Here is a 57671-nt window from a genome sequence, read left to right as displayed (position 1 = left end):
TCGCAGCGGGTCCTGGTCCGCGGCGGCACGGTGACCGGTGCCAACCGCAACACCGCCAAGGACCACGGCGCACTGATGGTCTACTCCGGCAACACCGGCCCCCAGACCAGCGACATCACCCTGCAGGACCTGGCGGTGCGGAACACCCGCAGCAGCGCGACCTGGAACATCGGCGTCCTCGCCAACCCGGGCGCGGGCCTCAGCCGGGTGAGCCTGACCCGGGTCTCCCTCGCGGGCGGGCCGGCGATGCCGATCTACACGAGCACGCCCTCGGCCGTCCGGGTCACCGGGCTGGTGGACGACGGCGCGCCGTCCGCCTTCCGCAGCGGCTGGTGACGGCTCAGCCGGCGGGCTGCGCGGCCGGACGGCGTCCGAACGCGTAGGCCCGGGCGGTCCAGGCCGACAGCACGGTGACGGCGTCGTCGCCGGGCAGGCCCTCGGGCCGGTGGGCCAGCGGAACCGGCGGGCCCCAGCGCGTGTAGCGCTCCGCGAGGCCGGCGGGCACCAGCAGCAGGTTGGTGTCCGCCGCCCGGCGCAGCTCGGCGGCCCAGCGGGCGGGGCGGGTCAGCACGGCGCGGGTGTCGGCGGCGTCGAGCACGACAACGGTGGGCCGCCGCCCGGCCACGACGTCCCGGCCGGCCGCGGCCGCGGCGCCCCAGAGCACGACGGCGTCGACGTCGTCCAGGGCGAGCCCGGGCAGGTCGGCCACCTCGTGCGCGGTGCTGGACCAGCCCGCGGCGGTCTGCACGGCCGCGGCCGCGCGGGCGGTGGCCAGCTCGGCGCCGGTGGCCACGTGCCGCACCGTCAGCACCTCGCCGTGGACCGGGGTGGACAGGATGCCGCTCAGGTCAGCGCTGGGCACGCCGCACCGCCTCCAGGGTCTCCTCGACGACGTCGTCCCAGCCACGCCGGGCAGGCCGACCGGCGACGTCCGGGCGTGGACGGCGCAGGTGCTCGGTGATCGCGGCCGCCCACACCTCGGGACGGCGGCCGGGCAGCCGCTGCGCGCCGACCGGGGACGCCTCGGCCAGCGCGGGGTCCTCGGAGGTGATCAGCGGGGCGCCGAAGGTGAGCGCCTCGGCGGCGGGCAGCCCGAACCCCTCGGCCAGGCTCGGGCAGAGCACCACCCGGGCGTGCTCGTAGAGCCAGCGCAGCTGGGCGTCGGGCACGTGCCCCATCGGCGCGACGGCGCCCTCGGCGGCCAGCGCGGCGAAGGCCTGGCCGCGGTCGGTGGGGCCCCAGCTGTCCGGCCCGACGACGACCAGCACGGCGTCGGGCACCTCGGCGCGCACGGCGGCCCAGGCGTCGACGACCAGCCCGACGTTCTTGCGCGGCGAGGGGTCACCGACGACCAGGGCGAACGGCCGCCCGGTCAGCTCGGGCACCGGGTCGGCGTCCACGGCGGTGAGCGAGGAGCCGTCGGGGTGGTGCACCACGGACGTGCGGCCGGCGACCGAGGGCAGGTAGGCGGCGACCCGGTCGCGGGTGGCGGCGCTGACGCAGACCAGCGCATCGGCCGCCCGCATGGATGCCAGGTAGGGGCCGCGCACCAGCAGCCGCTTGGCCAGGCCGAAGTCGTAGGGCCGGTCGAGGGCGAGCATGTCGTGCACGGTGAGCACGCCGACGCCGGGCACGCCCCGCGGGAGCAGGTGCTTGGTGCCGTGCACGACGTCCATCCGGCCGCCCACCCGGGCACCGGCGAGCCGCTCGACGGCGGAGACCAGCGGGCCGCGACCGGGCAGCGTGTGCACCCGGTCGGGCTCGGCCACGCCGGTGAAGGCCGCCTCGGCGCCGGCGCCGGCGAGGACGTGCAGCTCGACGTCGTCGCGGGCGGCGAGGCCGCGGGCCATCTCCATGACGTAGCGGACCATCCCGCCACCGCCCCCGCTGGGCGGCACGTGGGTGGCCACCAGCAGGTAGCGCAACGGGGCGGGCATCAGAGGACGGCTCCGGTTCGTCGTCGGCGGGCTCGGTTGACCAGCAGGGCGATGGCCAGGAGGGAGACCAGGCCCGGCGCGGCCCGCCCCTGGCCGATGTAGAAGTAGCGGGGCAGCTCCAGCAGCGTCAGCACGAACACCGGGTAGAGCAGCAGGCCCCAGATGCGGCCCTCGCGCAGCGAGCGGTACAGGGTGCCGCAGAGCAGGCCGGCGAGCACGTAGAACACCAGCCCGCCGGCGATGCCCAGGTCGACGAACGGGCTGGCGACCCCGCCGTAGTTGTTGAACTCGGGGTTGCCGAACCGCTCGAGCGCCAGGGTGTACGCCGGGTCGGCGTCGACGCCGGTGAGCGTGCGGTACAGGTTCGCGCTGCCCACCCCGGGTGCGGTCCAGAACGCCGACCACAGGTCGTAGGGCAGTCCCGCGCCGTCCTGGTGGACCAGCCGGATCGCGCCGTTGTTGTAGGCGGTGACGTAGTAGCCGGCGAAGCGCTCGACCACGAAGACCGGGAACGACTGGCCGCCCTGCGCGGCGTAGAACACCCAGCTGCGGGAGTACTCGAAGGCGGCGAAGACCAGGACGACGACGGGCAGCAGGACCGCGGGCAGCAGCGCCGCCCGCCGCGCGCCCCGGGTGCGGCGGGACATGCCGGCCACGACCAGCACCAGCATCGGCACGAGCAGCTCGAGCAGGGCCAGCCGCTCGGTGACGAAGAAGGCGCGCACCAGCGCCAGGAGCACCACGATGACGAGCCGGCGGGTGTACCGGGCCCGCCGGCCGTTCGCGATCACCAGCACCCCGGTGACGACGACGAAGCCCAGCCCGAACTGGGTCATCGTGGTCAGCCCGGGGACGGTGCCCAGCCGGTCGCGGATGCCCAGCCCGTAGAGCTCCTGGTTGAGCAGCGAGGTCAGCAGCAGGCTGGGGCTCAGCCCGACCCGGACGGCCTGGGCCGCGTAGGCGATGTAGCCGACCATGGTGAGCCAGAACAGCACCGTGGCCGAGCGCTCGAGGATGCGCAGGTCACCGGTGGAGAGCCCGGGCCAGTTCGCGACCCGGCGCACGCCGCGGGTGCCCGGCAGCATCGCCGCGCCGAGGAACAGCAGCAGGCCGAGGGTGAACCACAGCGTCCAGTGCAGGTCGATCCACTTCGGGGTGCCCCACAGCGCGCGGTACCGCTCGTCGGCGATGGCCAGCGCCAGCCAGGTGGTCGGCAGGACGACCAGGCCGACCAGGGCCAGCGGGGAGAGCCACCAGACACCCGGGGCCCCACCGAGCTCGACGCCCCGCGGCCGGACGTGGCGGGGCCGGACGGCGGTCAGCAGGCTCATCGCGTCGTCCCCGGCCCGTCGACGACGCCCGGGCCGGCACCGCTGCCGGTGACCGCCCCGTTGTCGGTGGCTGCGGTGACCGCGGCGTCGGGGGCGTCGTCCTCGTCGGGTCCGCGGCCGGCCAGCAGGAGCAGGCTGCTGCGCAGGTGCAGGCCGGGCAGCGGCGCCGTCCCGAAGGCACGGCGGCAGGCGAAGGCGTAGGAGCCGAACAGCAGCGCGGTGGCCGACGCGCTGGCGATGGAGAGTGCCAGCGGGCCGCCGAGCACGGCGGCGAGCACGGCCCCGGGGACGGCGATGAGCATGGCCACGCCGACCGCGCCGGCGGCGGTGCGGCCGTTGCCGGTGACGACGAGCAGCACCGCGCAGGCGCCGAAGACGGCCATGCCCAGGCCGCCGGTGGCGAGCACGGAGAGGTAGGGGGCGGCGTCGTCCAGTCCGTCGCCGTAGACGGCCAGCACCTGGGGGGCGAGCAGCCAGACGCCGGCGACGAGCACGACGGTGACGGCGGTGGAGAGCGTGGCGCTGGCGCGGAGCAGCGCGAACACCCGGTCGCGGCGGCCCTCGGCCCACATCCGGGCAGCGACCGGGGTGATGGCGATGTTGGCCAGGCCCTCGAGCACGGTGACCTGCATGGCCAGCACGCTGGCGGTCGAGTACAGCAGCACCTCGTCGGCGGGGAAGACCGCGCCGGCCAGCCACACGTCGGCGCGGCCGACGAGGAAGGCACCGAGCTCGACGGTGAACAGCCACGCCCCGGCGGCCATCGCCACCAGCATCGGCCGCCACCAGCGGGTGCCGGTGCTGCCCGCCCGCAGCGGCAGCCGGACGAGGACGACGAGCAGCAGCACCAGCGAGGTGCCGGCGTAGGCGGTGAGCAGGGTGGGCAGGGTGGTCTCCCCGCCCTGCACGAGGACGACGACCAGCATGACCAGCAGCGCGAGGATCGACCGGCTGTGGTGGGTGGCCGCGACCGACCAGGGGATCCGGCCGAGCGCGGCGTAGACGTCGCTGATGGTCAGCCGCAGGGTCTCCAGCACGATCAGCCCGGCGACCAGGGCGACCACCAGGCCGCGGTCGTCCCGGACGACGACGGTGGCGACCCAGGCGACCAGCGGCGCGGTGACCACGCTGAGCAGGGCGACGGCACGCAGGTGGGCGACCACCTGCACGGCCACCTCGGCGGGTGACCCGGCGCCGGCGATGGCCCGGATCGCGCTCTGCCCCAGTCCCAGCCGGCCGACCATCGGGCCGAGCATCAGCGCACCGAGGATCGCCAGGAACCCGGCGGCGGCCCGGGCGTCCAGGGTCCGGACGGCGACCACCGAGGTGAGGAAGGTGGCCACCAGACCCAGGACGGCGACCACCATGCGCAGCCCGAAGCTCCGGCGGACCTCCTGGGTCTGCTCCGCCGCGACCGCCAAGGTCAGACCTCGCTGGGGATGGTCTCCTGCCGAGGCGACGTGGTCTCCTCCGCAGGGTGGCTGGCGGGGGCGTCGACCTGGGCGCGGCCGAGGTGGCCGCTGGTCGTGGTGACGACGACGCCGAGCAGCGGGGCGGTGGAGCCGCTGACGTCCCGGACCGCGGCGAGCGCGCCCTCCAGGGAGGAGACGCCCTCCCCCACGACCACGACGGCCCGGTCGACGTGGCGGGCGAGGTCGTGGGCGCGGACGCCGGTGGTGAGCGCCGGGGCGTGCAGCAGCACCTGCCGGCCGGCGGCGCGCTGCTGCGCCACGGCGGCGGCGAGCACGTCGTCGTCGGGCTGGGCGGGGAGCTCGACCACGCTGAGCGCGGAGGTGACGACCCGCTCGGTGCCGTCGGCGCGCCGCTGACCGTCGGGGCGCTCGGCGTGGGCGGCCGAGGCGGTGGTGAGCAGGGCGACCGGCGCGCCGCTGGAGGCGATGGCCCAGGCCAGCTCCCAGACGACCTCGCTGGCCCCGGCGCGCTCGTCGGCACCGAAGACGGCGAGGCTGCCGGCGCCGCGGCCGACCTCGGTCACCTGGGGCACCAGGAGCCGGGCGGCGGAGAGCGCGCGGGCGTTGGGCGCCCGGGTGGGCACCTGGCGGCCCCGGCCACGGACCCGCCCGGCGGGCAGCCGCGGCAGCAGCACGGTGACCCCGGCGGCGACGAGCAGGCGGGCGTCGAACATCCGGCTGGTGGTCGCCCGCCAGACGGCGCCGGCGGCGAGCAGCAGGACGGCGCCGAGCACGGCGCCGACGAGGCCGGAGAGCAGCCACGAGGGTGCGCCGGCGGGCTCGTCGGCGGTGGTGCCGCGCAGCACCGGGACGATGCCGGGGACGCGGGTGGCGGCGGCCTGCAGCTCGCTCTGCTGGGAGAGCAGGCGCTGGACCTCCTGGCCGACCGGGGTGCCGGCCTCGTCGGTGCCGCCGAGCACGGCGAGCGCGTCGAGTCGCTGCTGGACCGCGGCCAGGGCGGCGGTGACCGATGCGCCCGCCGCCTCCTGGCGCGCGGTGACGTAGGCGTCGAGCAGCCCACTGACGGCGGCGGTGGCCTGGTCGGCGGTGGGTGCGGTGGCGCTGATCCGCAGCACGTCGGCGGAGCCGACCTGGCTGACGGTCAGGGATGCCTCGTCGTCCTCCCGTGCCTCGCGCAGGGACTCCAGCGCCTGCAGCTGGCCCTCGACGAAGGTGTCGGTGTCGACGTTCGTGGTGGACGTCGCGAGTGGGCTGTTCAGTGCCCGCGCGTCGGTGACCACCTCGAACGTCGCGGACGCGGTGGCCTCCTCGTCGCCGGCGGCGCCGACGAGCGCGCCGATCAGGCCGCCGAGCACGGCCCCGACGAGGGCGAGGGTGGCCAGCCAGACCAGTGGCGCGGCGGGGCCGGGCCAGGTGTCCGCCCGGGACACCTCCTGGGCGCCGTCGGGCTGGTGACCCTGCGTCACCGACCGTGTGCTGGTCGCCCCTGTGGTGCTGCTGGTCATCTACTGGCGTCCTCTCGTCTGACTGGCGGAGTCCGCCCGCTGACAGCGTTCGAATGATAGGGCGAGCCCGGTTGGCAGCAGAGGGCGAGAACACGTTCGGGTGACCGTCGTGACCCAGCTGTGCCCCTCGGACGTGACACATCTCCCGTCTGCGGCGACGCGCCGATCGATCTAGGTTGGGGCGCGTGACCGAGACTCCCGTGCGCCCTCAGCGGGTTCACGCGATCGACGTCGCGAGGGCTGTCGCCATCGTCGGCGTCGCCGCGAACCACTCCATCGACGGCATGCTGAACGCCGGCCTCATCCCGGCGGATCATCCTCTGGAGACGGTCAACTCCGCGCTGTACCTCTTCCGCATGCCGGCACTGGCGTTCCTCCTGGGGCTCTTCGTGCCGCGCGCCGTCACGAAGCGTGGCGGTCCGGGCTACGTGCGCGAGCGCGCCTCGCTGATGCTCTACCTCTACCTCCTCTGGTACGCGCTGCAGAGCGCGGCCGAGGCGGCCACCAACGGACTGAAGAACACGCCCCGTGACGCCGGCTCGATCTGGTCGGTGTGGATCACCTTCGCGCACCTGTGGTTCCTGCCGTTCCTCATCGTCACCTCCGTGGTGCTCGCCGTTTCCCGGCCGTGGGCGAGCCGTTCACGGGGCCTGGTGGTCGGTGTCGTACTTCTCGGCGTGAGCCTGGTCACCTGGGGCTGGAACCTGGACGTCTTCGGCCTCACCGGGCTGTCGCTGCTCGTCTTCGCCGCGGCCGGCTCGATGGTGGGGCTGCCGCGGCTGGGCGCACTGATGCAGCGCTCGGTGTGGGGGTGGACGGCGGTCGGCCTGCTCGGCCTGGCCGCCCTGCTGCTGATCGACCAGCTGGACGTCGTCCCGGGCACCCTGCCCGCCTCCGCCGACCTGGCGCAGAGTGCGCTGAGCCTGTGCGCGGCCGTGGCCGGCACGCTCGCGCTGCTGGCGGTCTCGGTGCTGCTCTCCCACGTGACACCGCTGCGCGGCCTGCTGGCCGCGATCGGCCGGCGGACGCTGCCGATCTACCTGGCCCACGTGATCGTGGTGGCCGGCGTGCGGGTCGTGCTGCTCGCCCTCGGCGTCGACGAGCCCTACGTGATCGTGGCGATCGCGGTACCGCTGGGCGTGGCCGTGCCGTTCCTGGCGGCGGTGTTCGCCGAGCCCCGCCCCTGGGCGAACTGGGTCTTCGACCTCCCCCGCCCGTGGAAGACCTGGTCGCAGGGCGGCACCCGGACTGGTACATCCCCGGCGCTCGACGACACCACGCCGACATCGCCCGACCGGGCGCACCCCAGGCACGCCTCAGCGCCGAGCACCCGCTTCCCCTGACGAGAAGAACGAACCGGCACACAGGGCAGCTTCCTGCCGGTGAGTTCCGCCGCTCCCAGAGCGATGACTCAGCCGGCGCGGCGGCCCAGCGCGCGGTACGTCCAGCCGGCGTTCGTCCAGCTGTCCCGGTCCAGCGCGTTGCGGCCGTCGAGCACGCGCTTCTGCTTGACGATCTTCCCGAACGCCACCGGGTCGAGCTCGCGGTACTGCTTCCACTCGGTGAGCAGCAGCACGGCGTCAGCGCCCTTGGCGGCCTCTTCCGGGGTGTCGACCACATCGAGCTGGGGCCAGCTGCGCTTGATGTTCTCCCCCGCCGCCGGGTCCGTGACGTGCACCGACGCACCCTGCAACTGCAGCTGAGCGGCGACGTTCAGCGCCGGGGAGTCGCGAATGTCGTCGCTGTCGGGCTTGAAGGCCGCCCCCAGCACCGCGACCCGCTTGCCGAGCAGTGAGCCGTCGCAGACCTCGCGGGCCAGCTCGACCATCCGGATCCGACGGCGCATGTTGATGTTGTCGACCTCGCGCAGGAAGGTCAGCGCCTGGTCGGCACCCAGCTCGCCGGCCCGGGCCATGAACGCGCGGATGTCCTTGGGCAGGCAGCCACCGCCGAAGCCGAGGCCGGCGTTGAGGAACTTGCGGCCGATCCGGTCGTCGTGACCGATCGCGTCGGCCAGCTGCTTCACGTCCGCCCCGGTGGCCTCGCACAGCTCGGCCATCGCGTTGATGAAGGAGATCTTGGTGGCGAGGAAGGAGTTCGCCGCCGTCTTCACCATCTCCGCGGTGGCGTAGTCGGTGACCACCTGAGGCGTGCCGGAGGCCACGATCGAGGCGTAGACCTCGTCCAGCATCGCGCGCGCCCGGTCCGCGTTCTCGTCCGCCGGCAGGCCGTAGACGAGGCGGTCGGGGTTCAGCGTGTCCTGCACGGCGAAGCCCTCGCGGAGGAACTCCGGGTTCCAGGCGAGCATCGCACCGGGCACCTTGCCCTCGACCAGCCCGGCCAGTCGCGCGGCGGTGCCGACCGGGACGGTGGACTTGCCGGCGACGAGGTCGCCGGGCTTCAAGACCTCGAGCAGCGACTCGACCGCAGACTCCACGTAGCGCATGTCCGCGCCGTACTCGCCCCGCTTCTGCGGGGTGCCCACGCAGACGAAGTGCAGGACGGCGTCGCGCGCGTCGGCCATGTCGGCGCTGAACCGCAGCCGCCCGGAGGCCAGGGAACGGCCGAGCAGCTCTTCGAAGCCGGGCTCATAGAAGGGCGCCTTGGCGTTCTGCAGCGCCTCGATCTTCGGCTGGTCGACGTCGATGCCGATCACGTCGTGGCCGAGCTCTGCCATGGAGGCGGCGTGCACCGCCCCCAGGTAGCCGCAGCCGATGACCGAGATCTTCATGAACGTCCCTTCCCCGTGCGCACGTGGGCGGACGCCCCGTGCAACGGAACCGTAGAAGACCGGTGCGGCCAAGCGCCAGCGCGGCACCCCGAGCCGTGGCCGGCGGCCCGGAGAGCGACCGAGGTCACCTCGTCAGAGACGTTCCGGCCTGCACCCTCCGCCCCTGACGGGTGAGGGCGGCCGCGGTGAGCAGCTCCGCCCAAGCCCGCCCAGCTACTGTCCGGCAGTCGAACACGCAGATCACGGGGGCAGACCGATGAGCGAGCGACAGCCCGACGGCGGCGCTCCGTCAGAGCGCAACCCGTCGCCGGACGACGACCGGAGGTTGCCGCCGGCCGGTGAGCCGGCACAGGACGGCGACGACCTGCCCCAGGCCGACGACGCGCCGAACCGCCGGCACTGGCTGCGCCGGACGCTGATCTCTCTCGGCGTTCTGGGCCTGGTGCTGGCGGTCGTGATCGGCGCCGGCGCCTGGTTCTTCACCAACCGGTACGGCGGCAACATCGACCGGGTCGGCGACGTCTTCCAGGCCCTCGACGAGGAGACCCGCCCGGCGGCCCCCTCCCCCACGGGCGAGGCGGCCCAGGCCACCGAGGACCCGATCACCTTCCTGCTCGTCGGCTCCGACACCCGCGCGGAGGTCGCCCCGGGCGAACTGCCCGACGCCCGGTCCGACGCGATCATGCTCGCCCGGTTCTCCGGCGATCGGGAGCACGCCCAGGTCGTCTCCATCCCGCGCGACTCGTGGGTGGACATCCCCGGCCACGGCAAGAACAAGATCAATGCGGCGTACGCGCTCGGCGGGCCGACCCTGCTCATCCAGACGATCGAGCAGCTGACCGGCGTCCGGATCGACCACTACGCGGCGATCGACTTCGACGGGCTGATCCAGGTGACCGACGACCTGGGCGGGGTCGACGTCGTGGTCTCCGAGACCACCAGCAACGGGCCGTACACGTTCACCGCCGGCCTCAACCACCTGGACGGCGACCAGGCCCGCTGGTACGTCGGCCAGCGCTACGACCTGCCCGGCGGCGACTTCGACCGGGTCAAGCGCCAGCAGAACTACTTGCGGGCGATGTTCGGCAAGCTCTTCAGCCAAGAGGTCTTCACCTCCCCCGGCAAGCTGGACTCCACCCTGCTGGCGGTCACCAGCGCGGTCGCGGTGGACGACGAGCTGGGCAACGGCGACCTGCTGTCGATGGCCTACTCACTGCGCGGGCTCACGCCGTCCGACGTCGAGTTCTTCACCGCCCCGGTGCTGGGCACCGGCATGGAGGGGCCGGCGAGCGTCGTCTACCTGGACCCGACGACGGGCGCGCGCATGTGGGGCTACCTGCAGACCGACTCCCTGGGCCAGAACGCCGACGAGTTCGCTGACGAGGCACTGCCCGAGGTGCCTCGCTGACCTGCACCATCGCAGTTCGGCGCACGATGCGTAGGGGTTCGCTCACCAACTGCCACGCCCGTCGGAGTCGTTGATCATTCAACACACACGGGCGTTTCCTGTGTGGTTCTCTGTGGCTGCCATGACGGGGAATGGTCGGGACGGCGCGCTCACCAGCGCCTTCTCTCCATCTCCCGCGCCGTCAGCCATCGGGGGATGTGCATGAGCTCGACCGACGTGGTCGTGGAGTCACCACGGTCCGGCCGCACCTCAGCCGCCCAAGGCTGGGCGCGCTTCGCCCCGGCGATCCGCGGCGAGGGGACGACGGCACGACGGGCGTGGCAGTCCCGCTACGTGGCACGCACCGTCGCCTTCGACGCGCTGTGCGCCGTGACCGCCGCGCTGATGGCCCACGGCCTCTGGTTCGGCTGGACCGGCAGCCCGCCCTTCTGGGAAGTGGTCCTGCTGCCGCTGATCTGGTTGCCCGCCATGCTGGTCTCGCGCACCTACGAGAAGCGCTTCCTGTGGGTCGGCGTCGAGGAGTACCGCCGGGTGTTCGACGCCGCGGTCGCCCTCCTGGCCGCCGTCGGGTTCGTCTCCTGGGCACTCGACATGCGTGTTGCCCGGGGCTTCGTCGTGCTCGCGCTGCCCGTCGCCACCGCGCTCACCCTGCTGGCGCGCCTGGCCCACCGGCACTGGCTGCACCGTCAGCGCCGGGGCGGCCGCTACCAGCAGACGACGCTGCTCGTAGGCCACAGCCGGGCGGTGGCCGACCTCGACGAGCAGCTGCAGCGGGCCACCGACCGCGGCTACCGGGTCATCGGCTGCTGCCTGCCCTCCGATCAGCACTCCACGGCGGTCGACGCGTTCCACGGCCTGCCGGTGCTGGGCGGGGTCGACGAGGTCGCCGAGGTGGTGACCCGCTTCGAGGTCGACACCGTCGCCGTGCTGCCCAGCCAGGAGCTCGACGGCCGCACGCTGCGCAACCTCGGCTGGCAGCTGGAGGACACTGACGCGGAGATGCTGGTGGCGCCGGCCATCACCGACGTCGTCGGGCCGCGTGTCCACATCCGCCCGGTGGCCGGGCTCCCGCTGCTACACATGGAGCGGCCCGAGCTGACCGGTCTCCGCCGTTTCACCAAGGCGACCTTCGACCGCACGTCCGCATTCCTCGGCCTGGCCTTCCTCTGCCCGGTCCTACTGGGCATTGCCATCGCCGTGCGCGCCAGCAGCGCCGGGCCGGTGTTCTTCCGGCAGGAGCGCATCGGCCACCACGGTGAGCCGTTCATGATGCTGAAGTTCCGCAGCATGGTGCCGGGCGCCCACGCGATGGTGGCCGACCTGACCGCGGACAGTGACGGCAACGGCGTGCTGTTCAAGAAGCGCGACGACCCCCGGGTCACCCGGGTGGGCAAGGTGCTCCGCCGCTACTCGCTCGACGAGCTGCCGCAGCTGATCAACGTGCTGCGCGGTGAGATGTCCCTGGTCGGCCCGCGTCCGCCACTGGCCACCGAGGTCGCCGCCTACGGGCTGGACATGCGCCGGCGTTTTCTGGTCAAGCCGGGCCTGACGGGCCTGTGGCAGGTCAGCGGCCGGTCGGACCTGTCCTGGGACGACTCGGTGCGCATCGACGTGCGCTATGTGGAGAACTGGTCGCTGGCCTTCGACTTCATGATCCTGGCCAAGACGGCCCGCGCCGTGCTGCGCGGCTCGGGCGCCTACTGACCGGTCAGCGCACCAGCGACAATGACGACGGCCCATCGACGTCGTCCGCCGGCTGCAGCGACACCAGTCTGCTCAGCAGCGGCAGCAGCGCCTGGACGATCTCCTCACCGATCTGCTGATGGACCTCGAGCGGCCGGCCGATCGGGTCGCCGATGTCGTCGCCGGCGTCTGTCGAGCGCTGTGAACGAGCCTCGGCCATCGCCCTGACCAGGGAGCGGCACCGCTCGGCAAGCGTCGTCCCGGGCAGCTCCCGGTCGCCGGACACGAGCCGCACCAGCTCGCCGGCCTCGCGGATGGTGAATGTGCGGGACAGTGCCCGGGGCGCACCTGCCAGAACGGTCCGGCGGTGCGCCCGGGTGAGGGTCAGCGTGAGGTCGGCGTCGATGGCCATGTCCTCGACCATCTGGCGGGCGGCGAAGCCAGCCGGCTCGCCACCGAAGCCGGCCAGCACCAGCGCACTGTCGGGATGGACCCCGGAGCCGACGACGGCCTGGGTGCCGGCGCTGCGCACCTGGATGGCTGCGGCCTGTTCACCCAGCGCCTCGTCGAGATAGGCCCGGGTGACGCGTTCGGCCAGCGGCGAGCGACAGATGTTCCCGGTGCACACGAAGAGCACCGAGAACGTCGCGTCGGGAGACCAGTGGCGGGCCATCCCGCCAGTCTCCCCGATCAGGGTCAGCGAACCGGCAGGCCCAGGTCAGTAGGCGCCGGCGCCGCGGAACACGGCGCCGAGCGTCTTCCAGAGGATCATGAAGTCGAAGGCGAGTGACCAGTTCTCCACGTACCGCACGTCGATGCGCACCGAGTCGTCCCAGGAGAGGTCGGAACGGCCGCTGACCTGCCACAGGCCCGTGATCCCGGGCTTGACCAGGAACCGGCGGTGCATGTCGAACCCGTACCGCTCGACCTCGGCGGGCAGCGGCGGCCGGGGCCCCACCAGGGACATGTCGCCGCGGACCACGTTGATCAGCTGAGGCAGCTCGTCGAAGGAGTACCGACGGAGCACCTTGCCGACCCGGGTGACGCGCGGGTCGCTGCGCATCTTGAACAGGACGCCGTTGCCGTCGCTCTGCGCGTCCAGTTGCTGCACCATCCGATCGGCGCCGGACACCATGCTGCGGAACTTCAGCATCCCGAAGGTCTGACCGTCGCGGCCGACCCGTTCCTGGCGGTAGAAGACGCCGCCCCGGCTGGTGAGCCCGACGGCCAGTGCAAGCGTGATGAGCAGCGGCGCCAGGACCAGCAGCCCCGCGGCGGCCGCGGTGCGATCGAAGGTCTCCTTGGTGATGCGCCGGACGCCGCGCAGCTCCGGCCGCTCGACGTGCAGCAGCGGCAGCCCGCACACCGGGCGGATGCGCACCCGCGGGCCGGCGATCTCGGTGACCGCCGGAGCGAGCAGCAGCTCGGCTTGGGTCTGCTCGAGATCCCAACCGAGCCGGCGGAGCGCTGGCCCTTCGAGTTCGGGGGACGGCAGGACGGCGACCGTGTCGACCTCATACCTGCGGACCACATCGACGACCTCATCGAGAGTGCCGAGCACCGGCAGCCCGTCGAACGCCACGGGCTGGGCACCGGCGATGGCAGGCGGCAGGCAGCAACCGATGACCCGATACCCGTGATACGCCTCGCGGTCGATCTGCTGGTGCAGCGCCACCACGCCATTTCGGTGCCCGACGATGATCGCGGTCTGGAGGAACTTGCCCTCGGCTCGGCGACGGTGCAGCCAGGACCGCTGCCCGTAGCGCTGCAGCAAGGTGAGCCCGGTGGCCAGCGGCAGGGCCACCACCACGAAGCCACGGGCCACCTGCAACTGGAACGCCCAGGAGACGGCCCCGACCGCCGCCAGCATGGCAACGGCGGCCGAGAGCACCCGGCGGAACTCCTCGGCGCCGATCCAGAGGAACCGCTCCTCGTAGGAGCGGGCAACGAGCATCCCGGCCACCCACAGCACGGGCAGCAGCGGCACGATCCAGAGGGAGGGGTGGTCGGCGGCGAGGGGCCCAGTCTCAGCACCAAAGCGGGCGAGGTACCCGACACCCGAGGCAACGAGGGCGGCCAGCACGTCGCCCAGCGCGATGCGACGAACGTAGTCGGACTGCCAGGCGCGGCGCGCCTCGGTCCCCTCGCCCCGAAGCCGCGATGCGTTGGAACGACGCCACACCGGCACCGCGCCGGCGAGACGGACTTGTCCCTCGCGCTCCTCTAGCAAGCTCACCCGCGCACCCCCGTGCGACCCGGTCGCAGACAGCGTGAAACCCGCGACGGTTGGAGTTAGTGGATTCCGGGACAGCCTTGTCTTCCGGCGCACTGAAGGTAGCGAAAGGGCAGTTCAGGCGGCAGAGCGGTCACGTCATCAGTCGAACACGAAGCGTCAATCAAGACCTGAGTCTAACTCCGCGCGACTGAGCCAGCATAGGGAGTAGCGACAGGCGCAGTCGTCACAAGGGGAAGCAGCTGAGACTACGAAGTGGTCTTGGTCACGCAACTAAGCGCAAGTCACAGATTGCGCGCTTCACCGCTGCGATCAGCGTCATATCCGTAGTCGTAGCCGTACCCATATGCCGAGGTGACTTCCGCTTTGGGTGGCACGATATTGAGGACCACGCCCAACGTCCGGGCACCGACCCGGTCGAGAGTCGCGCGGGCCTGTTGGAGCTGCTCGTTACGAGTACTCCCGTAGCGGACGGAAAGCACGACCCCATCGACCAGCACTGCGAGACCGCTCGCGTCGGCGACCGGCAACAACGGTGGCGCATCGATGAGCACGAAGTCGTTCTTGCCACGCAGCTCATCGAGGACTCTCAACATGTGAGTCGAGGCCAGCAGCTCGCTCGGGTTGGGCGGCGTGGGCCCGGCCGCGATGACCTTGAGATTCCCGTCTCCGTGGGGCTGCAGCACGTCCTCGACCTCGGCGGTCTCGGCCAGGACGTTGGTCAGTCCAGAACCGCCGACCATCCCGAGGTATCGGGTCACTCTCGGTCGGCGAAGATCGCCTTCCACGAGAGTCACTGATCGCCCGGCCTCCGCCAGGGCCAGCGCCAGGTTCACAGCGACCGTGGTCTTCCCCTCCGACGGCACAGCGCTGGAGATCATGATGACCTTCGGCGGCTCATCGACGTTGAGGAACTGCAGGTTCGTTCGCAACTGGCGGTAAGCCTCTGCGGTGCGCGACTGGCTCTTCCTGTCGATGACGTGCTGCGTCAGCAGAGCATCATCGCGCAGCACGACTCCGATCACCGGCGCGCCGGCGAGGTCTGCTGCTCGCTCAGGGTCTCGCACCGAACGGTCAGCAGCTGAACGCCCGATGACTGCGGCCACACCCGCCAACAGGCCCACGACCAGGCCGAGCGCGACGTTTCGGACGGGCTTCGGAGAGCTGGGCACCGTCGGGGCATCCGGGGAGTCCGTGACTCGAACACTGACCGGTGAGGAGCCCCCTTCGTCGGGAGTCTCAAGCTCTGTGACGAAGTCGGCGAACTCATCGCCCAGGACGGCAGCGATTCGCTGGGCCCGCTCAGGCGACTCGTTGACCACGTCGACGTCGATCAGCACCGTGTTGGTGACGGCAGTGGCGGACACCTCGTCTGCCAGCGCCTCCGGGCTGATGTCCAGGCCGAGCCGGTCAACCACCCGGGAAGCGAGTTCTTCGCCAGTCAGGAGCAGCGCGTAAGAGTCCACTCGCTGCTGCGTGAACTGACTCCCCTGGAACGCCTCGGCCGTCGACCTGGGGTCGGCGGCCGAGACGAACAACTGCGTGCGCGACGTGTACTTCGGGGTGCTCAGCAGGGACGCCGACAAGCCCAGCAGTCCACCCACCAGCATCAGGGCGACGACGAGAAGCCAACCCCGCCGGAGGGCCGCCAGTGCTTCGCGCAGATCCACGAGTCCCCCATCAATCACCGCACCCACCCGGCCGGGGAGCTGCAGCCGGGACCTTAGGTCACAGCAGCTCAAGCTGCCCAGCTTCATCACTCCACCGAGCGTGGGCGGCGCATCAGCAGGTTTCCGACAGTGCACTGAAACGCGTATCAACATCCAGGCAGCCGACCGCTTGCGCAGGGATTCAGCAGGAGGACAGACCGTTGTGTCATCTGCCACAGGCAGACGCAGCAGTGGATGGCCCTGCTACACATGCTCGGGCGTCAGACCGCGGCACTCAGGCCGTGGGATGAAGCATGCGAGACAGGCAAGCGATGCCGCTGGGGCACCTGAGTGCGAGCACAGACGGGATGACAGATGACGGAGCCACCACGTCGACGCTTGCGCATCGCAGTGATGATGCACACGTTGCGGCCGTCCGGGGCCGAGCTCGCCATGTTGCGGCTCCTGCCCGGTCTGGCTGAGCACGACATTACCGTCATCGCCGGGGAAGGCGGGCCCCTGGAAGCCAGGCTACGGGAACTGCCGGTTCGACTCGTCCGAGTCGCGCTTCCTGCTCAGCTGCGCGGCCTCGGGCGCCAGACGGGATGGCGCGCCATCCCGGCAGCGGCCGTCGCTTCCGTTGGGTACACCTCTCGACTCATCGGGGTTCTCCGTCAGGGGGACTTCGATCTGATCCATGCCAATTCCACGAAGGCCGCCGTCTTCGGCACATTGCCGGGTCTCACCACCAGAACACCCGTCATCTGGCACCTCCGAGATCAATTGACTCGCGAGTACATGGGCCGCTCCGCAGGCCTCATCCGCATCCTGGCCGGATGCTTCGCTGCCGGAGTGCTGGCCAACTCAGCCTCGACGCTCAGCACCCTGCCCCGATCCCGAGGACCTCGCGTCGTTGCTGCGAGCCCACTGGGCCCCGAGGTGGACTTCGATTTCGCGCCTCAGTCACCCGAACCGCTCGTCCTCGTCATGATCGGTCGCATCTCCCCTTGGAAGGGCCAAGACGTCTTCATCTCTGCCCTGGCCGCCTTGCCGGAAGACGCCTGGAAGACCGCTTACATCATCGGGTCGCCACTCTTCGGAGAAGATGACTACCTCGCCTCGCTGACACGCCTGATCGCCGACCTCGGCCTCGCCGACAAGGTCGTGCTCGTCGGCCAGGTCGACGACACGACTCCATGGCTGCACAGAGCGCACCTGATGGTGCACGCCTCGGTTCTCCCCGAACCCTTCGGCCAGGTGATCGTGGAGGCCATGGCGGCCGGGACGCCTGTCATCGCCACCAATGCGGGGGGCCCTGCCGAGATCATCACTGCCGGAGTCGATGGCCTCTTGGTCGAACCGGGAAACGTCAATGCACTGACAACTGCGATATCTCAGTTACACGGCTCCCCCGATGACCGTGAGAGCATGATCAGGGCTGCCAGAGAGACGGCCGCACAATATCGACTGGCCGCGATTGCACCGCGAGTTCTGGATACCTATGCCGTAACGGCGCGTTCACGCGAAGGCCAACGGCCACTGTGAGCGCCCAGCGGGCTGAGCACCCGCCCGGAGGAGTGGGCTCCCGCCAGCAGGGCCGATTTCGCGGCCATCCCCTGACCCGCGGCCTCGCCCGCCTGGCGAGCTTCGCGATGGTCCCGACACTGTCGCTGCTGGCGCCGCTTGCGGTACTGCCCACGGTCGCCACCCAGTACGGCCCGAACGGCTGGCAGGCACTGGCCATCGCCAGCTCGGTCGGAGCAGTTGCCTCCGTGGTCGTCGGCCTCGATTGGCCGGTCGTCGGACCGCACATGGTGGCCATCTCCGCCAGGGAACAGCGGCCGGACGTCTTTCGTCTCAGCGTGCGCACACGCGTCGTGGCCTACCTGATGACAGCTCCGCTCGCTGTCCTCGTCGCTACCCTCATCGCCGGGGAACAGGGCTGGGTCGTCGCTCTGGTGGCCCTCAGCACGACGGCCAACGGGTTCACCGCGAGCTGGATGTGCGCCGGGATCGGACGGCCCAGCCTCCTCATCCGCAACGAGGCGCTTCCCCGGATCGTGTTCAACCTCGCGACCATCCCGATCATGCTGGCGGGCGCACCCCTCGTGGCGTACGGAATTGCCATGGTCGCCAACACTGTTCTCAGCGTCGCGCTGAATCATGCCAGCTTCTCGGGTCGGCGAGCGGTACGCAGTGGCAACGACGGCCGCCGCGCTTCCGGCGAGCTCTTGACGCAGTTCCGGAGCCACAGCACCGGACTGCCGTCCCGACTCTTGAGCACGTCCTATCTGTACGGGTCGACGGCTCTCGTGAGCACTTTGCACCCCACCGCAGCAACGTCCTTCGCGGCCATCGATCGGCTGCAGAAATCCGGTGTCAACGCACTACAGCTGCTCCCTGCCACCGGGGCGAGCTATGTGTCGCAGGCGGGTTCCTCTCACGCCTCACTGATCGGCCGCGTCATCAACGTCAGACGGTGGGCGCTGGCGCTGGCGCTGCTCACGACTGGTGCCTCAGGTTGGCTGCTCCCGCCACTCGTCCACATCGTGTATGCGGGCCAGGTTTCCCTTCAGCCCACAGTGCAGTGGGCCGTCGCAGTGGGGTTGGGATTCGCATGCTTGGAGCGATGCACAGGACAGCTGTGCCTCGTACCGCTGGGCCGGCAGGCCGCCCTCTACCGAGCGACTGCCGCCGCAGCAGCCCTGGGCTTGACGGCACTCGTAGTCCTGCCCGTGTTCATGGGTCTGCTCGGGGCCGTGCTGGCCTTTGCGGCGGCCGAGGGCCTGCTTGCGGCGATCCAGGCAGCCGTTCTCCACAGTTCCATCAAGCAATCCCGTGCCGGGCGTGCGGTCGCAACGGGCGGGGCTGCTTCCGCCGACCTCACCGAGGCATCTCACTCATCAAGGGACGGATCATGAACATGCCGACCAGCCCCACGGTCATCCACGTTCTCCCACACCTGCGACGAGTCGGAAATGGGATCGTCAACGTGACCGTCGACCTGGCCCTTGCGCAGAGCAAGGAGGGGATGACGGTCCATGTCGTCGCTCCGGCAGGTGAGCTCGGCAACGCCCTTCGCGACGGCGGCGTCACAACACACGATCTACCGGCACCTGGCCGTGGGGTCGGCCGGACGATGAAGATCATCGGCGCCCTGCGAGGCATCCTCTCCACTGTCGATGCGGACATCGTGCACGCACATACGACCACCCTGACGTTGTTGACCCGTGCCGCATTGTCGATCAGCCGATCACCCCGGCCGCCCCTGGTTGCCACAGCGCACAACCAGTTCGACGCACGAACGCGCCTCCTGCGCACGGCCTCAGCCGTCATCGCCGTCAGTGAGTCGAACGGCGAGACGCTCCGACGGTGGTTCGGTTCGCGACGGGTCACTGTGATCCGCAACGGGATCTCCCCGACGACATCGGCGTCGACTGTCGAGCTCCGGCGGCCAGCGGTTCTGTTCGTCGGAGGTCTCAACGACCGCAAAGGAGTCGCCGACCTCCTGGACGCGTGGAGCTCCGTGATCCGGTCCATCGGGCCTACGGCCACGCTCTACATCGTGGGCGATGGGCCGGACCGACAGAAGTACGAGCACCTGGCCGATGCACTCGACCTGGGACAGACAGTTCGATTCGTCGGCTTCTCCCCGAGTCCTCAGTCATACATGCGATCTGCAGACCTCTTCGTTCTACCGAGCCATCGCGAGCCGTTCGGGCTGGTGCTGGCCGAGGCTCGGATCGCGGGCCTTCCGATCATCTCCACGAATGTGGACGGGATCCCCGAGGTGCTCGAACACGGGAGGGCCGGGATCATGCTCCCGGTAGCTGACGTGCCCGCACTGACGCAGGCGCTGCACTGGTTGATCACGGACCCGGAGTCGCGTGCCCGCTTGGCGCATTCCGCCGCTGACAACACTGGCTGGCTTGGCGTTGAGCGGATGACGTCCGAGACTCATGAGCTGTACGAACGACTGCTCGTTCGCAAGTGACTCATGGGGTCGAGGCCCTCACTGCACTGCATTCACGCTCACGAAAGAGGAACGAGTCTTGTCTCCACGCGTCCAGGTAGCGCACGACTATGCAAATCAGGCCGGTGGCGCAGAGCGCGTGGCGGCCTCTATGGCGAGGCACTACGGCCACCGACTCTGGGTCTCCGTCTACGAGCCGACGCGCACGTCCGACCTGTTCGATGGGCTGCGCGTGGACACATCGTGGGTCAACCGGTTCCGCCCGCTGCGACACAGCCGGGCGCTTCTCTCCCCTTTCCTCCCACTGGTCGTCTCCCTCAGTCGCATCTCGGGGACAGGCGTGCTGGTGGCCTCGAGCTCTGGGTGGGCTCACGGGCTGCGCTGGCCGGGCATCAAGATCGTTTATTGCCACAACCCTGGGCGCTGGCTCTACCAGATCGACGACTACTTCAGCAGCTGGCCGCGCTCTGCACGAACAGCACTGCACACCTTGATGTCACCACTCCGCCGCCTGGACCGACGATGGGCACGGACAGCCGATCACTACGTGGCGAACTCGACATCCGTGGCTCAGCGGATCCGCGACGCGTACGGCATCGAAGCGACAGTCATCCATCCACCCGTTCTGGTCGCGAAGGCAGCACCTGCGACAGAGAGGGTGGATGGCATGTTCCTCACCGTGGCACGCAGTCGCGGCTATAAGGGCACGGGCACCATCGTCGAGGCGTTCGCCGGTGCTCCTGATCTGAGCTTGGTGATCGTCGGCAGCTACGACGGCGACACCCCGGCCAACGTGAAGAAGGCGGGCCGTGTGTCGGACGAGAGACTGAGCGAGCTGTACAGGTCTGCTTCCGGACTGATAGCGATCGGCCGCGAGGACTTCGGGCTCACACCCATCGAGGCCCACGCCCACGGGTGTCCCGTCTTGGCCCTGAGAGCTGGGGGCTATTTGGACACCGTCATCGATGGGGTCAACGGGCAGCTGATCGGCGAGGCCACACCAGAGCTCCTGGTGGCCGCCATACGTGGATGGCAGACGACGAGGTGGGACCAGGACGAGATCGAGCAGACTGCGGAGCGGTTCTCTGAAGAGACCTTCCTACGGAAGATGGACGACTTGATCGAGTCAGTGGCCGCCGATCACCGCCGGTGAGCACCCATCGCAGTCGGCTGCTCGTTGGTTGATGTGTCAACGTCAGACTGTTGCGCGGAGCGACCGATGAGCAGGTGCGCTCCGAGCAGGACGAGCGCGCTGGTGGTCAGCCAGATCGGCGCCAACGACCCCAGCGGACCCCGGATCATCCCGAGTTGAGCGAGCGCGAGGTACGGCACCAGCTGCAGGAAGCGTCCACCGCGCTGGGTCATCCAGCGGCTGTCCGCCCGCGCCCACAGGACTCCGATCACGGCCATGACCAGAAGGAGCCCGATGATCGAGTACTCGACGTACAACTCCGCATGTAACGGCAACGACAAGTTCACGAAGCTGTAGTTCCTGTTCGATGCGACGTCGATCGACGCGGGCGTCGCCTTACCTGCCCAGAGTGATCGCGGCACGAAATACAACAGCGCTGACAGTGTGTAGCGGCCCGCCGAGTGCCCCTGATCATCCACGTATATCAACGAGTTGACCACCTGTTGGAACCCATCGAAGTCGTTGCCGGCGAACACCCCGGCGTTCCAAGCCGTGAAGGAGCCTGGCTCCCCCGAGCGAAAAGCCTCAGCCAGCGGGTAGACGAGTAGGGTGGCAGACAGGACGAGAAGCGCGAACACACGTCCCGCTCTCGGGGTCACCGGCCGAACTGCCGCGAGAAGTACGCCACCGAGTGCAGCTGCCGACACGAATCTGGAGTTGCTGAACGGATTCGCAAAGACGACCAGCGCGGCGATCGAGAAGAGCAGCGCGCACCCGTCACTGAGCCGGATGTCTCCCCACCCTCGCCGCTCGCCCTTGGTCGTCCGTAGACGTAATAGGATCGTGTGCGCTGCGGCAACGGCCAAGGCGGTGGGCAGGATGGAAGCCAGGGCGACAGACAGTCCGCCGCTCTCCACCACCGACACCCCAGCCGCGGCGAGTGACTCAGCACGGTCGCTCCGAGAGGAGAACAGCGCGGCCAGACCGCCGCTCTTCACGACTGCATAGGGCGTCAGAGTCGCGAGCACGGCCAAGTACACCCACGTGACGTTCCACCGATGCTGGCCTACGTGGCGTGTGATGCCCGGGTCGACACTCTTGGTACCAGCAACGGGCAACCCTCCGCTCTTACGGCGCCCGGCTGCCGACTGCGCCGCGTAAGCCAGAGAAAAGGCTGCCGTCGATGCGAGCGTGAGCAGGGCGGCATCCTGCACCAGTTGTCGTTGCTGCAGGAGAGACGCATCACTCCAGGCCAATGCGTCATGCGACACCTGGTAGATGGGCGCCACCCCTAGCCACGCGAAGTGGAAGCAGAAGAAGACAAGAGCCATCGGGCGGAGGCGCCCACTACAAGCGAAGCCGACCCCAGCTGCCGTCAGAAGAGCATGCCCCATGAGGACGACGGCCGTGAGTGGATCATCAACCTGGAGCACCCAGGGCAGTAGAGCGACGCAAGCTACGCCGGGGAAGAGCAGTATCGGGAAGAGCCCGCCCGTTCCTCGACTGGCCCCGACCACGACACGTGGGTGGTGGAGGGAGTCGCCGCGCCGAGCGCTGGTCACGCGACCGTCCGATTGAGCCCCACGCCCACGATGACCGCCTCTCAATTCTCGTCCCGCGGCGGGATCCTGTCCGCCGGAAGACTAGCCGCGACAGTGTTCGGGGATCCGCCATGGGACCGCACATCCGGTCACCCAGGGCCGAGCCGCTCGGGTCGACGCACTAGAGCCGGCGCGCAGTTGCACTGAGCTTTCGCCAACCACTGGGGGCCTCCACGATCGATGTGGGGCCTGGGACGAGGAGCCGTCGGCGTGTCAGCGGTGACACGCCGTGGCGGTATGGGCGCGGCGTGCCATGCGAATTACCTTGCTGTAAGTCGATCGGGTGGTCGGCTGTGCGAGGGGGACGCAGTGCAGGACGCAGGATCGGGCCCGGAGACCACGGGCCGCCACCGCCGGGTCGAGATGCCGCTCACCGACACCGGGCGGCACCGGGCCGTCAGCGCCCAGTCCGCGGCCGAGCAGGACGAGGCCCCCCGCCGGCGGCACGCCGCCGACGTCGCCCCGAAGGCACACCCGGACGCCGTGCGGCGGTCTCGCCGCCGGGCCCCGCAGCGGGTCCTGGCCGGCGCGGCCCTGGTCGCCGTGGCGCTGGCGCCGGTGCTGGCCCGATCCAACAGCGCCCTGGGCCTGCACGACGCCATCGCCGCCGAGGTGGCCGCTCACCCCGACCATGCCGGCGACACCCTCGAGGCGATCAGCCGCGCCGGCCTGATCGGCACCGCGACCTCCGCGCCCGCCCGGGAGCGGAGCTCGGCCACCACCGCCCCCGCAGGCACGGACGCGCCCGCAGTCGGCACACCGTCCGACCGCGGCACCGCAGCCGCCACCGCAGCGGGCAGCGCCGACCCGGCGTCGTCCAGCAGTGCCGACCCGGCGCCGTCCAGCAGTGTCGGTGAGCCGGGCGCCAGCGCGGCGACGTCCGACGTCACCGGGTCCGGGCCCGCACCCGCCCCTGCCGATCCCACCACCGGGACGACGACACCTACCACGGCGGAGCGGACCGAGCAGGAGCAGACGGCGACAGTTCCATCACCTGACGGAACATCCGACGTCCCGGTGCTGTCCCAGGATGTCGCTCCCCTGCCGGCACCCACCGATGCGGCGCCGATCGAGACCAGTACGCCGTCCGCGCCCGAGCCGACGCCGTCCGAGCCTCAGGTGACCGAGACCCCCACCCCGACGCCCACCGAGGCGCCGGCGGAGACCTCCGGTGCCATCGACGAGATCATCGACCTGGTCGGCGACCTCATCGGCGGCTGACCACGACGGGCCCGAGGCTGGGCGCGTCGAGCAGCCCAGCCCCGGGGGTCAGTGCCGGCTCAGCGAGCCGGAGTGGAGACGGCCAGCGCCATCGCCGGCCCGGCCGGAGCCACCGAGGCGACCGGAGCAGCCGGTGCCGACGTCCGTGCCGACCACGAGGCCCAGGCCCGGCCGGGCACCTCGAGCAGGTGGTAGCTCGCCCACGCCACGATCAGCGTCCCGATGATCATCAGCACCGAGGTGACCGGGAACGCCCACGGCGAGGAGTCCGCCGGCAGCAGCCCGGCCCAGTCCAGCATCCGCAGCACCGGCTCCTGCCAGATGTAGACGCCGTAGCTCAGCAGCGCGATGCCGCCGGCCCACGTCGCCGGCACCCGGCCGGTGGCGGGCACCACGGCACCCGAGGCCTGCCGCCGGTCGGTGACCGAGGGCAGCAGGTACAGGAACGCCGCCAGGCCCATGGTGCCGTGCGGCCACCAGTCCGGGGTGTTCTCCGGGAACGTCAGGCCGGTGCCCACCAGCAGCACGCCGGCGCCCACGAACGACGCCACCACGCCCCAGCGCGGGATCGCCGGCCGCACCACGGCCAGCACCGCGAGCACCAGGCCCAGGGCCATCAGGTCCAGCCGCGACAGCGGGCCGAACCAGGTCGACCAGCTGTCCACCGGCCGCTCCAGCCCGAAGTGCATGACCAGCTTGTAGGCCCAGCTGATGGCCCCGAGCACCGCGGCGACACCGAGCAGCACCCGCACCCGGGCGGTACGAGACGTCAGCCGCAGGCAGTACCGCTGCAGCGGGCCGCTGATCACCGCGAGCAGCAGGTAGAAGTGGATCGAGACCGCGATGAACCAGGCCGGCCCCAGCGTCCAGAAGATGTACTGGTCGCTGTAGACCTGGGTGAACGTCAGATGCAGCACCAGGTCGGCCCAGTGACCGGGCAGCCGCGGGTTCGTCACCGCCCACACGATCGCCACGGCGACCAGGTAGACCGGCAGCAGCGAGGCCGCCCGCTTGCGCAGCAGCGTCCGGCCGTCGGCGATCGGACCGTCACCGAGAGCGCCGCGCACCACGGCGCGGGCCGACAGGAACATCGTGACGACGAAGAACGCGTCCACCCCGCCGGCGGCCATCAGCACCAGCGCCCGGTGCCAGAAGTCCCCGCCCATCCAGTCGGTCATCCCGCTGTACGCGGAGTGCTGGTAGGCGTGGAAGACGATGACGGCGAAGGCCGCCACCACGCGCATGTAGGTGATCGGGGCCAGCATCGCCGAGCCGCGTCGGCTGCTGGTGTCCTGCTGGGGCGCGCTCATGCCGCCACCTCCGTGGTGATCGAACCGGCCGGGACGACGGTGCCGGCGGTGCGCGGCGTGGTCACCCAGCGCCGCTCCCCCACCGACTCCTTGAGCTGCGCCACCCGCGCCACGATGTTCTTCAGCTCCGCGTACCAGAGCACCGACATCAGCGCGTAGACCGCGTACCGGCGGGCGGGGGCCCGCAGGTGCGCCGGCGTCGTCCGGTAGGACACCCAGGTCTGGAACGGGCCGGCCAGCGAGGTGAAGGCCAGCGCCAGCAGCAGCGACGGCACGTTCAGCGGGATGCCCGGCGTGCCGTCGAACCAGGTCGACCACACCAGCAGCGGCAGGACGGCGAGGCTCAGCCACGGCGCGACCTCGCGCCAGCCCAGCAGCACCGAGGCGCCCAGCCGCTGGCGGGTGTCGGTGTGCGGGGAGCGCAGCACGGCCCCCAGCCGCCGCAGCGACACCTGAAACCAGCCCTGCGCCCAGCGCGCCCGCTGCCGCCACCACCGGGCCACGGTCACCGGGGCCAGCTCGGTGGAGATCATGTCGGGGTCGTAGACCAGCTCGGCGCCGGCGGTCAGCGCACGCACCGAGACGTCGATGTCCTCGGTCAGCATGTCCGGGCGCAGCCGCAGCTCGCGCAGCAGGTCGGCGCGGAACCAGCCGTTGGACCCGCCGAAGACGGCGAAGCCGTGCAGCCGGGCGCGGCCGAGGTGGCTCACGCCGTAGATCGCGTCGAACTCGCGGGCGACCAGCGCGCTGACCGGGGACTCCGGCCCGTTGCGCACCACGCACCGGCCCTGGACGACGTCGGCGCCCCCGCTGAGCCAGGCGGCCGCGCGGGTGAAGGCGTCCGGCTCCGGGTGGTGGTCGGCGTCGAACACCCCGATCGCGTCACCGGTGGCCACGTGCAGCGCGGCGTTCACGTTCTGCGCCTTGGAGGTGCTGAACGGCACGTGCAGCACGGTCAGCTGGTCGTGCTCGGCAGCCAGCGCGTGCAGCTGCGCCTCGACCGGCAGCGGCCCGGGGGTGTTGTAGGCGAGCACGATCTCGGTGCGCGCGTAGTCGACCCGCAGGAAGGCCTGCAGGGTCTCGACGATGGTGGCCGCCTCGTTGGGCAGGTCGGCGGCGATGACCGCGGTGAGCAGCGGGCGCTCGTCGTCCGGCAGCGGCGGCGGGGTGGCGGCCGGCAGGGCCAGCACGCTCTCGATCCAGATCATCGCCGAGGTGACCAGCAGCCCCAGGACCACGAACCGGAAGACCCAGTCGGCGGGCTCGATGCCCAGTGCGAGCGAGAGCCCGACGATCGCCAGCGGCCAGGCCAGGGCGATCACCGTGGTCAGCGCGATCTGCCGGCGGGTGCGGTGGCTGAGCAGCCGACGTCCGGCTGCCGGCTCGTCGGTCCACTGCTGCGGCACCGCGTCCAGCCGGCGGCGGGCCACCTGGGCGGCCTCCAGCGCCTGCTCGGCGAGCTCGGGCACCGCGCGGGGGCCCAGGGTCGGTGCGGCGGCCCAGCCGATGGCCGGGGTGATCGCCAGCGTGCGGCCACCGAGCTGGACGCTGCGCATCCGCTCGGCGACCTGGTGCAGCCCGCGCTCGAGCACTGCCTGGCGCAGCGCGCCGACCGGTGCGAGCACCTGGCCGGCCGCCGTCACCACCGGGGCGTCGGGGGCCGGCAGCGCGGCTCGCACCGCGTGCGCCAGCGCGGCGGCGACCTCACGGACGGCGTCCGGGCCGTGCTCGGCCAGCACCTGCTCCCGCTCGGCGTAGTCGACCGCGACCATCGTCACCCGCGGCCGCAGCGCGGTCGGCAGGAGCACGGTCCAGGGGGACGGCCGGCCGGGGAGCGCGTCGAGCCAGGCGGCGGCGGGCACCTGCCGGGCGCCGCGCTGGGAGGGGTGCACCCGCACCCGCGCCGAGCGGGGCGGGGCGGCGTCGATGGGCGGCAGGCCGTACAGCCGCTGCGTCGGCAGGACGACGGTGCCGTCCGGTGGCGCGGGCAGAGTCGTGGTCACGGTGAGTCACCCCAAGTCGGGTGGTGCTGGATGATCGCCCGCGACGCTGCGTCACCGGCTTCCTCGCCGGAGAGGTCGGTTCGACCTGCGCATGACCACTGAACCGGTCATCCATGACCGTGGGTATCGCCTGAACGGTGGATCGGATGACTCAGGGTGATGAACCTGGTGCGCCCGGATCCCGAACGGGTGACAGGCACGCCGACGTCACTGGCACTACTGAGCGTGATTGGCTGCTCACTTGGCCTGGGACGCCTCAGGCGACGCCGTAGCGCCTCACTCGATCGGGGTGGAGGAGGTTTCAGGACTCAACTGACTCGCCGAACAGGACGACAACCAGTCCATGCCGATCGCCGCCAACTCGGTCGCCTACGAGGTTCTGCCGCCGCTCGACCTCCAGGCCACCAGCGCCATCTCCCTGCTGCCCACCCGCGCGACCCTGATCGACCGCCTCGCCGAGCGGACGCCGACCTCCGACGTCGCCCCGGCCGCGCTCGTGCTCGTCGGGCTGCTGCGCCGCGACAACGGCTGGCCGCTGCCCGGTGCGCGCCTCGACCAGGTCGCGGCTGCGCTCTCCGCCAACGTGCGCGGCAGTGACTGGCTGGCCCGCTCCGGCCCCAGCGAGTTCGCGGTGGTGCTCGACAGCGCCGCCCACCACGCCGAGACCGCGGCGAACCGGCTGCTCGAGGTCATCGCCGACGCCGGCGTCCCCGGCCTGACCGCCTGCGCCGGCATCGCCGGGCTCTCCCCCGACGCCGCACCCACCGAGGTGCACCGCCGGGCCACCCTCTGCCTCACCGCCGCCCGCAGCGTCGGCGGCGGCCGGGTCATCCGCTACAGCGGCGCGCGCCGCTGACCGACGCCCGCCGCAGCGGCGCGGCGGGCCCCGGACGATCGGCTGAACTGCCCTCCCGACCTGCCCCGCGCCGGCGTGTACCGGCGGCGCGGGGCAGCACCACCACACGACACCGCCCCGGTCATCCGTGTTCGGATGACCGGGGCGGTGTCGTGTCGCGCGTGCGGGCTCAGCGGGTGATGGTGCTGGCCTCGCCCGCGTCGACGGCGTTGCCCTCGGTGCCGTCGGTCGTGGCACCCCGGCCCGCCTCGCGGGCGGCGATCCGCTCGCGCTGCGGGATGACCGTGTACTTCGGGTCCTTGGCGCTGGCCATGCCCGCCTCGAAGACGCCCATGCGGGTGAACAGCGAGCCGGCGGCCAGCAGCACGCCACCGGCGACCGCCCCGGCGCGCTTCCGGCCGAGCAGCGCCGTGATCGCGGCGCCGCTGACGGTGGCCGCCTTCGCCGCCTTCATCAGCTTCCCGGCCTTGCCCAGGTGGTAGGGCTCGCTGACGATGCCGTGGCCGTTCTCCACCTTGTGCATCGCCGCCAGCTCCAGGGCGACCCCAGCCAGCGCGGCCTTGCGCGCCGGGCCGGCCTCGTCGACCGGGGTCAGCGCCATGGTGATGCCGCCACCGGCGGCCATCGCCGAGCCCGCGAACACGAACGGCAGCTCGTCGTAGGGCGCGTGCCACGACGGCACCGCGGTGTTGGCGATCAGCACCGCCGTGTAGGTCGCCATCGGCCCACCGAAGGCGGCCGCACCCACGGCGGATGCCTTGCGCAGCACCGGGATCGAGCCCGCGATCTTCGGCAGGAACGGCAGCACCTTGGTGCCCAGCCCCATGACCGGCTTCAGGTCCAGCAGCCGGAAGGCCGCAGCGGCCGACGTCAGCGCGCTGAACGGCGACAGGATGTAGGAGCCGACCGACAGCGGCGAGGTCACCTTGAACACCCGCAGCATGTGCAGGAAGCGCTCCGGGCGGCCCAGGTCGTCGATCAGCAGCACCACCGAGGCCAGCGCCCCGGCCCCGGCCACGTACTCGGCGTTGCGCGCCAGCTTCGGCCGGTCGGTGAACTCGGCCAGCGCCGCGATCACCGACGACGTGCCCGCCGCACCACCGAGGAAGAAGTAGATCGGGACCTCGGGGTTCTTCCAGGTCGGCGTCTTGATGATCTGCCGGCCGTAGTAGGAGCTGAACTCCGCCTCCGGCACCATCGCGGCCTCGCGGTTGCCCCCGCCCCAGCCACCGCCGCCCTTGCGGCGCTTGCGCCGCGGCCGGGTGAGGTCCTCACCGCCGGCGCGGTGCCAGCCGGCACCCGGCGTCACCGGGGCCTTGCCGGCAGGCTCGTTGCCCGTCGACTGCTCGCTCACGCCCGCCCCTCCCCGGCCATGGTGGCCACCATGGCCGCTCGGGCGGCACGTGACGGTGCGTCGATACCGGCCATGTTGGCGAACATGGCCGTCATGACCGCCTCCGGCCCAGGAAGGCGGAGCCGATGATGCCGACGATCATCGCCGCACCGGTGGCCGCGGCCTTCCACATCGCGGGCAGGTCGCGGGTGGTGACGATCGGGTCCGGCGGCAGGCCGTAGACCTCGGGCTCGTCGAGCAGCAGGAAGAACGCCGAGTTGCCGCCGACGCCGTCGTTCTCGTCGCGGCCGTAGAGCCGGGCGCTCTCCACGCCCTGCTCCTTCAGCGTGGCCAGCCGGGCGTCGGCCCGGGCCTGCAGCTCGTCGAGGTCACCGAACTGGATCGACTGGGTCGGGCACGCCGTGGCGCACGCCGGCTGCAGCCCGTCGGTGAGCCGGTCGTAGCACATCGTGCACTTGAAGACCCGGCCGTCGTCCTCGCGCTTGTCGATGACGCCGTAGGGGCAGGCCGGCACGCAGTAGCCACAGCCGTTGCAGATGTCGCCCTGCACCACGACGGTGCCGAACTCGGTGCGGAACAGCGCACCGGTCGGGCAGACGTCCAGGCAGCCGGCGTGCGTGCAGTGCTTGCAGACGTCGGAGGACATCAGCCAGCGGATCTGCTTGTCACCGCCGCTCTGCCCGGTCTGCGGGTCGTACTCGGTCAGCGCCTCGGCGTTGAGCACGCTGGTCTGCGCGTTCAGCGGGCCGTCGGCCTGCGGGGCGACCGGGTTCACCGGGAGGCCGGTGTCCTTGCGGTCGTCACCCGGACGGCCGAACGACGGCATCGGCAGGTCGACCGCACGGCTCTGCTCGATGAAGGCCACGTGCCGCCAGGAGTTGGCGCCCAGCATGCCGGTGTTGTCGTAGGACATCCCGGACATGCCCATGGCGTCCCGCTTGCCGTGCGAGTCGTCCATCGGGAGCGTGTTCCACTCCTTGCAGGCCACCTCGCACGCCTTGCAGCCGATGCACACCGAGGTGTCGGTGAAGAACCCGACCCGGGCCGGGTGGTCCTCGGCGTACCCGGCCTCGCCCTGCACGTCGGGCAGCGGCCCGAACAGCCGGTTCTTGGCGTCCGGGCCCTCGAGCCCCGGGCTCGCCGAGCTGACCGCGGTCATCGCGTTACCTGCTTCCCGTGTGTCACGCGCCCGCTTCTTCCATCTTGCTCGGGTCCTCGTCGGGCTCGCGGCCGTTGATGCCGACCCGGCCTGACTTCACGCCGGCCCGCATCCGGTAGCCCTCGACGAAGTCCAGCAGCTCCGGCCCGCGCGGCCGGCGCCCCGGGATGATGTCGGCGGTGCTGACCTTGTCCTCCTGGATGTGGGTGTTCGCGTCGAGCACGATGCCCAGCAGGTCGTTGGCGTTGTCGCCGGTGGACAGGCCCGCGTACGACCAGTGGTAGGGCATGCCGATCTGGTGCACGACCTGGCCGCTGCGCAGCTTGATCGGCCGGATCCGCTCGGTGACCAGCACCTTCGCCTCGATCGCCGACCGGGCACTCACCAGGGTGGCGAACTCGCCGTTGGTCAGGCCGCGCAGCTCCGCCAGCTCCGGGCTGACCTCCACGAAGAACTCCGGCTGGAGCTCCGACAGGTAGGGCAGCGTGCGGCTCATCCCGCCGGCCGTGTGGTGCTCGGTCAGCCGGTAGGTGGTCACCTGGAACGGGAAGACCTCGCTCATCGAGGGGTTCTCCCGGTTCCACGGACCGGCGATGCGCTCGATCGTCGGGTTGGACTGCGTCCCGTAGAGGGCGTTCTCCACCACCGACTCGGCCGGCTCGTAGTGCGTCGGCATCGGGCCGTCGGTCAGCCCGGCCGGCGCGTACAGCCAGGCCTTCCCGTCGCCCTGCATGATGAACGGGTCGACGCCGGAGATCGCGTCCTGCGCCTTGGCCCCCTCCGGCGGCTGGTAGTCCGGCCGCTTGGTGGCCTCGAAGTCCGGGGTGTCGACGCCGGTCCAGCGACCGGACTCCTCGTCCCACCACACGTACCGCTTGCGCTCGCTCCACGGCTTGCCCTCGGGGTCGGCCGAGGCGCGGTTGTAGAGCATCCGCCGGTTGGCCGGCCACGCCCAGCCCCACTCGGAGGCGACCGGGCCCTGCTCACGGTGCGACTTGCGCCGGGCGGCCTGGTTCACCTCGTCGGCGTAGACGCCGGTGTAGATCCAGCAGCCACCGCTGGTCGACCCGTCGGCCTTCATCTCGGTGTAGGAGCTCAGCGCCTTGCCGTCGGGGCCGACGCCGTTGATCTCGCGCAGCACCGCCTCGGCGTCCGGGTCCTGGGTCTCCCCGATCGTCGGGTAGTCCCAGGTCAGGTTGAGCAGCGGCTGGTCCTTCGGGTCGGTCGACCCGGCCAGCCGCTCGCGCAGCAGACGGCCCAGGTGGAAGAAGAACCACAGGTCGCTGCGGGCGTCCATCGGCGGCTCGACCGCCTTCTCCCGCCACTGCAGCAGCCGCTGCGTCTGGGTGAAGGTGCCCTCCTTCTCCACGTGCGTGGCGGCGGGCATGAAGAAGACCTCGGTGCCGATCGTCTCGGGGGCCATCTCCCCCGACTCGATCTCCGGGCCCTCCTTCCAGAAGGTCGCCGACTCGATCATCTGCAGGTCGCGGACGACGAGCCAGTCCAGGTTCGCCAGCCCGAACCGGTTCATCTTGCCGTTGGGGTGACCGACCGAGGGGTTCTCCCCGACCAGGAAGTAGCCGTGCACCTTGCCGGCGATCATGTCCGCGATCGTGCGGTAGGAGCTGTGGTCGCCGTTGATCTTCGGCAGCCAGTCGAACCCGAAGTCGTTCTCCGGCTGCGCGGCGTCACCGAACCAGGCCTTGAGCAGGCTGGTCATGTAGGCGTCCATGTTGCCCCAGAACCCGGCCTTGCCCGCGCTGGAGGCGACGTAGTCGGCCAGCGTGTGGTGCTGCAGTGCGTGCGGCATCGGCAGGTAGCCGGGGAGGATGTTGAACAACGTCGGGACGTCGGTCGAGCCCTGGATCGAGGCGTGCCCGCGCAGCGCCATGATCCCGCCGCCGGGGCGGCCCATGTTGCCCAGCAGCGCCTGCAGGATCGACGCCGTCCGGATGTACTGCGCGCCGACGCTGTGCTGCGTCCAGCCCACCGAGTACACCCAGGCGGTGGTGCGCTCCCGGTTGCTGTTCGACGTCACCCACTTCGCGACCTGCTCGAAGACCTCGGGCTCGATGCCGGTGACCTCGGCGACCATCTCCGGGGTGTAGCGGGCGAAGTGCCGCTTGAGCACCTGGAACACCGTGCGCGGGTGCTGCAGGGTCTCGTCGCGCTTGGGCTTGCCCGGGATCGACGGCCCACCGCTGCCGGCGGCCTGGCCCCGGTCGGATGCCTTCACCGACGGGTCCTCGTCGCTGGCGTCCTGCTCGGCGGCCCGCTGCGGGTCGTCGGCCTCGCCGGTCTCCTCCTCGTCGCCCTCCGTCGTGGCCTCGTACGTGCCCGAGTAACCCGGCTGCCCCGGGGAACGCTGCCCCGCCGCGGCGACCTGCTCGGCGCCCTCGTACTGCCAGCTCGACTCGTCGTACTGGCCGGTCTCGGGGTCGAAGCCGGAGAAGAGGCCGTCGAGGTCCTCGGCGTCGACGAAGTCCTCACCGACCAGGGCGGCGGCGTTCGTGTAGGCGACCACGTACTCCTTGAAGTACAGGTCGTTGTCCAGCACGTACTTGATCAGCCCGCCCAGGAAGGCGATGTCGGTGCCCATCCGGATCGGGACGTGCAGGTCGGCGATCGCACTGGTGCGGGTGAACCGCGGGTCGATGTGGATGATCTTGGCGCCCTTGGCCTTCGCCTCGGACACCCACTGGAACCCGACCGGATGGCACTCGGCCATGTTCGAACCCTCGATGACGATGCAGTCGGAGTTCGCCAGGTCTTCCAGGAAGTTGGTCGCGCCACCACGGCCGAACGAGGTCCCCAGACCGGGGACCGTCGACGAGTGCTATATGCGGGCCTGGTTCTCGATCTGTACCGCGCCCATGGCGCTGTACAGCTTCTTCATCAGGTAGTTCTCTTCGTTGTCCAGCGTCGCCCCGCCCAGGCTGGCCACGCCCATGGTGCGGTTGACGCGCTTGCCGGCGTCCTCGTCCTGCCAGCCCTTCTCCCGGGCGGCCAGCACCCGGTCGGCGATCATCTCCATCGCCGTGTCCAGGTCCAGGTCCTCCCAGTCCGTCGCGTAGGGACGGCGGTACTTGACCGTGGTGACCCGGGTCGGGCTGGTGACCAGCTGCTTGCTGGCGCTGCCCTTGGGGCACAGCCGGCCGCGGCTGATCGGGGAGTCGGGGTCGCCCTCGATCTGCACGATCTGCTCGTCCTTGACGAACACCCGCTGGCCGCAGCCGACGGCGCAGTAGGGGCAGACCGACTTCGCCACCCGGTCGGCGGTCGCCGTGCGGCTGACCGTCTGCTCGGTGGCCTTGCTGCGGGCAGCATGGCCCCGGCCGAGCGGATCGGATCCAGTGAGCTGCCGGAACACCGGCCACGCGTCGAGCCACGTCTTCACCCCCAGGAGCTTGCCACCCGATCGCCGCCCACGCCCGCTCGCCCTCCTCCCGGCGGGTCGCATCCGGGCGGAACGGCGCGACGTCCGGCCCCAGATCACGTCCCGGGCCAGTAGCGTCGTCCCGGACACCCAGGAGGCGCGCCATCTCGAGCGACACCGCAGGCTGCCCGGACGCCCACCTCGCCTGCCCCTGCGCCGGCGACGAACGACTGCACGCCGAGCGCGTGCGGCAGGCCGCCGAGGCCCCGGATGCCTCGACGACGGTCGAGTGCCCCGAGTGCGGCGAGCCCAGCAGCCCGGCGCGGATCTCCACCTGGGGGCACTGCCGCGCCTGCCGCACCGCCGACTCCCGGGCGATCCAGCCGCTGCGCTGGTAGCCCCACCCACTCCCCGTTGGGGTGAGGCGCGCACCACAGGAGTCCAGCCCGGACGGCGCCGTCCCGACAACTGACCGGTGACCTCTGGAGTCCTCGCCGCACCGGTGCGGGCCGGAGCCGCACCGGCGACGGGCGGCCCGGCCTCCGTCGCCGTCGGCCGTCAGCTGCTGCTCGTGCTGGCCCTCGCCGCCCTGACCACGATCTCCGGACTCGGGCTGGGTCCCGCCGACGACGGCGAGCTGCTGCCGGTCACGCTCACCTTCCTGGTGATCATCGCCGCGACCGTCGTCATCGCCCGCTCGGCGCCGCACACCGCGCACCCCACCGCCTGGCGCTGCTACGCGGTGGCGGTCGCCCTGGGCGGCGGGGGCTCGGCGCTCGCCGCCGTCCTCATGCCCTGGGGCCAGACCGTGCTGGGCAGCATCCCCGGCCAGCTGGTCATCGTGCTGGCCATCGCCCAGATGCTCGACCGGCCCTCGCTGCGGGCCGCCCGCAGCCAGCTGGCGACGTCCCTGGCGCTGTTCGTGCTGGCCGACCTGCTGATGGTGCACACGCTGTACCACCTGACCATCGCCGACCGCGGGCTGCTCTCGCTGTCCCAGACGGTGAGCTTCTTCGCCCTGCTCTTCTGCATCGCCCTGGGCACCGGCGTCTCGCTGCTGATGATGTCCGTCGCCCGTGCGGCCGGACGGCGGGTGGCCGGCCTGGTCTTCGCCTCGCAGTGCGCCGCCTCGACGTCCGGGGCGCTGGCGGCGATCACCACCGGACCCCACCTGCTGCAGTACCTCGCCTGCGGGCTCAGCGTGCTGGGCCTGGGGCTGGTCACCGTCGCCTGCCTCGCCGACCGGCCGGTCGCCACCTCTCCCCGCGAGCTGCAGGAGCCCACCGCCTCCACCCTCGGCTCGCTGCTGCCGCACGCCACCGCCGCGGTCGGTGGCGTGCTGCTGCTGCTCAGCGTGCCACTGACCGGCAAGCTGACCATCTTCGGCGCCAGCCTCGGCATGGTCGGCCTGGGCCTGCTGTTCGTGCACCAGACCGTCAGCTGGCGCACCCAGCTGCGGCTGACCGCCGACCTGCAGCGCGGCGAGGCGTGGTTCCGGGCCCTGGTGCGCAGCAACGCCGACTCGGTGCTGATCCTCGACGACAAGCTGGACGTCCTCTGGGTCTCCCCCGCGATCACCGACCTGCTCGGCCTGGACCCGCAGGAGATCGTCGGCGGGCCGCTCACCACCGCCGTCCACCCGGACGACGTCCCCGGGCTGGTCGCCGCGCTGAGCAGCTCCAGCGCCGACGTCACCGAGACCAAGACCCGCACCGCCCGGGTGCAGCACGAGGACGGCCGCTGGCGGCTGATCCAGGCCCAGGTGCGTGACCTGCGCAGCGATCCCGACGTGGGCGCGCTGGTGCTGTACTGCCGGGACGTCAGCCGGGACGAGCCCGGCCCGGCCGAGGCCGACCTGACCTTCAGCACCATCGACCCGGCCACCGGCCTGCCCAACCGCTCCGCGCTCACCCAGCGGCTCGCCGCGGCCCTGCGGGCGCCGCGTGCCCGCGCGACGTCGCTGGTCGTGCTCGGCGTCGACGGGCTGCCCACCGGTGAGGACGTCGCCGTGCTGCGCGAGCTCACCACCCGCTTCTCCCGCGTGCTGCGCGGCGACGACTGGCTGGCCCGCGCCGGGTCGGGCGACTTCGCCGTCCTGGTCGACGGCACCATCGCCGACGCCGAGGTGGTCGCCGGGCGGCTGGTCGCCGCCGTCGAGCCGGTCGCCACCGCCGCCGGCACGCTCCGGCTCACCGCGGCCGCCGGCGTCACCCAGCTGCCCGCGGACGTCGACCCCGGTGAGGCGCTGCGCTGGGGCGACCTGGCGCTGCGCAGTGCCCGGGCGGCCGGGCCCGGCCGGGTGCGCCGGCACTCCGACGCGCTGCGGATCAGCCAGGACCGCGAGGAGCAGCTGCGCACCGACCTGGACCGGGCGCTCGCCGACGGCCAGCTGCGGCTGGTCTACCAGCCCGTCGTCGACCTGGCCCTGCACCGCACCACCTCGGTCGAGGCGCTGCTGCGCTGGCGGCACCCCGTCTACGGGGAGGTCTCGCCGGCGGAGTTCGTGCCGCTGGCCGAGGAGTCGGCGCTGATCACCGAGCTGGGCCGCTGGGTGCTGGCCGAGGCCACCGCCACGATCGCCGCCCTACCGCACGCCGAGCTGGGCGTGGCGGTCAACGTCTCGGCCCGGCACGTGCGCAGCGGTGAGCTGGTCTCCGACGTCCTGGCCGCGCTGGAGTCCAGCGGGCTGTGCGCCTCCCGGCTGGTCCTGGAGATCACCGAGTCCGTGCTGCTGGACGACGACCACGTGACCGACGACCTCGCGGCGCTGCGCCGGATGGGCGTGCGGATCGCCGTCGACGACTTCGGCACCGGCTGGTCGTCGCTGGCCTACCTGGTCGGCCTGCCGATCGACGTGCTGAAGATGGACCGCCAGTTCCTCGCCGACGTGGAGACCGACCCGCAGCGGCGGGCGCTGTGCGCCTCGGTGCTGCACCTGGGCACCAGCCTCGGCCTGGCCGTGGTCGTCGAGGGCGTGGAGACCCAGGCCGAGCTGCAGCTGCTGCGCGACATGGGCCACCGCTACATCCAGGGCTACCTGCTGGCCCGCCCGCTCGACGCCGCCGTGCTCACCACCCAGCTGCCCGGCCTTCCCGGCGCCACCACCGCCGGACTGCCCACCCCCCGGCGGGACGACGGCGACGGGGCGCCGTCGTGAGCGACCCGGCGAGGCCTCCGCGCACCCTCCGCCGCACCGTCCGTTCCCCGCTGCTGCTGACCCTGCTGGTCGTCCTCGCCGGCATCGCGGTGACCGTGCCGCTCAGCCTGGCCGATGAGCTCCCCCAGTGGGACGACCTGGTGCTCGCCGCCGCGGGGCTGTGGGCCGCGGTGCAGGGCAGGCGGCTGACCCGCCGGCTGCGCAGCCGCGACCGGCTGCCGTGGCTGGTGCTCAGCGGCAGCGCACTGCTGTTCGGCCTCGCCGGGCTGCTCAGCGGGTTCGGCGTCGGCAGCGACCTCCGCCCGGTCGGCCTCGGTGAGTGCCTGGTGCTCGTCGCCGCGCTCGGCCCCACGGTGAGCGCCGCGCTGATCGGCGGACGGGTCCGCGGCACCCGCTGGCCGGTCCTGGTGGTCGACGGCGCGATGGTGACCGTCGCCCTGGTGATCGTCGCCGACGTGCTGGTGCTGTCCCCCGCGCTCGCCCCCGGCGCGATCAGCCCCGGGCTGAAGCCCCTGGTGCTGGCCTACGGCATCTACCCGGCGGTCGCCGTCGGCCTGGTCGGCGCGCTGTGCACCGTCTCCGCGGCCGGGGTCCGCCGCCCGGCCACCGCCGTGATCGTGATGACCGGCCTGCTCGGCGTCGCGTCCAGCTGCCTCGCCATGCAGATCGTGCGGCCCGGCGGGCTGTGGACCACGGCCGGCGACGTCGTCACCGCCGGCGCCCTGGTGGTCGGCGTCCGGGCCGTGCAGCTGGCCGCCGCCGCGGGCGCGGCGCACGCCAGCAACGCCCCGGTGGTCAACACCGCCGGGGTGGCCGTCGACGTACTGGCGCTGGGCGGCGTCCCGGTCACGCTGGTCCTGGCCCTGCTGCTGGACCTGCCCATCGGCACCGGGGAGATCTCCTGCACCGCCGCGCTGATCGGGCTGCTCCTGCTGCGGCTGGTGCTGCGCATCCGGGACAGCGGCCGCATCCAGGCCGACCTCGTGCGCAGCGAGGAGGACTTCCGCGGTCTGGTCGAGGCCAGCTCCGACGGCGTGGCGATCATCGACGGCGACCTGCGGCTGGAGTTCACCTCCCCGGCCGCCCGCACCCTGCTCGGCCTGGTCCCCGGCGGCGACCGGCACCCGGTGCTGCTGGACCTGCTGACCGAGGAGGACCGCGAGCGGGTCCGGCAGGAGCTCACCGGCACCGCCGGGCCGGCCACCCAGGCCCTGCACCTGCGCGTCCCGGTGCCCGGCGCCGAGCCGCGGGAGCTGGAGGTCACCCACCACGAGCGGCCCGGCAGCGGCCGGCGGGTGCTGCACCTGCGCGACGCCACCACCCGCCGGCGGCGCGAGCGCGAGCTGGAGCGGATGGCCTTCACCGACCACCTGACCCGGCTGCCGAACCGGGCGATGCTCTTCCGCGAGCTGGCCGCGCCGGCTCCCGGCGACCGGTCCCTGCTGGTGCTGGACCTGGACGGCTTCAAGGCCGTCAACGACTCCGCCGGCCACGAGTCCGGCGACCTCCTGCTCGTCGAGGTGGCCCGGCGGCTGAGCGGCCTGGTGCGCGCCGACGACCTGGTCGCCCGGCTCGGCGGCGACGAGTTCGCCGTCCTGCTGGCCGGCGCCGAGGACGCCGCCACCGAGGCCGCCCAGCGGGTGGTGGACGTGCTCGCCCGGCCCTACCGGGTCGGCGACCGCACCTTCGGCGTCGGCGCGAGCGTGGGCCTGTGCCGGGTGCACCCCGGCGGCGGGCAGCTCGCCTTCCGCCAGGCCGACACCGCCCTGCGGGCCGCGAAGGAGGCCGGCAAGGGCTGCTGGCGGGTGCACACCGAGGACCGGGTGGCCCGGGCCGCGGCCACCAGCTCCATCGCCGACGCCCTGGCCGACGGGGACGTCCAGCTCCGCTTCGACACCATCGCCAACGGCGACTCCGGCATCCTGTCCGCCCTGCACGCCCAGCCCGTCTGGGTGCACCCCGAGCTCGGCGTGCTGCCCGCCGCCGAGCTGTGGGCCGCCGCCGAACGACAGGGCCAGACCGCGGCCCTGCAGCGGTGGCTGATCTCCCGCGCCTGCGCCGACGTGGCCGCACTCGACGACCAGCTGCTGGTCGCCGTCGACCTGCCCGCCGGGCTGGTGCACGCCGACGAGCTGCCCGGCGAGGTGGCCGCCGCGCTGGCGGCCGCCGAGCTCGCGCCGCCCCGGCTCACCCTCTTCGTCACCGAGGAGGTGCTGCAGACCTCCTCGGCCGCCCTCATCCCGGCGCTGCACACCGTCCACCGGACCGGCGTCCGGATCGGGCTGGACGACTACGGCATGGGGTCCACGCTGTGGTCCCAGCTGGCCCGGCTGCCGCTGGAGGTGGTCATGGTCGACGTGCGCACCCTGTCCGCCGGCGGCGACCGAGACCGGACGCTGGAGCTGCTCGGCGCGATCGGCCGCAGCGCCCGCGGCTTCGAGGTCTCCACCGTGGCCAAGGAGATCGCCTCCCCGCAGCTGCTGCACGAGCTGCGGGTGCAGGGCGTGGTCGCCGTCGCGGGCCCCGTGCTGCCCAGCGGGCTCACCGCCGCCCAGGCCGCCGCCCTGCTGCGGCACCCGTCCTCGGCGGTGGTGGCCCCGCTGCCGGCGCCCCGGCCGCGCGCCGAGGTGTCGTGACCGGGCACCCGTGAGCCCCGATACTGGCGCGGTGCGCACCCCGGCCCTGCACTTCCTCGGACACTCCACGGTCCGGGTCGAGCTGGCCGGGCGCACCGTGCTCACCGACCCGCTGCTGACCCCCCGGCTCGGCCCGCTGCGCCGGGCGGTGGCACCGCTGCCCGCGTCGTCCTGGTCCGGGGTCGACCTGGTGGTGGTCTCGCACCTGCACAACGACCACCTGCACCTGCCGTCGCTGCGGCTGCTGGGCCGCGGCACGCCGATCGTCGTGCCGCGCGGTGCCGGGCGCTGGCTCACCCGGCACGGGTTCACCGACGTCACCGAGCTCGGCCCGGGTGAGGGCCTCCGCGACGGCGGGCTCACCGTCACCGCAACCTCCGCCGACCACGCCGCGCACCGCTGGGGCCCCCGGTTCACCCACGGGCCGCACGCCCCCGCGGTCGGCCACCTGCTCCACGGGGACGGCGTCACCGTCTACGCCGCCGGCGACACCGACCTCTTCCCCGCCATGACCGAGCTCGGGGACGACGGCATCGACATCGCCCTGCTGCCGGTGTGGGGCTGGGGCCCCTCGCTCGGCCCCGGGCACCTCGACCCGGCCGGGGCCGCGGAGGCCGTGCAGCTGCTCCGCCCGCGCGTCGCCGTCCCGGTGCACTGGGGCACCTACGCCGTCACCGGCCTCACCTCGCTGCCCTCCCCCTACCGCGCCCGGATGCGGTCGCTGCTGGTCGAGCCACCGCGCCGGTTCGCCGCCGCCGTCGCCGCGGCCGCCACCGTGGGTGGCGCCCGGACCCAGGTGCTGCTCACCGCCCCGGGATCCCCCGTCGCTCTCCCGCGGGTCCAGGACCCCCGGTGAGCGTCACCTCGCTGGCCGTCAGCTGGACCGACGGCAGCTCGCTGGGCTACCCCGTCGTCTTCGGCGGGGTGCTGCTGGGCTCGGTCGTGCCCGTCGTGCCCACCGGTGCGGTCGTCGGCGCCGCCGCGGCGGTCGCCGTCACCACCGACGCGATGTCGCTGCCGGTGGTGCTGCTGCTGGCCACCCTCGGCGCCTTCACCGGCGACGTCATCACCTTCGCGATCTGCCGATCCGGTGGGCCGACCGCCGTCCGCTGGGTCGCCCGCGGTCAGCACGCCGACCGGATCGCGGAGGTGCGGGAGCAGTTCCGCCGGCACGGCTGGCAGATCGTCGTCGTCGGGCGGCTGCTGCCCGCCGGACGCATCCCGGTGCTGCTCGCCGCCGGCGCCCTGGCCTACCCGTGGCGCCGGCTGCTGCCGGCCTCCCTCGCCGCCGGCGCCGTCTGGGCGGGCGCCTACGCGCTGCTCGGCGTGGTCAGCGGCGGCATCTTCGACTCCCCGCTGATCGCCACCCTGATCGCCACCCTGCTGGTGCTGCTGGTCGGCCTGGTGCTCAACCTGGTCTCCGCGCACCGCCGCCGCGGGGCCGCCGACGTCCCTGCACCCGACAACGACGCGCTTTCTCGCGCGAAAGCGCGGGAGGACGGCGCTGCGCAGCGGTGCGAGCAGCCGTGACCGGGACGACGCCCCCGGGCCGGGTGCTGCGCGGCGGGCGCACGCTCGCCCGGTTGCTGCTCATCTGGGCCGCCGTCACCGGCGCGCTCATCGCGCTGGACGGCTGGCTCACCGGCTTCGCGCTGCGCTCCTGGTGGCAGCCGCCGGTCGCCGCGCTGCTGCTCGGCGTGCTGGTCACGGTGGTGTGGCCGCTGGTGCTGCGGATCGCCCTGCCGGTGGCGCTGTTCACCTTCGGCCTGGGCAGCTTCCTGCTGCTGGGCGCCGGGGTGCTCGCCGTCTTCTACGCCATCCCCGGGGTGGAGGTGCACTCCTTCCGGACCAGCGTCGTCGTGGCCGTCGCGATGGCCGGGGTCGCCGGGGTGATCAGCAGCGTCCTGGCGGTCAACGAGGACGAGGTGTTCTTCCGGCGGGCCCGCCGCCGCGGCCGGCGCGCCGCCGACACCGGCGAGTGCCCGCCCGGCGTGCTGTTCCTGCAGATCGACGGGCTCGGCCACGACGTCGCGCGACGGGCGGTGCGCGACGGGTCGATGCCCACCCTGGCCGGCTGGCTGCGGGCCGGCACCCACGAGCTGCGCTCCTGGCACACCGACTGGAGCTCGCAGACCGGCGCGAGCGTCGTCGGCATCCTGCACGGCTCCAACGACGACGTGCTGGGCTTCCGCTGGTACGAGAAGGACCGCGACCGGGTCGTCGCCGTCTCCCACCCGCAGGACGCCGCCGAGGTCGAGCGGCGGCACTCCGACGGCCGGGGCCTGCTGGCCGGGGACGGCGCCGGTCGCGGAAACCTGTTCACCGGCGACGCCCCGCACGTCTCGCTCACCATGAGCTCGCTGGCCGTCGTGGCCCGCGGCTCGCGCCGGGAGCGCCGGCACCACGACCGGATCGGCGCCGGCTACTACGCCTACTTCGCCAACCCGGTGAACGCGCTGCGCACCCTCGGCGTCTCCCTCGTCGACGTCTACCGGGAGCTGGTCGCCGCCGCCCGGCAGCGCCGGGCCGACGTGCGGCCGCGGGTCGACCGCGGCGGCATCTACCCGCTCGCCCGGCCCGGGACGACGGTGATCGCCCGGGACGTCGTGGTCAACGCCCTGCTCGAGGACATGATGGCCGGCCGGCCGGCGGTCTACGCCGACTTCCTCGGTTACGACGAGGTCGCCCACCACTCCGGCATCGAGCGGTTCGACACCCTCGAGGTGCTGCGCAGCATCGACCAGCAGGTCGGCCGGCTGTGGCGGGCCGCCCAGCTCGCCCCCCGCCGCTACCACCTGGTGTGCCTGTCCGACCACGGCCAGACCCAGGGCCGGACGTTCGCCGACCGGTTCGGGGAGACCGTCGAGCAGCTGGTCGGCCGGCTCTGCGGCGGGCCCGTCACCCCCGCCCGCCGCCGGTGGTTCGGTCTGCGGACGGCGCCCGCCCAGGACAGCCGCCGTCCGGCCGAGACCTGGCAGGTCACCTCCGCCCTCGCCGAGGGCGGCGGGGTGATCGCCCGGCGGCTGCGCGACCGGGTCGCCCGGGCCGAGCCCGCCGAGCCGTCCGGCCCGGCCGGCGAGCACGGCGCGGTCACCCGGGTGGCCCCCGGCGTGGTGGTCACCGTCTCCGGTCACATGGCGCACGTCTCCTTCCCCGAGCTCGCCGGCCGGGTGCCGTTGGAGACCATCGAGCGCCGCTGGCCGCACCTGCTGCCCGCCCTCGTCGACCACGACGGCGTCGGCTTCCTGCTGGTGCACTCCGAGGAGTTCGGCCCGGTGGTGCTCGGCCGTGACGGCCTGCACCGGCTGCGCACCGGCGTGGTCATCGGCACCGACCCGCTGACCGCCTACGGCGAGCACGCCGCCGCGCTGGTCGCCCGGGCATCGACGTTCGCGCACTGCCCCGACGTCGTCATCAACAGCCGGTACGACCCGGAGACCGACGAGGCCTCCCCCTTCGAGCCGCACGTCGGCTCGCACGGCGGCCTCGGCGGGCCGCAGCAGCACGGCTTCCTGGTGCACCCCCGCGCCTTCGCCGACCCCGGCGAGATCGTCGGCGCCGAGCACCTGCACCGGGTGCTGCGCGGCTGGCTGCGCGACCTCGGTCACCCCGACCCCGCCCCGGACCGCCCGCCGCCGTCCTCACCGCCCCCGCCTGACCCGTCCTTCCTCCGCCAAAATGGCCATTTTGGCGGAGGAAGGACGGCGGCCCATGCGGTCCCGCGGACGTCGTCCGGCGGCTTGCCGACCTCCACGGCTGCCCTCACCCTGAGTGCGAGGCAGGTGAAGTTCGTGTGAACGCCGCCTCGTCGACGTGCCGGAGGTGGGTGGAGTGCTCGACAGTGGGCTGATGCGACCTGACGCCCGCGCCTGGTTCGAGCACCGCACCACGTCGGCCACCTCCCTGGCCGAGATCGACGTCGACGCCCTGCTCCAGGCCAAGCGCCGGGGCGGGCACCGGATCAGCGTCGTCCTGCCCGCCCGCAACGAGGAGACGACCGTCGGCGTCCTCGTCCGGGACCTGGTCGACCGCTGGGTCGAGGGCGTACCCCTGATCGACGAGCTCGTCGTGATCGACTCGAACTCCACCGACTCGACCGCGGACGTCGCCCGGGCCGCCGGCGCCGACGTCGTCGCCGCCGGCGACGTGCTGCCCATGCACGGCGACCGCCCCGGCAAGGGCGAGGCGCTGTGGAAGTCGCTGGCCGCCACCACCGGCGACCTCGTCGTCTTCATGGACTCCGACCTGCTCGGCGACGTCAGCCACTACGTGCCCGGGCTGCTCACCCCGCTGCTCACCGATCCGCGGGTCGACTACGTCAAGGGCTGCTACACCCGCCCGCTCACCGTCGACGGCGAGCACCGCCCGGCCGGCGGCGGCCGGGTCACCGAGCTGACCGCCCGCCCGATGCTCAACGCGCTGTGGCCCGAGCTCGCCGGCTTCGTCCAGCCGCTGGGCGGCGAGTACGCCGGCCGCCGCTCCGCACTGGAGCAGGTGCCCTTCGTCTCCGGCTACGGCGTCGAGGTCGGGCTGCTGGTCGACCTGCTGCAGGTGTGCGGGCTCAACGGGCTCGCCCAGGTCGACCTCGGCACCCGCAAGCACTCCCACCAGACCGACGAGGCGCTGGGCAAGATGGCCGGCCAGATCGTCTCCACGGTGCTGGCCCGGGCCGAGCGCGGGCGCCCCGGGCACCGCCGCCTGGAGCCCGGCGGGCTGCTCACCCAGTTCGCCCACGACGGCAGCGGGTTCGTGCCCACCAGCCACACCGTCGCCGTCGACGAGCGCCCGCCGATGAGCGCGGTGGACGAGTACACCCTCCTGCGCGAGGGCGTCGTCGGCTGATCCCGGCGGGAGCATCGCAGGGAGCGCCAGCGACCGAGGAGCGGACCGTCGGGGTCAGCCGACCCGTGTGGTCGTCGGCTGGGGAAGGACCCCGCTGCCCCCCACCGCTCGCACGCTCGCGGCGGGCCCCTGCAGCGGGGCCGCGATCGTCAGGCCAGCGGGGTGTCGTCCAGCGCCGCGACGAGGTCGCTCGGGGTGTCGTAGAGACCGACCGCCCCGGCGTCCCGGAGCTCGTCGTCCCCGAAGCCACCGGAGCGGACGACGATCGCCGGCATCCCGGCGTTCTTCGCGGCCTCGACGTCCCAGACCGAGTCACCGACGAGCACGCTCGCCGAGTCGGCCGGCACCCCGAGCTTCTCCAGCGCCACGGAGAGCAGGTCCGGCGCCGGCTTGGACGCCTCGACGTCCTCGCTGGAGGTGACGGCGTCGGCGATGCCGCGGGCGTCGAGCAGGTCGATGAAGGCGTCGACGTGCTGCGGCTTGCCCGAGCTGGCCAGCACCAGCCGGTGGCCGCGCTCCTTGACCGCCAGCAGCAGGTCGCGAGCGCCGGGCAGCGGGGAGATCTCCGGCAGCAGCAGGTCGAACTCCTCGACCCAGCGGTCCCGCGCGGCGTCACCGATCCGCGCCTCGACGTCGTCGCCACCGAGGGCGCCGACCAGCTGGTCACCGCCCATGCCGATGAGCCGGTGGATGCGCCAGACGGGGAAGGTCTCCCCGCAGGAGCGCAGCGCCCGGTACCAGGCCAGGGCGTGCTGGTAGTTGGTGTCGACCAGGGTGCCGTCGACGTCCAGGACGGCGATCGTGGGTTCAGCCATGCCGGTGGGCTGCCCACCCGATCCGCCGCTCACTCCTCACGAGCGGCCATGTTGGCCAACATGGCCGCTCGTGAGGGTCAGTGCTGGTGCTCGAGGACGCCGCGGATGACGGTGCCGTCGCGCTGGTCCTGGTAGCCCTGGTTGACCTCGTCGAGGGTGTACCGCTTGGTGATCAGCTCGGCGACCTGCAGCTTGCCGTCCTCGTAGAGCCGAAGCAGCTTCGGGATGTCCCGGTAGGCGTTGCACATGCCGTACAGCGCGCCCTGCACCCGCTGCTCGTAGACGGTGGTGATGTTGCCCGGCAGCGCGACCGTGGTCTCCATCGTGTGGTCGGCCAGGCCGGTGAGCACCAGCGTGCCGCCCTTGCCCAGGCAGCGGTAGGCGCCGCCGGTGATCTCCGGGCTGGTGGTGCCGGTGGCCAGCACGACGACGTCGGCCCCGGTGCCGCGGGACAGCTCGCGGGCCAGCCCGGCCGCCTCGTCGGTGCCCGCCACGGCGTGGGTGGCGCCCAGCGTGCGGGCGAACTCGCGGCGGAACTCCACCGGGTCGACGGCGACGACGGACGCCGCCCCGGCCATCGCCGCGCCCTGGACGGCGTTGCAGCCGACGCCGCCGGTGCCGACCACGACCACGACGTCGCCCGGGCGCACCGGGCCGGCGTTGACCGCCGATCCCCAGCCGGTGGGCACGCTGCAGGCCATCAGCGCAGCGACGTCCAGCGGCAGGTGCGGCTCGATCTTCACGCAGGAGTGCTCGGAGAGCACCGTGTGCCGGGCGAAGGCGCCGACCATGCAGAACCCGCCGGCCTCCTCGCCGTCCAGCCGGAAGGGCCAGGTGCCGTCGGGCAGCTGGCCGGTGCCGATCGTGGCGCCCAGGTCGCAGAGGTTGGACCGCCCGGTGGCGCACCAGCGGCAGTGCCCGCAGGCGGGCAGGAACGAGGTGACGACGTGGTCGCCGGGCCGGACCCCGGTCACCCCGGCCCCCACCGCCTGGACGACGCCGGCGCCCTCGTGGCCGCCGACGATCGGGTACCGCTGGCTCTCGAACCGCAGGTGCTCGTCGGAGTGGCACAGCCCGGCGTAGGCCATCTCCACCAGCACCTGGCCCGGCCCGGGGTCGACGAGCTCCAGCTCCGCGACCTCCCAGTCGCCGGGACCTCGCAGCACAGCACCGTGCGTCCTCATCCACCGTCTCCCTGCCTCGAGCGTGACCCAGCCCACGTTAGGCGGTGCGCACGCCGGGGTGGCACCCGGTGCCAGAGCGGCGGGCGCCGCGGTGCGGCACGATCGTCGGTCATGAGCCGTACCGACGCCGCCGGCCATCCCGAGACGTCGGGCTGCCCGGGGTGCGGCGCGGTGCTCGCCGTCGTCCCGGGCCTGGCGACCGACCACCCCGGCGCCTCACCCAGCTGCGCCGGGCTGTTCCGGGTGACCGTCCGCGGGCTCCGCGAGGAGGCCGCCCAGGACCTGCGGGCCGCGGCCCTGCTGCGGCTGGCCACCGACGCCTACGACGCCCAGCACCTGCTCAGCGGTACGCCCGCCGCCGCGCCGGTGCGGCTGTGCCTGGAGCTGGAGCGGGCCCACGACCCGCGGCCGGCCGCGGCACCGGACGGCCGGGTGGACCAGGCCGCGCCGCGGTCGCTCACCCCACCGGCGCACTGGACGACGACCGTCGCCGACCTGGCCGCCGACCTCGACGTGGTCGACCTGCCCGCGCTGGTGCACGCCTGGGCCGACGCGGTCTGGCACGACTGGGCCCCTGCCCACCGCGAGCTCCGTGCCGCCGCCGACGGCGCGCTGACCAGCTGACATGCGCAGGCGCGCAACCAGTGGGTCATAGGGTTGCCGCTGTGAGTGAGGCCACGGGGGGCCGACGGGAGCGCCGCAAGGCGCAGACCCGGGCCGAGGTACGAGAGACCGCACAGCGACTGTTCGCCGAGCGTGGGTTCGACGCGGTCACCATCGCCGACGTCGCCGCGGCCGCCGACGTCGCGGTGCAGACGGTGTTCAACCACTTCGAGACCAAGGAGGCGCTGTTCTTCGACGGCCGCACCCCCTGGGTCGAGGGGGTCGCCGCCGCCGTGGCCGCCCGCCCGGCGGGCACCGGTCCGCTCAGCGCGCTGTGCAGCTACCTCGAGACCGACCTGTCCGCCCTGCTGGAGCAGGAGGCCCGCCCGGAGAACCGCAGCTACCTGGAGGCGCTGGCCTCCTCGGCCAGCCTGCAGGCCCGGGAGCGGACGCTGGTGGAGCAGGCCGGTGAGCTGGTCGCCGGCGCGCTGGTCGGCGCGATCGCCCCCGGTGACCCGGCCCCCTCCCCCGCCGTCCAGGTGGTGAGCCGGCTGGCCGCGGACCTGTTCCTGATCACCGGCCGGGTGCTGGTGCTCGACCACCGCCGCCGGGTGCTGGACGGCGCCCCGGCGCAGCACCGCCGTCCGGTCACCCCCGCCGACGCCCTCACCGTGCTGGAGGACGGCGTCCGCGAGCTGGCCCGCCGGCTGGACGTGCCGGTCGACTGACCCCCGGTCGGCAGGTCAGCGACCGCCGGCGGCCGGGTCCGGCTCGGCGAGCGGCAGGAGGACGTCGGCGACCAGCTGCTCCACCTGCGGCGCCGTCATCGGCGCGGTGCCGAAGGCGGTGTAGCGCTGCCACCAGAGGGCCTGCAGCACCGACCCGAGCAGCGCGACCCGCTCGTGCGACAGCTCGTGGCCGCGGGCGGCCTCCCGGGCGGCGAGCTCGCGCACCGCGCCGGCCAGCGGGCGCACCAGGGCGTCCTCCAGCCCGGCCCGCAGCTCGTCGTCGTGCCGGGCGGCCCCGACCAGGCTGGCCGCGGCCCGCTCGGCGCGGTCCAGCGGACGGGTCCAGCGGACCAGCAGGGCGCAGAGGTCGGCGCGCAGCGAGCCGCCGTCCGCGGGCACCTCGACCAGCGGCGCGGTGCTCAGCGCGTGCCGGGCGAGCGCGGCCATGGTGGGCCAGCGACGGTAGATGCCGGCCTTGCCCGCCCGCGCGCGAGCGGCGACCCGGTCGCTGTTGAGCCGACCCCACCCCTCATCGGCGAGGATGTCCACGGCCACGGACACCAGTTGCTCGGACAGTTCCGAGGACAGGGGACGCCCCGGAGGGCGAGCGCCGGCAGGGCGCTGGGGGAGCTCGGTGGTCGTCACCGTGCAATCGTGCCCAAGAAAGTGGAGTGACCACAACAACCGCGCGCGTGCACATGCAGATCACAGCCGCCGGGCAAGGCCCAGGGGCTGCTCAGGCGGAGGCGGCGGGCTCGATGTGCACCTGCAGGCTGGCGCCATCGTCGCCGGTCCACCCCTTCTCCGCGGCCTGGGTCACCATGCCGTCGAAGCGCTCCGCCCAGTCCGCGGCGGTCGCCTGCGGCTGGGCGGCGGCACGCAGGGCGGCGACGTCCACGAAGCCGGTGTCCCCGTCGGCGAGCCGCCCCATCCCCGCGGCGCGCAACGCCCCGTCGACGTCCTCGTCGGTCATCGCCCCCACGGCCAGGTGCAGCCGGGTCAGGTCGTCCACGTCGGCCACCCGCACCTCCGGCACCTCGTCGGCGCCGCTGATCACCTCGACGATCACGTCGTCCTCCTCGCTGCTCACCCGACCGGTACGCCGTCCGCGCCGTGCCGGAGACCGGCAGCGCGACCCGTGGCGAACCTACCGACGCCGGGCACCCGCCGCCCGGTCAGCGCTCAGGCCGCGCCCCGCAGCTCCACCCGCAGGTGCGCCAGCAGCTCGGTGCGGTCGGCCGCACCGAGCCGCTGGCGCATCCGCGCGACGTGGTGCTCGACGGTCTTGGCCGAGATGAACAGCCTGCTGCCGATCTCCCGGTACGTCACCCCGGCGACGACCAGCTCCGCCACCTCGCGCTCGCGCGCGCTCAGCCGACCACTCGGCACCGGCTCGGCGGCCGGCGCCGGCGGCTGAGCCGGTTCCGGCGGGCCGGACAGCGTGCGCGCACACTGCAGCAGCGCCCCCCGGTCGGCTGCCTCCCGCGCCCGGGCCGCCGCGTGCCCGGCCAGCCGGGAGCCCTCCCAGGTCCAGCCCGCGGCCCCGAGCGCGTCCGCCGCGGCCACCACCTGCGCCGTGGTCGCGGTGCCGTGCAGCACCGCCAGCCAGGTGTGCCCCGCACCGGCCAGCACCCCGGCCACCGGGCTCGTCCGGGCCGCCGCGACCAGCGCGGCGGCGTGCGGCTCCAGGTCACCCGGCCGCTCGGCGAGGATCGCCGCCTGCACACCCGACCAGTGCCAGCCCGCCGACCACACCGCCGGCTCGCCCAGTGCGCCCAGCAGCTCGGCGCCCTGGCGGCGCAGGTCGTCCACCACGTCCAGCCGGCGCAGCCGGGCACCGGCGGCGATGAGCTCTCCGGCGGGGAGCAGGGTCAGCAGGTCCACCGGGTACCGCACCCAGGCCTCGCGCGCCGGCTCCCAGGCGGCCAGCTGCCCGGCCAGGTCGCCCCGCCGTCGGGCGAGACCGAGGTGCAGCGTGCGGCGGAACAGCTCGTCGCGCGGCTCCAGCGGGGTGCCCTCCCCGAGCACCCCGGCGGCCCGCTCGACGGCGTACAGCCCCTGCTCCGCCTCGCCCAGCCGCCCCGCGACCATCGCCGTCCAGGCGGCCAGCAGACCGTGCCGCGGCTGAGCCAGCCGCCCTCCCGTGCCGGACCGGTCGGCCCGGCGCAGGACGGCCGCGGCGTGGGTGGCGTCACCGATCGACAACGCCAGGACGGCGGCCACGCCGGCCGGGGTGTCGGCCAGCAACGTCGTCCGGCCGACCGGCTCGACCAGCGCCGCCGCCTGGGCCAGCGTGGTCAGCGCCCTGGCCACCGGGGCGTTCCCGTCGAGGGACTGAAGCACGGCGACGGCGACCAGCCGTTCGGCCGCGGCCTGCGCCTCCGGGGGGTGCTCCGGTGCGCCGGAGGCCACCAGCTCCTCCGCCTCGGACCGCCGACCGGCCAGCAGGAGCTGCAGCGCCGCCGCACCCGCCCGGTCCGCTCCGGCCCGGCGGAACAGTCCGGCGCTGCGCAGCGGCAGTCCGCGACCGGCCAGCAGGACGCCGCTCACCCCCGCGGCCCGGCGGACGGCGTGCTCGTCCGTCCCGTCCCGGGACCGGCGGGTGACGTCGTCGGCCCAGCGCAGCGCCTCCGCGACGTCGCCGGTCAGCGCCGCGGCCTCCGCCTGCAGTGCGGCCACGTCGGCCGCGTCGGCGCCGACCGCCGCGGCCTCGCCGAGCAGCCGTCGGGCCTCCGCCGGGTCGTCGGTCAGCACGGCGGCGGCCTCGGCGGTGAGCAGCCCCGCGGCCAGGCGGTCGGGGCTCCGGTCGCCGGCCAGCAGCCGCGCCACCGGCAGCGCGAGCCCGCCCCGGTCGTCCAGCAGGCGCAGCAGGCGGCGGCGCAGCTCGGTGGTGAGGCCGCCCGGGCAGGTGACCAGCAGGGCAGCGCGCACCGGGCCGGGCAGCGCACCGTCCGGGCCGACCAGCCCGCTGGCGCGGGCACGATCCAGGTCGGCCCGCAGCACGGCCCCATCGGCGAACAGCAGCTCGGCCAGCAGCTCGACGTCCCACGGCGCACCCGCGGCGACGGCCTGCAGCACCCGGGCGACCGGCTCGTCGAGCCCCGCGACCAGCTGGCCGACCGCGGCCCGGACGGCGTCCGGCACCGTCTCGCCGTCCGGCGGCACGCCACCCCGGTGCGGGAGCGGTCCACTGCGGGAGACCACGCCCCGGTGCGGTGCCCGGACCGCGCGCGGGGCCGGCCCGAGCGAGGCCACCACGTTGCCGTGCCGGCTGCCCGCCCCGCCCGCCAGCGCGGCGACGTGCCGGGCGACGAGCACCGGCAGCCCACCGGTGGCGTCGAGGACGGCGTCCACCAGATGCTCGGGCGCCCGCCCCAGCTCGGCAGCCAGCCAGCGGGCGACCTCTCCCCGCGGCAGGTGCCCCAGCCGGACGACGCGGCGGGCGCCGGACAGGCCGGCGAGGAGCCGGGCCAGCCCGGGCCCGGCCGGACCAGGCCGGTGGGCCACCAGGGTGCACGTCCCGGATGCGGCCGCGCACGCCACCAACCCCGCCACCGCACCCGGGGCCAGCCGGTCGGCGTCGTCGACCACGAGCACGGTCCGGCTGCCGCCGCCGACCGGTGACCCCGCACCGGTCAGCACCCGGCGACCGGAGTTCCCCAGCAGCTCGGCGACCTGCTCCAGCAGCCAGGTCTTCCCGCTGCCCCCCGGCCCGACGACCTCGACCACCGGCGGCAGCGCGTCGGCCGCGGCGGCGGACAGCAACCGTCCGGCCGCCGGCCCACCGACCAGCCGGCCGGGGACCTCTCGCACCGGAGCCCTCACGCTGCGCCGCCCGAGGCCGGGACGACGGTCGACGCCGCAGCCTGCCTCGGCTCCCCCGGCCCGACGGCCCCGCGGCCCGCTCGTCGGCCTCCTCGGCGCCCCGGCCGCGCCTCGTCGGACGGCGCCACCGCCTCGGGCCGGGGCCGTTCGGCCGCCGCGGCGGCCAGCAGCGCCGCGCCGCGCGCCGCGACCGTCCGGGGGTCGGCAGGCACCACGGGCACCACATCGGCGGCCTCGCTCACCACCTCCACGGCGCCGGGCAGCCCGGCTCCCCACCCGGTGAGGACCACCGCGGTGTGCCCCTCGCGGCGAGCGGCCCGCACCTCCGGCAGCCCGCCGAGCACGGCGGCCAGCGGGCCGGCCAGCGCATCGGCCCACTCGCTGCGCAGCAGCCGCACCCGGTCCGCCCCCACGGCCAGCCCTGCGGCCGGGCTCGTGGCCAGCTCCTCGGCGGCGGCCCGGCAGTCGAGCCGGAGAGCCCGCGCCGTCGGCTCGTCGAGGGCGCCCTCCGGCACCGGCAGCTGAGCCAGAGCGAGGGCCAGCAGTGCGTCCTCGGCGTCCCGGGCCCCCCACGGCACCGGCGCCGACGGCAGCCCGACGGGTGCCACGGCGCCGTCCGCCAGACGCACCCGTGCGGCCGAGGTCTCCCGGTCACCCAGCTCCACGACGACGACGTCCGCGGGCGGGTGGAGCAGTTCGTCGAACGTCAGCTGGGCCACCACCGCCAGCGGCCGCCCGAACAGGCGAGGGGCGGGCAGTCCAGCGGCGTCCAGGGCAGTGGCCAGGGACCCGCGGCGGTGGTCCGCCCAGTGCGCGGGCACGGCGACGGCGACGTCGGCCGGCCGGCCGTCCGGCAGCGCGGCGTCCAGCGCCGCGACCAGCCGGACGGCGACCAGGTCGGCGGCCGGCACCGGGCCGTCGACCGTCCACACCGGCACCGGGTCACCGACCCGCGCCAGGGCTGCGGGCGAGCACTCCGCACCCGGAGCGGCGACCACCGTCGGGGAACCGTCGAGCCGGCACCGTGCCAGGGCCAGGACGGGAGCGGCGAGATCGACACCGACCGCGGCCGGGAGCACCTCGCGGCCCCGCTGCACCAGCTCTGCACCTCCGGATCGGTTGCGGCCCGCACCGTGTTCCGGACCCACGGAGGACGCTAACTGCGCCGCACCGGCCGATCAGCCCGGCAGCCGTGAACACCTGGACACGGCTGGGTGAATGGCGGGACGCCGCGCCCCGGAACGGCGCGGCTCCACCGACCGGATCCCCCAACGACCCCCCATGAGCAGGGGCGACCCTCCCGATGCGGGGGTCGGCGGGCGTGCCTTGACTGCGAGCCGCACCGCCGGGCGACGAACGCCGGCACCCCCGATCCCCAGGAGTGGTCCGCCATGTCCGATCTCGCCAGCTCGCTGCTGTCCTTCATCCTCGACCTGCTCCGCGACCCCGAGGCCGCCGAGGAGTTCGCCGCCGACCCCGAGGCCGCACTGGCCGAGGCCGGCCTCGGTGACGTCACCGGAGCCGACGTCGCCGCGCTGGCCCCCGTGCTCGCCGAGCACGCCCCGGTCGCGATGACCGCCGGCCACGTCGCGGCGCCCGCCGCCGCCGGCTCCCTCGGCCACTCGGCCGGCCACGGCAGCACTCCCGCCCCGGCCCCGGCCGAGTCGGCCCCGGTCGTCGAGCAGATCCAGTTCCTGCAGGCGACCTACAGCTACGACTCCAGCGTCACCTACGACTTCTCCTCGGACGTGTGGGCCGCCGGCGACATCACCACGGTGTTCGGCGACGCCGCGTTCGGCACGGGCAACGTGGTCGGCGAGCACAACGCCGTCGGCGACGACGCGGTGGTCGAGGACGCCCGCGACCTGTCGGACAACTCCGTGGTCGACAACTCCGACAACAGCGAGACCTCGGTGACCATCGGGGACATCGCGATCGGCTCGGGCAACGACTCCTCGGACAACTCCGTCGTCGACAACTCCGGCAGCACGAACATCAGCGACTCGCTGAACGGCAACGACCTGTCGGACAACTCCGTCGTCGACAACTCCGACAACTCCGACAACTCGGTCGTCGACAACTCGGACAACAGCGACAACTCCGTCGTCGACAACTCCGACAACAGCGACAACAGCGACAATTCGGACAACAGCGTCGTCGACAACTCCGACAACTCGGACAACTCGGTCGTCGACAACTCGGACAACAGCGACAACTCGGTCGTCGACAACAGCGACAACTCGGACAACTCCGTCGTCGACAACTCCGACAACTCCGACAACTCCGTCGAAGAGGTCACCGACAGCCGGAACCAGAGCACCACCACGAACAACACGGCGAACACCACGGTGACCGACAACTCGGTCACCGCCGGTGCGATCGTCAGCGACTCGACGATCGACGCCTCGGACAACTCCGTGGTGGACAACTCCGACAACTCGGACAACTCCGTCGTCGACAACTCCGACAACAGCGACAACTCGGTCGTCGACAACTCGGCGAACGACGCCTACAACACCGACAACTCGCTGGACGACCACTCGGACAACTCGGTCGTCGACAACAGCGACAACTCGGACAACTCGGTCGTCGACAACTCCGACAACAGCGACAACTCCGTCGTCGACGAGTCCGACAACTCCGACAACTCGGTCGTCGACAACAGCGACAACTCCGACAACTCGGTGGTCGACAACAGCGACAGCTCCGACAACTCGGTCGTCGACAACTCCGACAACAGCGACAACTCGGTCATCGACGAGTCCGACAACTCCGACAACTCGGTCGTCGACAACAGCGACAACTCCGACAACAGCGTCGTCGACGAGTCGGACAACAGTGACAACTCCGTCGTCGACAACTCCGACAACAGCGACAACTCGGTCGTCGACGAGTCCGACAACAGCAGCGACACGGAGATCCACGACTCCTTCGACGAGAACGACCTGTCGGACAACTCGGTGGTCGACGAGTCCGACAACAGCGACAACTCCGTCGTCGACAACAGCGACAACTCGGACAACTCGGTCTTCGACGAGTCCGACAACAGCAGCGACACGGAGATCTCCGCCGTGTTCGGCGGCGACGACCTGCCGCAGGACAGCACCGAGCTGGCCGACACGACGATCTGACCGGGTGGTGGGTCGACGCCCCTCGACCCACCCCCCTCCCCGGTCGCCCGGGTCCGCTGCCCATCGCAGCGGGCCCGGGCGACCGGCATCCCACCCGTCCACGCCACCCCACCGGAGGACGACGTCGTGGCCACTGCGCCCCGCCCCACCGACCTGCTCGAGCGGCTCGCCGAGCTCAGCAGCACCCGCGCCGACCTGCTGTCCCGGCTGGCCGTGGCCCAGGCCCGCGGCACGGCCCCGGGGGTGCGGGCAGTGGTGGTGGGTGAGCTCAAGCAGGGAAAGAGCGCCCTGGTCAACGCGCTGGTCACCGCGCCGGTCTGCCCGGTGGACGACGACGTCGCCACCGCCGTGCCCACCGTGGTGCGTGGTGGGGCGAGCGCCTCGGCCGCCCTGGTGCACACCCCCGGGTCCGCGCCGGTGGAGCTGCCGCTGGACGACGAGCTGGACCGGACGCCCGTCGCCATCCCCGCACTCGGCGAGCACCTGACCCGGACGACCGACCCGGACGACGCCCGGCGTCTGGTCCGGGCCGAGGTGGTGCTGCCCCGGGCACTGCTGTCCGGTGGGCTCCAGCTGGTCGACACGCCGGGGGCCGACAGCGCCGGCACCGGGCACTCGGCCACCACGTTGACCGTGCTGCCGGCCGCCGACGTCGTCCTCTTCGTCTCCGACGCCTCGCAGGAGTTCACCGCGCCCGAGCTCGAGCTGCTCCAGCGGGTCGTGGCCGGCTGCCCGACCGTGCTGTGCGTGCTGACCAAGACCGACCTGTACCCGGACTGGCGTGAGGTGCGTGACCGGGACGCCGCGCACCTGGCCGCCGCCGGACTCGACCTGCCCCTCCTGCCGGTGTCCGCGACCCTGGAGATGACGGCGGTCACGGCCCAGGACCGGGAACTGCACGCGGAGTCCGGCTTCCCGGCGCTGCTCGGCCGGCTGCGGGAGCTGGCCGGGAGCGGGGCGGAGCTCGCGCACCGCTCGCTGGTGCACGACCTGACGGTGGTGACCGAGGAGCTGACCGCGAGCGCCCGCAGCGAGCTGGCCGCCCTGCTGGACCCCGCGCACGCCGAGCAGCTGGTCGCCGACCTGGAACGGGCCCGGGACGAGGTCGACCGCCTGCGCCGGCGGTCCTCCCGCTGGCAGCAGCTGCTCAACGACGGCGTCGCGGACCTGATCGCCGACATCGACCACGACCTGCGCGACCGCGTGCGGGCGGTGACCCGGGAGGCCGAGGACGCCATCGACGCCGCCGACCCCGGACCGCTGTGGGGCGAGCTCACCGCCTGGCTGCAGGAGCGGGCGGCCCTCGCGGTCAGCGAGACCTACACCTGGGCGGGCCAGCGGGTCGACTGGCTGGCCGGTGAGGTCGTCGACCAGTTCGCCCGGGACGGCGGCTCACCGGTGCCCCAGCTGCGGATCGACGGCGCCGACGACGTGCTGGCCGGGCTGGTGGCGCTGCCGGAGATCGACCGCGGTGCGCTGACCCTGCCGCAGAAGGTGCTGATCGGCATGCGCGGCTCCTACAGCGGGGTGCTGATGATCGGCCTGCTCACCAGCCTGGCCGGCATGGCGCTGGTCAACCCCATCTCGGTGGGTGCCGGACTCATCATCGGCGGCAAGGCCTACCGGGACGACCGCCTGCAACGGCTGCAGCGGCGGCAGGGCGAGGCGAAGACGGCGGTGCGCCGCCACCTGGACGAGGTCGTCTTCCAGGTGGGCAAGGAGCTCAAGGACCGGCTGCGGCTGGCGCAGCGCACCCTGCGCGACCTGGTCACCGAGACCGCCGACGAGATGCACCGGGCGCTGGGCGAGGACGTGCGCGCGGCGCAGCGGGGCACGCGCAGCGCGACCGCCGACCGCGACCAGCGCATCCGCGCCCTGCGCAGCCGGCTCGACCAGCTGACCCGCCTCTCCCGGGACGTCCGGGCGGTGCGGCCCGCGGCCGGCCCGGGCGGCGCCGTCCTGCCCTTCCCGACCGGCCCGGCCCGAGCCGCCCGGTGAGGTACCCCGCCGAGCCCACCGGCGGGGAGGCCGTCGGGGAGCTGCTGGAGCGTGCCGCGGCCGCCCGGCCGGACGCCCCGGCGCTGGTCGGGCGGCTGCTGGAGGCCCGCCGGCGGCTGGACGAGCCGCTGCGGCTGGCGGTGGTGGGGCGGGTCAAGGCGGGCAAGTCCACCGTGGTCAACGCGCTGCTGGGGGAAGAGGTGGCGGGCACCGGCGCGGCCGAGTGCACCCGCGAGGTCACCTGGTACCGGTTCGGCCGTTCCGCCGCGGTCACCCGGCACGGCGCGGACGGGCGCCGCCCCCTGCCGGTGCGCCGCGGCCGCAACGGCCTGGACGTGACCGCCCCGGTGGAGGACGGCGGACGGCTGGTCGTCGACTGGCCGGCGGAGCGGCTGACCGAGCTGACCCTGGTCGACACCCCCGGCACCGCGTCCTCCCCGGGGGCAGCAGCCCGCACCGCCGGACTGGTCACCCCGGCGGACGGGGCACCGCCGGACGTCGACGCGCTGCTGCTGCTGACCCGCCGGGTGGACGCCGAGGACGTGGCGCTCCTCCGCCGCTTCCAGGCGGCCGCGCCCGGGCCGGGCGCCCAGGGGAGCACGTTGACCGTGCTCTCCCGAGCGGACGAGGTGGGCGCCGGCCGGCTGGAAGCGTTGCCCGCCGCCGGCCGGGTGGCCCGGCGCGCAGCCGCCGCACCGGAGGTTGCCGAGCTGGTCGGTGGCGTGCTGCCGGTGGCCGGACTGCTGGCGCTGACCGGCCGGACGCTCCGGCACGACGAGCTGGTCTCGCTGCGCTCCCTCGCCACCCTGCCCGCAGCGGAGCTGGAGTGGCTGCTGCGCAGCGCCGACAGGTTCGCC

Annotated in this window: 42 protein-coding genes and 1 pseudogene (2 of these 43 cut by a window edge); 22 read left to right on the top strand and 21 right to left on the bottom strand. The window is 73.0% G+C overall.

The genetic code is table 11. The annotated features are described in order from the left end of the window. On the top strand, positions 1 to 336 hold the 3' end of the coding sequence (locus Q1A09_RS11555; RefSeq protein WP_299954929.1) for a glycosyl hydrolase family 28-related protein. Its footprint begins 1224 nt before the window's first position; only the last 336 of its 1560 coding nucleotides appear in the window; its start codon lies off the left edge, out of view; it ends in the stop codon at positions 334 to 336. A gap of 4 nt (positions 337 to 340) precedes the next feature. Here the strand turns inward: Q1A09_RS11555 and Q1A09_RS11550 are convergent, their stop codons facing one another. Genes Q1A09_RS11550 through Q1A09_RS11530 form a run of 5 tightly spaced genes read right to left on the bottom strand, consistent with a single transcriptional unit; the run spans position 341 to position 6206 of the window. Beyond that, complete coding sequence (locus tag Q1A09_RS11550; RefSeq protein ID WP_299954926.1) at positions 341 to 862, bottom strand: hypothetical protein; 522 nt, start codon at positions 860 to 862, stop codon at positions 341 to 343. Then, positions 849 to 1937 carry a glycosyltransferase family 1 protein gene (locus tag Q1A09_RS11545; RefSeq protein WP_299954923.1) on the bottom strand — a complete coding sequence of 363 codons (1089 nt, stop codon included), beginning with the start codon at positions 1935 to 1937 and terminating at the stop codon, positions 849 to 851. The genes Q1A09_RS11550 and Q1A09_RS11545 overlap by 14 nt, the downstream gene beginning before the upstream one ends. Continuing rightward, entirely contained in the window at positions 1937 to 3268 is a 1332-nt protein-coding gene (locus Q1A09_RS11540; RefSeq protein WP_299954920.1) for an O-antigen polymerase, read from the bottom strand. Before Q1A09_RS11540 ends, Q1A09_RS11545 begins: the two co-directional genes overlap by 1 nt. Beyond that, positions 3265 to 4689 carry a lipopolysaccharide biosynthesis protein gene (locus tag Q1A09_RS11535; RefSeq protein ID WP_299954917.1) on the bottom strand — a complete coding sequence of 475 codons (1425 nt, stop codon included), beginning with the start codon at positions 4687 to 4689 and terminating at the stop codon, positions 3265 to 3267. The genes Q1A09_RS11540 and Q1A09_RS11535 overlap by 4 nt, the downstream gene beginning before the upstream one ends. Before the next feature lie 2 nt (positions 4690 to 4691). After that, positions 4692 to 6206, bottom strand: coding sequence for a hypothetical protein (locus tag Q1A09_RS11530; protein ID WP_299954914.1), 1515 nt, complete (start codon positions 6204 to 6206; stop codon positions 4692 to 4694). Between the two features lie 185 nt (positions 6207 to 6391). Between Q1A09_RS11530 and Q1A09_RS11525 the strand changes: the two genes are divergently transcribed. Beyond that, positions 6392 to 7549: an acyltransferase gene (locus Q1A09_RS11525; protein WP_299954911.1), complete on the top strand. Its 1158-nt coding sequence runs from the start codon at positions 6392 to 6394 to the stop codon at positions 7547 to 7549. 68 nt (positions 7550 to 7617) lie between these two features. Here the strand turns inward: Q1A09_RS11525 and Q1A09_RS11520 are convergent, their stop codons facing one another. Beyond that, complete coding sequence (locus tag Q1A09_RS11520) at positions 7618 to 8937, bottom strand: UDP-glucose/GDP-mannose dehydrogenase family protein (protein ID WP_299954908.1); 1320 nt, start codon at positions 8935 to 8937, stop codon at positions 7618 to 7620. 256 nt (positions 8938 to 9193) lie between these two features. On the opposite strand from Q1A09_RS11520, the gene Q1A09_RS11515 reads away from it, so the two are divergent. Beyond that, positions 9194 to 10345 carry an LCP family protein gene (locus Q1A09_RS11515; protein WP_299954905.1) on the top strand — a complete coding sequence of 384 codons (1152 nt, stop codon included), beginning with the start codon at positions 9194 to 9196 and terminating at the stop codon, positions 10343 to 10345. A gap of 201 nt (positions 10346 to 10546) precedes the next feature. Next, positions 10547 to 12049, top strand: coding sequence for a sugar transferase (locus tag Q1A09_RS11510; protein ID WP_299954902.1), 1503 nt, complete (start codon positions 10547 to 10549; stop codon positions 12047 to 12049). Positions 12050 to 12053: 4 nt separating this feature from the next. Here the strand turns inward: Q1A09_RS11510 and Q1A09_RS11505 are convergent, their stop codons facing one another. From Q1A09_RS11505 to Q1A09_RS11495, 3 genes are all read right to left on the bottom strand, one after another. After that, on the bottom strand, positions 12054 to 12701 hold the full coding sequence (locus Q1A09_RS11505) for a hypothetical protein (protein ID WP_299954900.1): 648 nt from the start codon (positions 12699 to 12701) through the stop codon (positions 12054 to 12056). A 45-nt stretch (positions 12702 to 12746) separates the two neighbouring features. Continuing rightward, the gene (locus tag Q1A09_RS11500; RefSeq protein ID WP_299955337.1) at positions 12747 to 14210 is read right to left on the bottom strand and encodes a sugar transferase; all 1464 of its coding nucleotides are present in this window, start codon (positions 14208 to 14210) and stop codon (positions 12747 to 12749) included. Between the two features lie 335 nt (positions 14211 to 14545). Further along, complete coding sequence (locus Q1A09_RS11495; RefSeq protein ID WP_299955335.1) at positions 14546 to 16018, bottom strand: polysaccharide biosynthesis tyrosine autokinase; 1473 nt, start codon at positions 16016 to 16018, stop codon at positions 14546 to 14548. A 291-nt stretch (positions 16019 to 16309) separates the two neighbouring features. Between Q1A09_RS11495 and Q1A09_RS11490 the strand changes: the two genes are divergently transcribed. The 4 genes from Q1A09_RS11490 (at position 16310) to Q1A09_RS11475 (ending at position 21036) form a co-directional block, all read left to right on the top strand. Beyond that, positions 16310 to 17455, top strand: a complete 1146-nt coding sequence (locus tag Q1A09_RS11490) for a glycosyltransferase (protein WP_299954897.1) — start codon at positions 16310 to 16312, stop codon at positions 17453 to 17455. A gap of 107 nt (positions 17456 to 17562) precedes the next feature. Continuing rightward, positions 17563 to 18831 (top strand): hypothetical protein, encoded by a 1269-nt coding sequence (locus Q1A09_RS11485; protein ID WP_299954895.1) that lies wholly within the window; start codon positions 17563 to 17565, stop codon positions 18829 to 18831. Next, positions 18828 to 19904 (top strand): glycosyltransferase family 4 protein, encoded by a 1077-nt coding sequence (locus Q1A09_RS11480; RefSeq protein ID WP_366139775.1) that lies wholly within the window; start codon positions 18828 to 18830, stop codon positions 19902 to 19904. The genes Q1A09_RS11485 and Q1A09_RS11480 overlap by 4 nt, the downstream gene beginning before the upstream one ends. Further along, positions 19870 to 21036 (top strand): glycosyltransferase, encoded by a 1167-nt coding sequence (locus Q1A09_RS11475; RefSeq protein ID WP_299954892.1) that lies wholly within the window; start codon positions 19870 to 19872, stop codon positions 21034 to 21036. The genes Q1A09_RS11480 and Q1A09_RS11475 overlap by 35 nt, the downstream gene beginning before the upstream one ends. On the opposite strand, the gene Q1A09_RS11470 is transcribed toward Q1A09_RS11475, so the two are convergent. Continuing rightward, positions 21024 to 22346: a hypothetical protein gene (locus tag Q1A09_RS11470; protein WP_299954890.1), complete on the bottom strand. Its 1323-nt coding sequence runs from the start codon at positions 22344 to 22346 to the stop codon at positions 21024 to 21026. The two genes, Q1A09_RS11475 and Q1A09_RS11470, sit on opposite strands and share 13 nt — an antisense overlap. 579 nt (positions 22347 to 22925) lie before the next feature. On the opposite strand from Q1A09_RS11470, the gene Q1A09_RS11465 reads away from it, so the two are divergent. Beyond that, positions 22926 to 23837 (top strand): hypothetical protein, encoded by a 912-nt coding sequence (locus tag Q1A09_RS11465; protein ID WP_299954887.1) that lies wholly within the window; start codon positions 22926 to 22928, stop codon positions 23835 to 23837. 59 nt (positions 23838 to 23896) lie between these two features. On the opposite strand, the gene Q1A09_RS11460 is transcribed toward Q1A09_RS11465, so the two are convergent. Next, a complete protein-coding gene (locus Q1A09_RS11460) occupies positions 23897 to 25147 on the bottom strand; it encodes an acyltransferase (protein WP_299954885.1) in 1251 nt (416 codons plus the stop codon). Then, positions 25144 to 27150 (bottom strand): glycosyltransferase family 2 protein, encoded by a 2007-nt coding sequence (locus Q1A09_RS11455; protein ID WP_299954882.1) that lies wholly within the window; start codon positions 27148 to 27150, stop codon positions 25144 to 25146. The genes Q1A09_RS11460 and Q1A09_RS11455 overlap by 4 nt, the downstream gene beginning before the upstream one ends. Positions 27151 to 27493: 343 nt before the next feature. Between Q1A09_RS11455 and Q1A09_RS11450 the strand changes: the two genes are divergently transcribed. Next, positions 27494 to 28006: a diguanylate cyclase domain-containing protein gene (locus Q1A09_RS11450; protein ID WP_299954879.1), complete on the top strand. Its 513-nt coding sequence runs from the start codon at positions 27494 to 27496 to the stop codon at positions 28004 to 28006. A 169-nt stretch (positions 28007 to 28175) separates the two neighbouring features. Here the strand turns inward: Q1A09_RS11450 and nrfD are convergent, their stop codons facing one another. From nrfD to fdh, 3 genes and pseudogenes are all read right to left on the bottom strand, one after another. Next, a complete protein-coding gene (gene nrfD / locus Q1A09_RS11445) occupies positions 28176 to 29360 on the bottom strand; it encodes an NrfD/PsrC family molybdoenzyme membrane anchor subunit (RefSeq protein WP_299954876.1) in 1185 nt (394 codons plus the stop codon). Positions 29361 to 29451: 91 nt separating this feature from the next. Continuing rightward, positions 29452 to 30519 carry a 4Fe-4S dicluster domain-containing protein gene (locus tag Q1A09_RS11440; protein ID WP_299954873.1) on the bottom strand — a complete coding sequence of 356 codons (1068 nt, stop codon included), beginning with the start codon at positions 30517 to 30519 and terminating at the stop codon, positions 29452 to 29454. A 22-nt stretch (positions 30520 to 30541) separates the two neighbouring features. Beyond that, positions 30542 to 33922: pseudogene (gene fdh, locus Q1A09_RS11435) on the bottom strand (formate dehydrogenase). Positions 33923 to 34140: 218 nt separating this feature from the next. Between fdh and Q1A09_RS11430 the strand changes: the two are divergent. The 7 genes from Q1A09_RS11430 (at position 34141) to Q1A09_RS11400 (ending at position 44530) form a co-directional block, all read left to right on the top strand. Further along, positions 34141 to 34293: a hypothetical protein gene (locus Q1A09_RS11430; RefSeq protein WP_299954870.1), complete on the top strand. Its 153-nt coding sequence runs from the start codon at positions 34141 to 34143 to the stop codon at positions 34291 to 34293. Positions 34294 to 34370: 77 nt separating this feature from the next. Next, complete coding sequence (locus tag Q1A09_RS11425; RefSeq protein WP_299954867.1) at positions 34371 to 37052, top strand: bifunctional diguanylate cyclase/phosphodiesterase; 2682 nt, start codon at positions 34371 to 34373, stop codon at positions 37050 to 37052. Continuing rightward, positions 37049 to 39688 carry a diguanylate cyclase domain-containing protein gene (locus Q1A09_RS11420; protein WP_299954864.1) on the top strand — a complete coding sequence of 880 codons (2640 nt, stop codon included), beginning with the start codon at positions 37049 to 37051 and terminating at the stop codon, positions 39686 to 39688. The genes Q1A09_RS11425 and Q1A09_RS11420 overlap by 4 nt, the downstream gene beginning before the upstream one ends. Before the next feature lie 31 nt (positions 39689 to 39719). Beyond that, positions 39720 to 40544, top strand: a complete 825-nt coding sequence (locus tag Q1A09_RS11415; protein ID WP_299954861.1) for an MBL fold metallo-hydrolase — start codon at positions 39720 to 39722, stop codon at positions 40542 to 40544. After that, entirely contained in the window at positions 40541 to 41218 is a 678-nt protein-coding gene (locus Q1A09_RS11410) for a DedA family protein (RefSeq protein WP_299954858.1), read from the top strand. The genes Q1A09_RS11415 and Q1A09_RS11410 overlap by 4 nt, the downstream gene beginning before the upstream one ends. Continuing rightward, positions 41215 to 43485 carry a phage holin family protein gene (locus Q1A09_RS11405; RefSeq protein WP_299954854.1) on the top strand — a complete coding sequence of 757 codons (2271 nt, stop codon included), beginning with the start codon at positions 41215 to 41217 and terminating at the stop codon, positions 43483 to 43485. The genes Q1A09_RS11410 and Q1A09_RS11405 overlap by 4 nt, the downstream gene beginning before the upstream one ends. A gap of 52 nt (positions 43486 to 43537) precedes the next feature. Continuing rightward, a complete protein-coding gene (locus Q1A09_RS11400; protein WP_299954853.1) occupies positions 43538 to 44530 on the top strand; it encodes a glucosyl-3-phosphoglycerate synthase in 993 nt (330 codons plus the stop codon). Between the two features lie 149 nt (positions 44531 to 44679). Here Q1A09_RS11400 and Q1A09_RS11395 read toward each other — a convergent pair whose 3' ends face one another. After that, positions 44680 to 45345 carry an HAD family hydrolase gene (locus Q1A09_RS11395; protein WP_299954851.1) on the bottom strand — a complete coding sequence of 222 codons (666 nt, stop codon included), beginning with the start codon at positions 45343 to 45345 and terminating at the stop codon, positions 44680 to 44682. Positions 45346 to 45422: 77 nt separating this feature from the next. After that, entirely contained in the window at positions 45423 to 46529 is a 1107-nt protein-coding gene (locus tag Q1A09_RS11390; protein WP_299954849.1) for an NDMA-dependent alcohol dehydrogenase, read from the bottom strand. 111 nt (positions 46530 to 46640) lie between these two features. Between Q1A09_RS11390 and Q1A09_RS11385 the strand changes: the two genes are divergently transcribed. Together Q1A09_RS11385 and Q1A09_RS11380 are read left to right on the top strand one after the other, a co-directional pair. Next, on the top strand, positions 46641 to 47153 hold the full coding sequence (locus Q1A09_RS11385) for a DUF5946 family protein (RefSeq protein ID WP_299954846.1): 513 nt from the start codon (positions 46641 to 46643) through the stop codon (positions 47151 to 47153). A 41-nt stretch (positions 47154 to 47194) separates the two neighbouring features. Beyond that, on the top strand, positions 47195 to 47860 hold the full coding sequence (locus tag Q1A09_RS11380) for a TetR/AcrR family transcriptional regulator (protein WP_299954844.1): 666 nt from the start codon (positions 47195 to 47197) through the stop codon (positions 47858 to 47860). A gap of 15 nt (positions 47861 to 47875) precedes the next feature. On the opposite strand, the gene Q1A09_RS11375 is transcribed toward Q1A09_RS11380, so the two are convergent. The 4 genes from Q1A09_RS11375 to Q1A09_RS11360 form a co-directional block, all read right to left on the bottom strand. Further along, positions 47876 to 48415, bottom strand: coding sequence for a TetR-like C-terminal domain-containing protein (locus Q1A09_RS11375; RefSeq protein WP_299954843.1), 540 nt, complete (start codon positions 48413 to 48415; stop codon positions 47876 to 47878). Between the two features lie 181 nt (positions 48416 to 48596). Further along, positions 48597 to 48950 (bottom strand): hypothetical protein, encoded by a 354-nt coding sequence (locus Q1A09_RS11370; RefSeq protein WP_299954841.1) that lies wholly within the window; start codon positions 48948 to 48950, stop codon positions 48597 to 48599. Positions 48951 to 49042: 92 nt separating this feature from the next. Next, positions 49043 to 51673 (bottom strand): LuxR C-terminal-related transcriptional regulator, encoded by a 2631-nt coding sequence (locus tag Q1A09_RS11365; protein WP_299954839.1) that lies wholly within the window; start codon positions 51671 to 51673, stop codon positions 49043 to 49045. An 8-nt stretch (positions 51674 to 51681) separates the two neighbouring features. Next, positions 51682 to 52782 (bottom strand): hypothetical protein, encoded by a 1101-nt coding sequence (locus Q1A09_RS11360; RefSeq protein ID WP_299954837.1) that lies wholly within the window; start codon positions 52780 to 52782, stop codon positions 51682 to 51684. 294 nt (positions 52783 to 53076) lie between these two features. Between Q1A09_RS11360 and Q1A09_RS11355 the strand changes: the two genes are divergently transcribed. The 3 genes from Q1A09_RS11355 to Q1A09_RS11345 all read left to right on the top strand — a co-directional run. Beyond that, a complete protein-coding gene (locus Q1A09_RS11355; protein WP_299954834.1) occupies positions 53077 to 54816 on the top strand; it encodes an IniB N-terminal domain-containing protein in 1740 nt (579 codons plus the stop codon). 126 nt (positions 54817 to 54942) lie between these two features. Beyond that, positions 54943 to 56814 (top strand): dynamin family protein, encoded by a 1872-nt coding sequence (locus Q1A09_RS11350; protein WP_299954832.1) that lies wholly within the window; start codon positions 54943 to 54945, stop codon positions 56812 to 56814. After that, positions 56811 to 57671 carry the beginning of a dynamin family protein gene (locus Q1A09_RS11345; RefSeq protein WP_299954829.1) on the top strand. 963 nt of this gene lie beyond the right edge of the window, so only the first 861 of its 1824 coding nucleotides appear in the window; its start codon is at positions 56811 to 56813; its stop codon lies off the right edge, out of view. Before Q1A09_RS11350 ends, Q1A09_RS11345 begins: the two co-directional genes overlap by 4 nt.

This window comes from uncultured Modestobacter sp. (genome assembly GCF_947486615.1).
Classification (GTDB): domain Bacteria; phylum Actinomycetota; class Actinomycetes; order Mycobacteriales; family Geodermatophilaceae; genus Modestobacter.
The sequence above is the reverse complement of the archived record's forward strand: the minus strand, read 5'-3'. Positions and strand labels throughout refer to the sequence as shown.

Bases quoted from the DNA above. Each gene is read 5' to 3' on its own strand.
- Q1A09_RS11505 (WP_299954900.1), bottom strand. From the start codon at position 12,701: ATGGCCCGCCACTGGTCTCCCGACGCGACGTTCTCGGTGCTCTTCGTG.
- Q1A09_RS11530 (WP_299954914.1), bottom strand. From the start codon at position 6,206: ATGACCAGCAGCACCACAGGGGCGACCAGCACACGGTCGGTGACGCAG.
- Q1A09_RS11390 (WP_299954849.1), bottom strand. From the start codon at position 46,529: ATGAGGACGCACGGTGCTGTGCTGCGAGGTCCCGGCGACTGGGAGGTC.
- Q1A09_RS11400 (WP_299954853.1), top strand. From the start codon at position 43,538: ATGCGACCTGACGCCCGCGCCTGGTTCGAGCACCGCACCACGTCGGCC.
- Q1A09_RS11395 (WP_299954851.1), bottom strand. From the start codon at position 45,345: ATGGCTGAACCCACGATCGCCGTCCTGGACGTCGACGGCACCCTGGTC.
- Q1A09_RS11450 (WP_299954879.1), top strand. From the start codon at position 27,494: ATGCCGATCGCCGCCAACTCGGTCGCCTACGAGGTTCTGCCGCCGCTC.
- Q1A09_RS11385 (WP_299954846.1), top strand. From the start codon at position 46,641: ATGAGCCGTACCGACGCCGCCGGCCATCCCGAGACGTCGGGCTGCCCG.
- Q1A09_RS11495 (WP_299955335.1), bottom strand. From the start codon at position 16,018: ATGAAGCTGGGCAGCTTGAGCTGCTGTGACCTAAGGTCCCGGCTGCAG.
- Q1A09_RS11515 (WP_299954905.1), top strand. From the start codon at position 9,194: ATGAGCGAGCGACAGCCCGACGGCGGCGCTCCGTCAGAGCGCAACCCG.
- Q1A09_RS11510 (WP_299954902.1), top strand. From the start codon at position 10,547: ATGAGCTCGACCGACGTGGTCGTGGAGTCACCACGGTCCGGCCGCACC.
- Q1A09_RS11545 (WP_299954923.1), bottom strand. From the start codon at position 1,937: ATGCCCGCCCCGTTGCGCTACCTGCTGGTGGCCACCCACGTGCCGCCC.
- Q1A09_RS11470 (WP_299954890.1), bottom strand. From the start codon at position 22,346: ATGGCTCTTGTCTTCTTCTGCTTCCACTTCGCGTGGCTAGGGGTGGCG.
- Q1A09_RS11520 (WP_299954908.1), bottom strand. From the start codon at position 8,937: ATGAAGATCTCGGTCATCGGCTGCGGCTACCTGGGGGCGGTGCACGCC.
- Q1A09_RS11460 (WP_299954885.1), bottom strand. From the start codon at position 25,147: ATGAGCGCGCCCCAGCAGGACACCAGCAGCCGACGCGGCTCGGCGATG.
- Q1A09_RS11475 (WP_299954892.1), top strand. From the start codon at position 19,870: ATGAGCTGTACGAACGACTGCTCGTTCGCAAGTGACTCATGGGGTCGA.
- Q1A09_RS11480 (WP_366139775.1), top strand. From the start codon at position 18,828: ATGAACATGCCGACCAGCCCCACGGTCATCCACGTTCTCCCACACCTG.
- Q1A09_RS11540 (WP_299954920.1), bottom strand. From the start codon at position 3,268: ATGAGCCTGCTGACCGCCGTCCGGCCCCGCCACGTCCGGCCGCGGGGC.
- Q1A09_RS11355 (WP_299954834.1), top strand. From the start codon at position 53,077: ATGTCCGATCTCGCCAGCTCGCTGCTGTCCTTCATCCTCGACCTGCTC.
- Q1A09_RS11485 (WP_299954895.1), top strand. From the start codon at position 17,563: ATGGTCCCGACACTGTCGCTGCTGGCGCCGCTTGCGGTACTGCCCACG.
- Q1A09_RS11440 (WP_299954873.1), bottom strand. From the start codon at position 30,519: ATGACCGCGGTCAGCTCGGCGAGCCCGGGGCTCGAGGGCCCGGACGCC.